General features: G+C 43.5%; 59 protein-coding genes (1 of these 59 running past the window's edge). 42 read left to right on the plus strand and 17 right to left on the minus strand.

Annotation, left to right across the window (positions count from 1 at the left end; translation table 11 throughout):
• Window positions 1-96 precede the first annotated feature (96 nt).
• Both ACXACS_RS01575 and ACXACS_RS01580 read left to right on the plus strand, forming a co-directional pair.
• Window positions 97-915, plus strand: a complete 819-nt coding sequence (locus ACXACS_RS01575; RefSeq protein WP_474803248.1) for a glycosyltransferase family 2 protein — start codon at window positions 97-99, stop codon at window positions 913-915.
• A gap of 26 nt (window positions 916-941) precedes the next feature.
• Window positions 942-1,484, plus strand: coding sequence for a gamma carbonic anhydrase family protein (locus ACXACS_RS01580; protein WP_474803251.1), 543 nt, complete (start codon window positions 942-944; stop codon window positions 1,482-1,484).
• On the opposite strand, the gene aroE is transcribed toward ACXACS_RS01580, so the two are convergent.
• The gene (gene aroE, locus ACXACS_RS01585) at window positions 1,481-2,320 is read right to left on the minus strand and encodes a shikimate dehydrogenase (RefSeq protein WP_474803254.1); all 840 of its coding nucleotides are present in this window, start codon (window positions 2,318-2,320) and stop codon (window positions 1,481-1,483) included. The genes ACXACS_RS01580 and aroE overlap by 4 nt on opposite strands.
• Between aroE and ACXACS_RS01590 the strand changes: the two genes are divergently transcribed.
• Window positions 2,319-2,750: a group II truncated hemoglobin gene (locus ACXACS_RS01590; RefSeq protein ID WP_474803257.1), complete on the plus strand. Its 432-nt coding sequence runs from the start codon at window positions 2,319-2,321 to the stop codon at window positions 2,748-2,750. The two genes, aroE and ACXACS_RS01590, sit on opposite strands and share 2 nt — an antisense overlap.
• A 124-nt stretch (window positions 2,751-2,874) precedes the next feature.
• Here ACXACS_RS01590 and ACXACS_RS01595 read toward each other — a convergent pair whose 3' ends face one another.
• The 7 genes from ACXACS_RS01595 to ACXACS_RS01625 form a co-directional block, all read right to left on the minus strand.
• On the minus strand, window positions 2,875-3,555 hold the full coding sequence (locus tag ACXACS_RS01595; protein ID WP_474803260.1) for an OmpW family outer membrane protein: 681 nt from the start codon (window positions 3,553-3,555) through the stop codon (window positions 2,875-2,877).
• A gap of 234 nt (window positions 3,556-3,789) precedes the next feature.
• Window positions 3,790-4,722 carry an oxygen-dependent coproporphyrinogen oxidase gene (gene hemF / locus ACXACS_RS01600; RefSeq protein WP_474803263.1) on the minus strand — a complete coding sequence of 311 codons (933 nt, stop codon included), beginning with the start codon at window positions 4,720-4,722 and terminating at the stop codon, window positions 3,790-3,792.
• Window positions 4,719-5,324 carry an L-threonylcarbamoyladenylate synthase type 1 TsaC gene (tsaC, locus tag ACXACS_RS01605; protein ID WP_474803266.1) on the minus strand — a complete coding sequence of 202 codons (606 nt, stop codon included), beginning with the start codon at window positions 5,322-5,324 and terminating at the stop codon, window positions 4,719-4,721. The genes hemF and tsaC overlap by 4 nt, the downstream gene beginning before the upstream one ends.
• 45 nt (window positions 5,325-5,369) lie before the next feature.
• Window positions 5,370-5,912 (minus strand): DNA topoisomerase family protein, encoded by a 543-nt coding sequence (locus ACXACS_RS01610; RefSeq protein ID WP_474803269.1) that lies wholly within the window; start codon window positions 5,910-5,912, stop codon window positions 5,370-5,372.
• An 85-nt stretch (window positions 5,913-5,997) separates the two neighbouring features.
• On the minus strand, window positions 5,998-6,474 hold the full coding sequence (locus ACXACS_RS01615) for a DUF494 family protein (protein WP_014947732.1): 477 nt from the start codon (window positions 6,472-6,474) through the stop codon (window positions 5,998-6,000).
• A gap of 1 nt (window position 6,475) precedes the next feature.
• Window positions 6,476-7,585 (minus strand): DNA-processing protein DprA, encoded by a 1,110-nt coding sequence (gene dprA, locus ACXACS_RS01620; protein ID WP_474803274.1) that lies wholly within the window; start codon window positions 7,583-7,585, stop codon window positions 6,476-6,478.
• 38 nt (window positions 7,586-7,623) lie between these two features.
• A complete protein-coding gene (locus ACXACS_RS01625) occupies window positions 7,624-8,697 on the minus strand; it encodes a LysM peptidoglycan-binding domain-containing protein (RefSeq protein WP_474803277.1) in 1,074 nt (357 codons plus the stop codon).
• A 216-nt stretch (window positions 8,698-8,913) separates the two neighbouring features.
• On the opposite strand from ACXACS_RS01625, the gene def reads away from it, so the two are divergent.
• The 4 genes from def (at window position 8,914) to trkA (ending at window position 13,147) form a co-directional block, all read left to right on the plus strand.
• Window positions 8,914-9,423, plus strand: coding sequence for a peptide deformylase (gene def / locus ACXACS_RS01630; protein WP_474803280.1), 510 nt, complete (start codon window positions 8,914-8,916; stop codon window positions 9,421-9,423).
• An 8-nt stretch (window positions 9,424-9,431) separates the two neighbouring features.
• Entirely contained in the window at window positions 9,432-10,382 is a 951-nt protein-coding gene (gene fmt, locus ACXACS_RS01635; RefSeq protein WP_474803283.1) for a methionyl-tRNA formyltransferase, read from the plus strand.
• A 2-nt stretch (window positions 10,383-10,384) separates the two neighbouring features.
• Window positions 10,385-11,704, plus strand: coding sequence for a 16S rRNA (cytosine(967)-C(5))-methyltransferase RsmB (gene rsmB / locus ACXACS_RS01640; RefSeq protein ID WP_474803286.1), 1,320 nt, complete (start codon window positions 10,385-10,387; stop codon window positions 11,702-11,704).
• Between the two features lie 63 nt (window positions 11,705-11,767).
• Window positions 11,768-13,147 carry a Trk system potassium transporter TrkA gene (trkA, locus tag ACXACS_RS01645; RefSeq protein ID WP_136782368.1) on the plus strand — a complete coding sequence of 460 codons (1,380 nt, stop codon included), beginning with the start codon at window positions 11,768-11,770 and terminating at the stop codon, window positions 13,145-13,147.
• A gap of 106 nt (window positions 13,148-13,253) precedes the next feature.
• Here trkA and ACXACS_RS01650 read toward each other — a convergent pair whose 3' ends face one another.
• Together ACXACS_RS01650 and elbB are read right to left on the minus strand one after the other, a co-directional pair.
• Complete coding sequence (locus ACXACS_RS01650; RefSeq protein WP_474803290.1) at window positions 13,254-14,705, minus strand: TrkH family potassium uptake protein; 1,452 nt, start codon at window positions 14,703-14,705, stop codon at window positions 13,254-13,256.
• A 254-nt stretch (window positions 14,706-14,959) separates the two neighbouring features.
• A complete protein-coding gene (gene elbB, locus ACXACS_RS01655) occupies window positions 14,960-15,613 on the minus strand; it encodes an isoprenoid biosynthesis glyoxalase ElbB (RefSeq protein ID WP_179981874.1) in 654 nt (217 codons plus the stop codon).
• Between the two features lie 421 nt (window positions 15,614-16,034).
• Between elbB and polA the strand changes: the two genes are divergently transcribed.
• Window positions 16,035-18,824: a DNA polymerase I gene (polA, locus tag ACXACS_RS01660; protein ID WP_474803293.1), complete on the plus strand. Its 2,790-nt coding sequence runs from the start codon at window positions 16,035-16,037 to the stop codon at window positions 18,822-18,824.
• A gap of 414 nt (window positions 18,825-19,238) precedes the next feature.
• Here the strand turns inward: polA and yihA are convergent, their stop codons facing one another.
• Window positions 19,239-19,874 carry a ribosome biogenesis GTP-binding protein YihA/YsxC gene (gene yihA, locus ACXACS_RS01665; RefSeq protein ID WP_474803296.1) on the minus strand — a complete coding sequence of 212 codons (636 nt, stop codon included), beginning with the start codon at window positions 19,872-19,874 and terminating at the stop codon, window positions 19,239-19,241.
• Between the two features lie 174 nt (window positions 19,875-20,048).
• Between yihA and ACXACS_RS01670 the strand changes: the two genes are divergently transcribed.
• From ACXACS_RS01670 to ACXACS_RS01685, 4 genes are all read left to right on the plus strand, one after another.
• Window positions 20,049-20,672 (plus strand): c-type cytochrome, encoded by a 624-nt coding sequence (locus ACXACS_RS01670; protein ID WP_179981871.1) that lies wholly within the window; start codon window positions 20,049-20,051, stop codon window positions 20,670-20,672.
• Window positions 20,673-21,025: 353 nt separating this feature from the next.
• Window positions 21,026-21,673 (plus strand): class I SAM-dependent methyltransferase, encoded by a 648-nt coding sequence (locus tag ACXACS_RS01675; protein ID WP_474803299.1) that lies wholly within the window; start codon window positions 21,026-21,028, stop codon window positions 21,671-21,673.
• Window positions 21,674-21,799: 126 nt separating this feature from the next.
• Complete coding sequence (gene yihI / locus ACXACS_RS01680) at window positions 21,800-22,303, plus strand: Der GTPase-activating protein YihI (protein ID WP_474803301.1); 504 nt, start codon at window positions 21,800-21,802, stop codon at window positions 22,301-22,303.
• Between the two features lie 18 nt (window positions 22,304-22,321).
• On the plus strand, window positions 22,322-22,783 hold the full coding sequence (locus ACXACS_RS01685) for a DUF2489 domain-containing protein (RefSeq protein WP_179981868.1): 462 nt from the start codon (window positions 22,322-22,324) through the stop codon (window positions 22,781-22,783).
• 136 nt (window positions 22,784-22,919) lie between these two features.
• Here the strand turns inward: ACXACS_RS01685 and ACXACS_RS01690 are convergent, their stop codons facing one another.
• Entirely contained in the window at window positions 22,920-23,528 is a 609-nt protein-coding gene (locus ACXACS_RS01690; RefSeq protein ID WP_474803304.1) for a DNA-3-methyladenine glycosylase I, read from the minus strand.
• Between the two features lie 146 nt (window positions 23,529-23,674).
• Here ACXACS_RS01690 and glyQ point away from each other — a divergent pair, with 146 nt between their 5' ends.
• From glyQ to ACXACS_RS01705, 3 genes are all read left to right on the plus strand, one after another.
• On the plus strand, window positions 23,675-24,580 hold the full coding sequence (gene glyQ / locus ACXACS_RS01695; RefSeq protein ID WP_014947716.1) for a glycine--tRNA ligase subunit alpha: 906 nt from the start codon (window positions 23,675-23,677) through the stop codon (window positions 24,578-24,580).
• A gap of 2 nt (window positions 24,581-24,582) precedes the next feature.
• On the plus strand, window positions 24,583-26,661 hold the full coding sequence (gene glyS / locus ACXACS_RS01700; RefSeq protein WP_474803306.1) for a glycine--tRNA ligase subunit beta: 2,079 nt from the start codon (window positions 24,583-24,585) through the stop codon (window positions 26,659-26,661).
• Window positions 26,662-26,745: 84 nt separating this feature from the next.
• Window positions 26,746-27,189, plus strand: coding sequence for a hypothetical protein (locus ACXACS_RS01705; protein WP_474803308.1), 444 nt, complete (start codon window positions 26,746-26,748; stop codon window positions 27,187-27,189).
• A gap of 164 nt (window positions 27,190-27,353) precedes the next feature.
• Here the strand turns inward: ACXACS_RS01705 and gyrB are convergent, their stop codons facing one another.
• From gyrB to dnaA, 4 genes are all read right to left on the minus strand, one after another.
• The gene (gene gyrB / locus ACXACS_RS01710; RefSeq protein WP_474803310.1) at window positions 27,354-29,774 is read right to left on the minus strand and encodes a DNA topoisomerase (ATP-hydrolyzing) subunit B; all 2,421 of its coding nucleotides are present in this window, start codon (window positions 29,772-29,774) and stop codon (window positions 27,354-27,356) included.
• Between the two features lie 8 nt (window positions 29,775-29,782).
• Window positions 29,783-30,871, minus strand: a complete 1,089-nt coding sequence (recF, locus tag ACXACS_RS01715) for a DNA replication/repair protein RecF (protein WP_474803312.1) — start codon at window positions 30,869-30,871, stop codon at window positions 29,783-29,785.
• A gap of 124 nt (window positions 30,872-30,995) precedes the next feature.
• Window positions 30,996-32,096 carry a DNA polymerase III subunit beta gene (gene dnaN / locus ACXACS_RS01720; protein ID WP_179981861.1) on the minus strand — a complete coding sequence of 367 codons (1,101 nt, stop codon included), beginning with the start codon at window positions 32,094-32,096 and terminating at the stop codon, window positions 30,996-30,998.
• 32 nt (window positions 32,097-32,128) lie between these two features.
• A complete protein-coding gene (gene dnaA, locus ACXACS_RS01725) occupies window positions 32,129-33,796 on the minus strand; it encodes a chromosomal replication initiator protein DnaA (protein WP_474803315.1) in 1,668 nt (555 codons plus the stop codon).
• A gap of 616 nt (window positions 33,797-34,412) precedes the next feature.
• Between dnaA and rpmH the strand changes: the two genes are divergently transcribed.
• The 25 genes from rpmH to ACXACS_RS01850 all read left to right on the plus strand — a co-directional run bounded on the left by rpmH (window position 34,413) and on the right by ACXACS_RS01850 (window position 56,348).
• Window positions 34,413-34,547, plus strand: coding sequence for a 50S ribosomal protein L34 (rpmH, locus tag ACXACS_RS01730; RefSeq protein WP_014290886.1), 135 nt, complete (start codon window positions 34,413-34,415; stop codon window positions 34,545-34,547).
• A 17-nt stretch (window positions 34,548-34,564) separates the two neighbouring features.
• On the plus strand, window positions 34,565-34,924 hold the full coding sequence (gene rnpA / locus ACXACS_RS01735) for a ribonuclease P protein component (protein ID WP_334059820.1): 360 nt from the start codon (window positions 34,565-34,567) through the stop codon (window positions 34,922-34,924).
• Window positions 34,909-35,157 (plus strand): membrane protein insertion efficiency factor YidD, encoded by a 249-nt coding sequence (gene yidD, locus ACXACS_RS01740; RefSeq protein ID WP_205422076.1) that lies wholly within the window; start codon window positions 34,909-34,911, stop codon window positions 35,155-35,157. Before rnpA ends, yidD begins: the two co-directional genes overlap by 16 nt.
• Before the next feature lie 10 nt (window positions 35,158-35,167).
• Window positions 35,168-36,826: a membrane protein insertase YidC gene (gene yidC / locus ACXACS_RS01745; RefSeq protein ID WP_474803322.1), complete on the plus strand. Its 1,659-nt coding sequence runs from the start codon at window positions 35,168-35,170 to the stop codon at window positions 36,824-36,826.
• A 70-nt stretch (window positions 36,827-36,896) separates the two neighbouring features.
• The gene (locus tag ACXACS_RS01750) at window positions 36,897-37,379 is read left to right on the plus strand and encodes a YajQ family cyclic di-GMP-binding protein (protein ID WP_334014123.1); all 483 of its coding nucleotides are present in this window, start codon (window positions 36,897-36,899) and stop codon (window positions 37,377-37,379) included.
• Window positions 37,380-37,381: 2 nt separating this feature from the next.
• Complete coding sequence (gene mnmE / locus ACXACS_RS01755; RefSeq protein WP_474803325.1) at window positions 37,382-38,770, plus strand: tRNA uridine-5-carboxymethylaminomethyl(34) synthesis GTPase MnmE; 1,389 nt, start codon at window positions 37,382-37,384, stop codon at window positions 38,768-38,770.
• Window positions 38,771-38,867: 97 nt separating this feature from the next.
• The gene (mioC, locus tag ACXACS_RS01760; protein WP_474803328.1) at window positions 38,868-39,305 is read left to right on the plus strand and encodes an FMN-binding protein MioC; all 438 of its coding nucleotides are present in this window, start codon (window positions 38,868-38,870) and stop codon (window positions 39,303-39,305) included.
• 27 nt (window positions 39,306-39,332) lie between these two features.
• The gene (locus ACXACS_RS01765; RefSeq protein ID WP_474803331.1) at window positions 39,333-40,001 is read left to right on the plus strand and encodes a DnaT-like ssDNA-binding domain-containing protein; all 669 of its coding nucleotides are present in this window, start codon (window positions 39,333-39,335) and stop codon (window positions 39,999-40,001) included.
• A 6-nt stretch (window positions 40,002-40,007) separates the two neighbouring features.
• Window positions 40,008-40,835, plus strand: a complete 828-nt coding sequence (locus ACXACS_RS01770; RefSeq protein ID WP_071960318.1) for an ATP-binding protein — start codon at window positions 40,008-40,010, stop codon at window positions 40,833-40,835.
• Window positions 40,836-41,725: 890 nt separating this feature from the next.
• Complete coding sequence (mnmG, locus tag ACXACS_RS01775; protein WP_474803335.1) at window positions 41,726-43,627, plus strand: tRNA uridine-5-carboxymethylaminomethyl(34) synthesis enzyme MnmG; 1,902 nt, start codon at window positions 41,726-41,728, stop codon at window positions 43,625-43,627.
• A 316-nt stretch (window positions 43,628-43,943) separates the two neighbouring features.
• A complete protein-coding gene (rsmG, locus tag ACXACS_RS01780; protein ID WP_474803338.1) occupies window positions 43,944-44,579 on the plus strand; it encodes a 16S rRNA (guanine(527)-N(7))-methyltransferase RsmG in 636 nt (211 codons plus the stop codon).
• A gap of 35 nt (window positions 44,580-44,614) precedes the next feature.
• Window positions 44,615-45,409 (plus strand): ParA family protein, encoded by a 795-nt coding sequence (locus ACXACS_RS01785; protein ID WP_474803341.1) that lies wholly within the window; start codon window positions 44,615-44,617, stop codon window positions 45,407-45,409.
• Window positions 45,410-45,453: 44 nt separating this feature from the next.
• Window positions 45,454-46,332: a ParB/RepB/Spo0J family partition protein gene (locus tag ACXACS_RS01790; RefSeq protein ID WP_179985098.1), complete on the plus strand. Its 879-nt coding sequence runs from the start codon at window positions 45,454-45,456 to the stop codon at window positions 46,330-46,332.
• Between the two features lie 206 nt (window positions 46,333-46,538).
• The gene (locus ACXACS_RS01795; protein WP_474803345.1) at window positions 46,539-46,925 is read left to right on the plus strand and encodes an ATP synthase subunit I; all 387 of its coding nucleotides are present in this window, start codon (window positions 46,539-46,541) and stop codon (window positions 46,923-46,925) included.
• A gap of 101 nt (window positions 46,926-47,026) precedes the next feature.
• Window positions 47,027-47,860 carry a F0F1 ATP synthase subunit A gene (atpB, locus tag ACXACS_RS01800; protein ID WP_012520223.1) on the plus strand — a complete coding sequence of 278 codons (834 nt, stop codon included), beginning with the start codon at window positions 47,027-47,029 and terminating at the stop codon, window positions 47,858-47,860.
• Window positions 47,861-47,959: 99 nt separating this feature from the next.
• Window positions 47,960-48,181, plus strand: a complete 222-nt coding sequence (gene atpE, locus ACXACS_RS01805) for a F0F1 ATP synthase subunit C (RefSeq protein WP_012520222.1) — start codon at window positions 47,960-47,962, stop codon at window positions 48,179-48,181.
• A 45-nt stretch (window positions 48,182-48,226) separates the two neighbouring features.
• Window positions 48,227-48,697, plus strand: a complete 471-nt coding sequence (gene atpF / locus ACXACS_RS01810; RefSeq protein ID WP_269917846.1) for a F0F1 ATP synthase subunit B — start codon at window positions 48,227-48,229, stop codon at window positions 48,695-48,697.
• 14 nt (window positions 48,698-48,711) lie between these two features.
• Window positions 48,712-49,245: a F0F1 ATP synthase subunit delta gene (gene atpH, locus ACXACS_RS01815; protein WP_474803353.1), complete on the plus strand. Its 534-nt coding sequence runs from the start codon at window positions 48,712-48,714 to the stop codon at window positions 49,243-49,245.
• A gap of 13 nt (window positions 49,246-49,258) precedes the next feature.
• Window positions 49,259-50,800, plus strand: a complete 1,542-nt coding sequence (gene atpA / locus ACXACS_RS01820) for a F0F1 ATP synthase subunit alpha (RefSeq protein ID WP_269917847.1) — start codon at window positions 49,259-49,261, stop codon at window positions 50,798-50,800.
• A gap of 58 nt (window positions 50,801-50,858) precedes the next feature.
• Window positions 50,859-51,719 (plus strand): F0F1 ATP synthase subunit gamma, encoded by an 861-nt coding sequence (gene atpG / locus ACXACS_RS01825; protein WP_012520217.1) that lies wholly within the window; start codon window positions 50,859-50,861, stop codon window positions 51,717-51,719.
• Window positions 51,720-51,752: 33 nt separating this feature from the next.
• Window positions 51,753-53,138 carry a F0F1 ATP synthase subunit beta gene (gene atpD / locus ACXACS_RS01830; protein WP_012520216.1) on the plus strand — a complete coding sequence of 462 codons (1,386 nt, stop codon included), beginning with the start codon at window positions 51,753-51,755 and terminating at the stop codon, window positions 53,136-53,138.
• A 63-nt stretch (window positions 53,139-53,201) separates the two neighbouring features.
• Window positions 53,202-53,615, plus strand: coding sequence for a F0F1 ATP synthase subunit epsilon (locus tag ACXACS_RS01835; protein WP_012520215.1), 414 nt, complete (start codon window positions 53,202-53,204; stop codon window positions 53,613-53,615).
• 214 nt (window positions 53,616-53,829) lie between these two features.
• A complete protein-coding gene (locus tag ACXACS_RS01840) occupies window positions 53,830-54,780 on the plus strand; it encodes a hypothetical protein (protein WP_474803358.1) in 951 nt (316 codons plus the stop codon).
• 80 nt (window positions 54,781-54,860) lie between these two features.
• Window positions 54,861-55,667, plus strand: coding sequence for a hypothetical protein (locus tag ACXACS_RS01845; protein WP_474803361.1), 807 nt, complete (start codon window positions 54,861-54,863; stop codon window positions 55,665-55,667).
• 81 nt (window positions 55,668-55,748) lie between these two features.
• A complete protein-coding gene (locus ACXACS_RS01850) occupies window positions 55,749-56,348 on the plus strand; it encodes a glutathione S-transferase family protein (RefSeq protein ID WP_474803364.1) in 600 nt (199 codons plus the stop codon).
• Between the two features lie 23 nt (window positions 56,349-56,371).
• Here ACXACS_RS01850 and ACXACS_RS01855 read toward each other — a convergent pair whose 3' ends face one another.
• Window positions 56,372-56,953, minus strand: coding sequence for a tRNA-uridine aminocarboxypropyltransferase (locus ACXACS_RS01855; protein WP_474803367.1), 582 nt, complete (start codon window positions 56,951-56,953; stop codon window positions 56,372-56,374).
• A gap of 98 nt (window positions 56,954-57,051) precedes the next feature.
• On the opposite strand from ACXACS_RS01855, the gene ACXACS_RS01860 reads away from it, so the two are divergent.
• The gene (locus ACXACS_RS01860) at window positions 57,052-57,390 is read left to right on the plus strand and encodes an MGMT family protein (protein WP_474803370.1); all 339 of its coding nucleotides are present in this window, start codon (window positions 57,052-57,054) and stop codon (window positions 57,388-57,390) included.
• Between the two features lie 71 nt (window positions 57,391-57,461).
• Window positions 57,462-57,671: the start of an HD-GYP domain-containing protein gene (locus ACXACS_RS01865; protein ID WP_474803373.1), read on the plus strand. It continues 987 nt past the right edge of the window; the window shows 210 of its 1,197 coding nt (coding positions 1-210); the start codon lies at window positions 57,462-57,464; the stop codon falls past the right edge of the window.

Here is a 57,671-nt window from a genome sequence, read left to right on the forward strand (position 1 = left end):
TTCAATTTTGTCAGTATATAAGCATCTGTTAGCGGGGAGTTGGATACGTAATATCAATATTGCTTAACTACATTATATAGAGGTCTATCACGCATTATGAAAACGAGCGTCATTTTTACAACTTATAATTCACCCGCGTGGTTAGAGAAAGTACTATGGGGTTTCTTCGAACAAACTGCAGATAACTTCGAAATTGTTATTGCGGACGACGGCTCTCGTGAAGACACTAAAGCACTTATCCAACGTCTGAAGCAAGACACAGATATACCTATCAAACACGTTTGGCAAGAAGACGATGGTTTCCAAAAGTGCCGTATCCTTAATAAAGCTATTGTAGCCTCTGAGGGCGAATACTTAATTTTCACAGATGGCGACTGCATTCCTCGAAACGACTTTGTAGAGCAACATCTAAGACTATCAGAGAAAAATACCTATCTTTCTGGTGGGTATTTCAAATTACCCATGAGTGTAAGTAAAGCAATCACACGTGAGGATATCGTAAGTCAGCGAGCATTCAATGTGGATTGGTTAGTTAGTAAAGGTTTAAAAAAGACGCATAAAACGATGAAACTCACTGCAAGAGGCGCCTGGGCAGAGTTCTTAAATAAGATAAGCCCGGCTCGCCCCACTTGGAATGGTCATAGCGCTTCATGTTACAAAGAGCACATTCTGGCAGTAAACGGTTTTGAGGAAACTATGCAATATGGTGGTCAAGATTGCGAATTTGGCGATCGATTAGTTAACTATGGCCTAAAAGCTAAACGCATACGTTATTCCGCTGTGTGCATACACCTTGACCATAAACGCGGATATGTTACGCCAGAAATGCTACAGAGAAGCAAAGCAATACGTGAAGATACAAAGAAGAATAAAGTAATAAAGGCACGTGTAGGAATAGAAGAATCATCACAGTAAAACGGTAATAAACAAGAGTTGCTCTAATGCATAAACCAATTGATAGTTTCAAAGGTGTCTCACCTACTTTAGGAAAGAATGTCTATATTGATGACTCGGCAAGGATAGTCGGTGATGTAGTATTAAAAGATGATGCCAGTATTTGGCCATTGGTTGCTGCACGCGGTGACGTGAACAAGATTCGTATTGGCGCTCGCAGTAATATACAAGACGGCAGTGTTTTGCACGTTACACGTAAATCAGAGAAAAACCCTGATGGATTTCCACTTATTATTGGTGACGACGTTACCGTTGGGCACAAATGTATGCTGCATGGCTGCCAATTAGGTGATCGTATTCTGGTCGGTATGGGCGCTATTGTAATGGATGGTGTTGTTGTTGAAGACGATGTGCTCATTGGCGCAGGTACATTAGTACCGCCAAACAAAAGATTAGAGAGCGGATTTCTTTATGTAGGAAACCCCATGCAAAAGAAAAGGCCACTCAACGACGCTGAAATGGCATTTCTAAAACAGTCTGCCGTAAACTATGTGGTATTAAAAGATGAGTACCTAGAAGAAGCGAACTAGTTTCGCTTCTCACTTTGCTCAACAATATCTCTAACCTGTTTCACAATGTCCGAGGTATCGGGGCGCTTTTGTGTCCATATATAGAAAGCTTCTGCCGCTTGCTCAACCAGCATCCCTAACCCATCTATTTGCGTTTTGACACCAAGCTCGGCCGCATCTCTCATAAACCGCGTGGGCGAGTTTTTATATACCATGTCGTACACCACTTCACAGTGTTGTAAAACACCATCAGTTAAACTACACGGCAACTCGTTGCTTAGACTAGCAGCTGTTGAATTGATAATAATATGAGGTGCTATCGTTGCGATATCTTCTAGGGACACCACCTGCACTTTAGCGTTAGACGCAGCGCTTGCGACTTCCTCAGCTTTTGCTTTCGTTCTGTTCGCAATAATTAGTGAAGCAGCACCCGCTTTTAATAACGGAGAAATAACACCACGGGCTGCGCCGCCGGCACCAATAAGCAACACGCGCTTACCCTTAATTTCCACACCGCTGTTAAGCAAGTCGTTTACCAGCCCTACACCATCAGTGTTGAATCCCCATATTTCACCGCTGTCACCATTCATTAGCGTATTAACAGCTTGTGCATCTTTGGCTGCTTGGTCATCTACCTTTGCCAAGTTGAATGCATCAAGCTTAAAAGGCATGGTGACGTTACAACCTACAGCGCCTTCCTGAGCTAAAAACGCGTTGGCGGCATCTACAAAACCGTCTACTGGCGCAAGTATCTTTTCATAAGAAATCTTTTCTCCCACTTGTTCAGCAAACATTTGATGGATAGTTGGTGATAAACTCTGTGCAATAGGATTTCCGAATACAGCGAATTTTTTCATGGGAATACGAGACTTATTTAATATAAAGAAGAAAAACGATAATCGTGCTTCGCAGAGTACACCATATGAACGTATAGGTGGAGAGGAGAAAGTGCGGGAATTAGCAAATACCTTTTACGACATTATGGAGACCGACCCATTAGCAAATGAACTACTTGCTATTCACCCTCAGCCATTAGACAGAATTCGTCATGTATTCTTTTTATATTTGAGTTTATGGCTGGGTGGTCCTGATGATTATCAGCAGCAATTTGGACACCCCCGTTTGCGTGCACGCCACCTTCCCTACACAGTAACTCCAGAGTTAAAAGCACAGTGGATGTATTGTATGCGAAAAGCCATGTTTAAAACGGTAGAAGATATCGCGTTAGCTCAAAAGTTGATAGACGCACTTGATCAACTCGCCAATCACATGGTGAATACAAAATAAAAAAGCGCGTTGAAAGGATTAACCTTTTAACGCGCAACTCCCCTGTTACTGTCTACGCTCTTTATGGCGCATAAAGTAGTGCAATTGTGAAAGCCTCATAGTTAATAAGGCGTGAAACTAATAATTAGAATGTGTAACCCACCGATAAGGTATACACCCAAGGGTCTATTTCAATATCACTTACCTTTCCAGCAGCATCTCCCACTTTAAAGGTGGCTTCTGTATCTATATCAATGAATCGAACCGATGCATTGACGTGCCATTTGGTATCAATTTGGTAATCCATTCCCACCTGAGCTGATACACCAAATGAATTATCAAGGGATAGGTCGCTTAAGCCAGCTGTTTCATTCGCACCTGTAAACTCTTCATCAAAGATAAAGGTATAGTTGATACCAGCACCAATGTACGGCTGAAATGCAGAGCTGGCATCATTAAAATAGTAGTTTGCGGTAAGCGTAGGTGGAAGATGTGTGACTTCACCAAGCTGATTACCCGTCCCTAAGGGATCAGCAACAGAAAAATTAACGTCGTGCTTAAAGGGCGTTGCGGCAAGCAGCTCAATATTAATATTGTCAGTAATAAAGTACGCTACATTTAAACCTAACTGAGTATCGTTATCGATATTAAGGGCCACGCCAAGATCAGTTCCACCCGCTACGATGTTAGAAGTCGATTCGTCAGGAGCAACGGTAGTAAGACCGCCACGAACAATCCAGTCGCCCTGTTGATGAGCGTTAGCTAAAGGTGAAAGTGCAGCAAGTGTAAGACAAAGTGCAGATGCAGATAAAAAGTGTTTGCGCATGATGTGTCTCTTTTGTGTTTAACTAAGATGGCGCTACTTTACGCCCTTGGTTAAGAGAAACATTGATCCAGCGCAAGCTTAATAACTCATTGAAACAAAGATGATATTCGGACTTGATGCAGATCAAAAAAACGCCGCATTGATGTTAATGCGGCGTTTTTTAGTCATTGAAGATGAGTGCTGTTATAGGCGGTACGCTTTAGAATTTAAGCGCAGCCTTAGTTAACTAATTGATCACCAGTCAGTAGGCTTTAACCAGTCAGTTAACTTAGCTTCAGCGCTACCCGGTGCGGGTGTATAGCAATACTCCCAGCGGGCTAACGGCGGCATCGACATTAAAATAGACTCTGTGCGCCCTCCGGTTTGTAATCCAAACAGGGTACCCCGGTCGAATACTAAATTGAATTCGACATAGCGACCTCGGCGATAAAGTTGGAAATCACGCTCTCTTTCACCGAAATCGGTTTGCTTACGACGTTCAACAATAGGAACGTAAGCATCGATGAAGCCATTACCAACAGCCTGCATAAACGCAAATGACTGTTCAAAGCCCCATTCATTCAGGTCGTCGAAGAACAAACCGCCCACTCCGCGAGTTTCATTGCGATGCTTTAAGTAAAAGTAGTCGTCGCACCACTTTTTATACTTAGGATAAACATCATCGCCAAACGGCTTACATAATTTCTTCGCGGTATCATGCCAGTGCACAACGTCATCTTTGAACGGATAAAACGGCGTTAAGTCAAAACCACCACCAAACCACCAGATAGGTGCTTCACCTTCTTTTTCCGCAATGAAAAAGCGAACGTTAGCGTGTGACGTTGGGACATACGGGTTATGTGGGTGAATAACAAGTGACACGCCCATTGCTTGAAAATTTCTTCCCGCAAGCTCAGGACGATTTGCCGTTGCTGATGCAGGCATTTGGCTGCCAAACACGTGTGAAAAATTAACGCCGCCTTGCTCAATCACCGCACCGTTTTTTAAGACTCGAGAGCGACCACCGCCGCCTTCTTCACGCTTCCAACTATCCTCGACAAACTGACCTTTCCCATCGGCGAGCTCGAGGGTTTGGCAAATGGTGTCCTGAAGCCCTAGTAGATAGCTTTTTACTTGTTCTATTACTTCAGCGGCGTTTTTACCGTCCACTAATTCTGCTGACGTCATGCTCTTATTACCTCTGCCGTGTCACCATCGCGAATGGTACTGGGTTTAGTTGCACCGCCTACTGAACCGTCAACGTAGAAAACGGAATCAGCGAATACGGCTTTTGCTTCTTCAGTGGTGATGGCTGGCGGTTGACCTGTTAGGTTAGCACTTGTAGAAACAAGTGGCTTCCCTAACTTATTGCACAGCTCAACTACTACTGGATGATTAGTTACGCGCACAGCTATTTTATTATGCTTGCCGGTTAACCAAACAGGCGCCGATGTCGACTTAGGTAATAGCCATGTATTAGGGCCAGGCCAGCTAGAGAAAATATCGGTGCGTCGGTGTGGTCGTATGGCGTTGTCGTTGACATAGGGCAATAGCTGACTGTAATTGGCAGCTATTAAAATAACGCCCTTTTCTACTGGTCGTTGTTTTATCTCTAACAACGCATTTACCGCTGCTTCATTGTCCGGGTCACATCCAATGCCCATTACCGCTTCGGTTGGATAAACGATTAAACTTCCCGCTTCAAAAGCGGCAACAACAGGGTCTACTTCAGACGAATTAGCCTCAACGGGTGTAAACGTATTCACGTTCCCATTTTGGGTATCAGACATGGTTTTGATCTCTACGTATAGTTCTTCGTGTAGTTCTTTGTATAGTTACTTTTTAAAGCCACAAGTAGGCTGAGGGCACTGTAACTGTCCCTTTTTATCTATCAATACTCCCCAACCGCAGTCTGGGCAGCTTTCATTTACCGGCGTGAAATTTAGCACATATCGACATTGTGGATAATGGTTGCACGCAAAAAACTGTTTACCGTATTTGTTAGTACGCGAGATCAGGTGCCCTTTCTTGCATTTTGGGCAATCTACCAAGGTGTCTTCTTTTTCTTTAATAGGCTCTATGTGATGGCACGTAGGAAAATTTGTACAGCCAATAAACATACCAAACCGCCCCTTTTTTATAGCAAGGTCAGAAGCACATTCGGGGCAAGCTATACCATCTAAGGTTTTAAGAATAGTGGTTTGTTTATCGTGAAGCGGCTTACTAAAGTTGCATTCAGGGTAGCCCGTACACCCAATGAACGGGCCTGATTTACTGTTCTTTATATGAAGGGGCTTGCCGCACTCTGGACAGTCTCCGAAGTTATCATCTAGAGCATGCTCGTGCGCTGAAAAAAGTGAGTGGTCTATTTTAGACATGTATTAGACGTTAAGGCCTTAACGCGCTGTAATTTCACAGCGCATTTTGTAAGTAAAGATTTAAGTATCAGTGACTACGACTGCATTAATGCAGAACGCCATCTGGCTCTTCGAACAAAAGATCTTCCATTTGCGCGTAGGCTTTCTCTTTGCCAGGTACGTTGAATAGTACCATTAGCACAACCCACTTCAGGTCTTCTAAACAGAATTCATTGGAATCGATTTCCATAACCCTGTCTATCACCATTTCACGTGTGGAAGCATCTAGTACATTGACCTGTTCTAAGAACATAAGAAAACCACGACATTCCACATCTAAACGCATCTGTTCTTCGTGGGTGTAAATGCGGCTTAAGCTAGTGCTAATCCCTTTACAAAAATACGGTTTAATATCCGTTTCCTGCAGAGCCGCTAGCTTTTCTAACCATGCGAGGGCTTTATAAATCTCATCGTGATGGAAACCTGCGCGCACAAGCTCTTCCGTTAACTCGTCTTGATCAACACGAATTTCCGTTTCACTGTGAATGAAGTTTTCAAACAGATACATGAGGATATCGAACATATTATTTTCCCCTCAATTTAATGTAACCACCAGGGACAGCGGCTACTAAACCACGCAACTCATATTCTAATAATGATGCCATTGCTTGCGATACTGATAAGGCATTGCGCTGGGCTATAACATCAATAGCGGTGATGTCATAATCCACACTAGCTAATAATTTATCGGTTGCCAAGCTATTCGCTGCACTTTTTTCGTTTTGCTCGTTTACATCCAAGCCCAGTTGCTCAGGTTGAAAACCAATTTCATCAAGAATATCGTTAATATTAGTTACTAATTTGGCGCCCTGTTGGATTAACCAATGGCAGCCTTCAGAGTACGCGTGAAAGATACTACCAGGCACAGCGAATACTTCTCGCCCCATATCTGCGGCCAAATTCGCAGTTATCAAGGTGCCACTCTTAATTTTTGCCTCTACCACCAAGGTTCCAAGTGATAATGCTGCGATAATTCGGTTTCTTCTAGGAAAGTGCCAAGGCTTAGGCCCCTGCCCCGGAAAGAACTCTGTGACGGTAACGCCTTTGTCATTATTTATTTCCTCGTAGAGCTTGTGATTTTTCGCGGGGTAGACCTTTTCAGGCCCCGTCCCCATTACTGCGATTGTCCCTGCGTTACCACACAAAGCGCCTTGATGCGCTGCACTATCAATGCCCATAGCAAGACCGCTTGTTACTGCAACCCCATTACTAGACAACCCTACTGCAAATTCACTGGCGATACGCTTACCCTGAATGCTAGCCCTTCTGCTACCCACAATGGCAATTTGCGGGCTCGACAACAAAGTACTATCCCCCGTTGCAAATAGCACTAGGGGTGGACTGTCCAATTGCTTTAACGATTGGGGGTAGTATGAAGACGAATAAGAAATAATGTGTCTATTATCAGTTGCTTGTTCCCATGAGAAGGCAGCATCAATAAGTGGCTTTGATATTTGATTTACGAGCTGCTTCACATCGTCGGGAAGTGATGATGCATTACCTACTAAATCAGCAGGAGATAGTTGATAGTGTTCAAGGGACTGTAGCCAGATTTTAGGGGAGGTGCCCTGAGCCGATGCTAGTGCTATCCATGCAAATAGCTCGCTGTTTGATTGAGAAGTATGCTGTTTCATTGTCGCTCCTTTAAAAGCGACAATGAAACCTATAGCGTCTAAGGCTTAGCAACAATAAAGCCGCGCTTAATTCCTTTATTCGCTCGTGTTATTAATCCATAGCTTGCCGCATCGAATGTTTTAAAAACAATCACTTCACCTACTTTGAGCGCGGGTTGTGCTACCGTATCGATAAACCACTCACCACCGTTTTTAGCACCGGGTTCATCAACGTAACGCGGGCTATCTTCATCAATAATGGCTGGGCCTTGAGCATACAGCCCCAATACTGTGCCTGGTGCTACATCCATTGCACCAAGGTCAACAATGACAACGTCATATTTGCCAAGTAAGTCGTGATCATGCAAATCACCCACGACCGCTCCTCGTTGTGAGGTAGCAGGCGTAAGCTCGAAACCTTCTGGATGAGTAAAGCCACCGGCCATCAATTTGTCACCACGTTTTGCTTCTTGATTGGCGTCATCAATAAACAGCAGCATGGTGTCGTCTGACTGGTCTTTCTCTACCAATGAAGCATTGGATATATGAGTGACCTGAATGCCCAGCGTTTCTCCATCTAGGTTTTTGATAGTAGCGTGCTTTCTAATCACTCTGTACTGATCGTCAGTACTGAATTGTTGCTGGCTAAGCACAAAGTCATCTGAAGCAAACCTTACATTTCCGTCTTGGTTACCTAGGAGTCGAGGTAAGGTTGAATAGTCGTCTTCGTCTAGCAACATATGCTGTCTAACAAAAGGAGATATAGTAGTCCAAGACAGGACGTCAACAGGTTTTGGCTTTATTCGCTTATCGGTAGACGGTGAAAGGTTGTAGGCTAGCTTGTCGCGTTTTACGCTTAAGACAGGCTGACCATCAATGTAACCTAAAACGATGACATCACCGGGATAGATGAGATGAGGGTTATCTATTTGCGTATTCGTTCGCCATAGCTCTGGCCATAGCCAAGGCTCGTTTAGAAAAATACTCGCAATTTCCCATAGGGTGTCGCCACGCTTCACCGTATAGGTTTCAGGCGCAGTGTCTTTTAATTGAAGCGCGAACGCAGGCAAAGACAAAAGCACTCCAAAAATAAATATTGCTGCACGACGCGCGTATGTTAATCGCTTTTTCAAATTGACCACCTGCAAATTATTCACTGTCATTTATTGTTGATTTTTCAGACAATAGCACTATATCGGCAGAAGTACGTATTCTTATAGGGTTTAGGCAAAAAACTGCACGAAACCACCCGATATACGTTAGAATAGTAACTTAATAAGCACTGTAAAGCGTGCTGGCAATTAGATCGTATATGAATTTATACAGCGAAAAGGTGAAGTAAGCGAGAAATGGCAATTTTAGACGTATTAAGTTTTCCTGATGAACGTCTTCGCACGGTAGCTAAACCCGTAGAAGAGGTTAACGACGAAATTAAACAATTGGTATCGGACATGTTCGAAACCATGAAAGACGAGAACGGTATTGGCCTTGCAGCGACGCAAGTTAATCGCCACGTTCAAGTTGTTGTAATGGACGTATCGGAAGATCAAAACGAGCCTCGCGTATTTATTAACCCTGAAATTATTCGTAAAGATGGTTCCACAATTAGCGAAGAAGGCTGCTTGTCTGTACCGGGTAACTACGCCAAAGTTGAGCGCGCTGAAGCAATAACGGTGAAAGCGTTAGATGAAAACGGGGACACTTTTGAATTGGACGCCGAAGGCCTGCTGGCTATCTGTATTCAACACGAACTCGATCATTTAAAAGGTAAGCTTTTTATCGATTATTTATCGCCACTTAAGCGCCAACGTATTCGTAAAAAGCTTGAGAAAGAAGCGCGGCTTGCCGCAAAAGCGTAGGGAATAACGTGACGACTCCATTAAAAGTGATTTTTGCCGGTACTCCGGATTTTGCGGCTAAACATCTATCGGCGTTGCTAGAGAGTGAGCACGAGGTTATTGCAGTCTACACTCAGCCTGATAGGCCCGCTGGACGAGGTAAGAAACTCACAGCCAGCCCAGTTAAAGTGCTCGCTGAAGAAAATGCCATTCCTGTGTATCAACCTCAGTCGTTAAAAGCGCCAGACGCACAAGAAGAATTAGCCTTGCTAAATGCCGATTTAATGGTGGTAGTTGCTTATGGCCTAATATTGCCTACTGCTGTGCTTAATGCACCTAGACTAGGTTGTATTAATGTCCACGGTTCTATTTTGCCAAAGTGGCGTGGCGCAGCTCCAATTCAGCGCGCTATATGGGCGGGTGACGCAGAAACCGGCGTAACTATAATGCAAATGGATGAAGGTTTAGATACCGGCGATATGCTTCACATAGCCACATTACCTATCACGCCTGAAGACACCAGCGCCACTTTGTATGAAAAGCTTGCAGAACTAGGGCCACAAGCGTTAGTTGAAGTCGTCGATAACTTTGAAAACTATACGCCCACCAAACAAGATGATTCTTTGGCTACCTATGCGAAAAAGCTTTCTAAAGAAGAAGCGCTTATCAATTGGGCAGACGATGCCGAGCAAATAGAACGAAATATTCGCGCCTTCAACCCTTGGCCGGTAGCGTGGATGAAGGTAGAAGATCAGAATGTGAAGGTGTGGTCAGCTACCGTTGTAACACTAGATAAAGAGGTTAAGCCAGGTACTATAATCAGTGCTAATAAAGAAGGCATAACCATAGCAACAGGGCGCGATGCACTTTGCATCACATCACTTCAAATTCCAGGTAAAAAGGCGCTACCAGCGTCAGACGTCATCAATGCTCGCCAAACGTGGTTTGAAGTGGGTCGTTGTCTGACACAAGCGGACTAAACGTGAAACCATTACCCCTTCCCAAGCAAAAAAACCTGCGCGCAGATTGTGCGTGGGTCATTTATCAAATTTTAGAGCAAGGCAAGTCGTCGCGTGAATGCCTAGAACGCGTTCAGCGCAGACACAACGCCAAAGACAACGCATGGATTCAAGAAATGTCGTTAGGGGTAATGCGTCGCCTTCCCCTTTTACAGCACTGGCTACGCTCTTTGCTAGATAGACCCTTAAAGGGAAATAAAAAGGTTATCGAGCACCTTATACTTCTTGGCTTGTACCAGCTTAACTTTTCACGAGTTAGTAACCATGCTGCAGTAGGTGAAACCGTTGCTGCAGCGTCTTATTTAAATGCAGCAGCGCTTAAAGGCTTGGTAAATGCGGTATTACGCAATTTTCAGCGAGAGAACCTTGCCGACAAAAACGTTGATGATGCCATTATAAACAGCGGTTTACCTAAGTGGCTGTTTAAGGCAATAGAGACCGCCTATGGCGCCGATGCCGACCAAGTGCGTAGCGAAACTAACGCTATGGCTCCCATCTGGCTTCGTGTAAATAAGCTGCAAACAACATTGGCAGCATTCACCGAGGCGCTAGATAGTGTTGGCGTCGAATATACCCTTAGCGACAATCACGCAGATGCAGTAATTCTGGCTAAACGTGAAGACATTACGTCCCTGCCTGGCTTTGATAAAGGGCACTTTGCGGTGCAAGACGGTGCAGCTCAATTAGCCGCACACTACTTACAGCCGCAAGCTAGTGAGCGTATTTTAGATTGTTGCGCCGCACCAGGTGGTAAAACCGGGCACATTGTAGAATGCGAACCGGATACTGAGTACGTGTTGGCACTTGATGCCGACGCTACACGCCTAAAACGCGTAGAAGAAAACATGACGCGTCTTAAACACGTTGTGGATATTAAGCAGGGTGATGCCGCTAATCCAAAAACTTGGTGGGACGGAAAGCCCTTCGATAGAATATTATTGGATGCCCCCTGCTCTGCTACTGGCGTTATACGACGCCACCCAGATATTCGCTGGCTTCGAAAATCCAATGACATCGACAATTTAGCGCGGCTACAACGCCGCATATTAGATACGCTGTGGGGCCTATTAAAACCAGGCGGCACCTTGCTTTATGCAACCTGTTCTATTTTACCAAAAGAGAACATGGCGCAAATACAGCAGTTTCTAGCCGACACGCCAAACGCCAAGTTATCGCCTGTAGTGAAAACAGAAACCATAGACAAACCTGGACGTCAGATTACGCCGGGGGAAGAACAAATGGATGGTTTCTATTATGCGAGGCTGGTAAAGTCGTCAGACTAAGTTTAATAGTTGTGCAGGTTACATTGTGATGACCTGCACAGATATGAAGGCAAAATAATAACGATGAAGATCATCATTTTAGGGGCCGGACAAGTAGGCGGAACTCTTGCTGAAAACCTAGTAGGTGAAAATAACGAAATTACCGTTATTGACTCTGACCCCACTATTCTTCGCGCGCTGCAAGACCGCCTTGATTTGCAGGTTGTAACAGGTGTGGGTTCACACCCAGATGTATTGCGCAAAGCCGGTGCGGAAGATGCTGATATGCTGATAGCCGTAACCAATAGTGATGAAAGCAACATGCTAGCCTGTCAGGTTGCCTATAGCCTTTTCAAAACGCCCACAAAAATTGCCCGTGTACGCTCAGAACAATACATTATTTACCAAGAGCAGCTATATAAGCAGCAAGACATTCCGGTAGACCACATTATTGCCCCAGAGCAACTGGTAACCAAAGCAATTAAACGCCTCATTGATTATCCCGGTGCCCTTCAGGTTGTTGAGTTTGCAGAAGGCAAAGCAAGCCTGGTAGCCGTTAAAGCCTATTATGGCGGCTTATTAGTAGGCCACGCGTTATCTGCGCTTAAAGATCACATGCCTAATGTGGAAACCCGGGTTGCAGCTATTTACCGTCGCGGCCGCCCTATTCGACCATTGGGAACGACCGTTATAGAAGCAGATGACGAAGTATTCTTTATTGCCGCCACCAAGCACATTCGTGCAGTAATGAGTGAGCTTCAAAAGCTCGAGTCTAGCTACAAGCGAATTATGATAGCCGGCGGTGGTTTAATTGGCGCAGGGTTAGCGAAGAAGCTTGAACACAATCATAACGTTAAGCTTATTGAATACAGCCCAGAGCGGGCAAAGTATTTATCTGCCAACTTAGATAAAACCATTGTCTTCAGTGGTGATGCATCTGATCCTGAATTACTCAGTGAAGAGAATATCGAACAGGTCGATGCCTTCATTGCGGTAACTAACGACGATGAAGCGAATATTATGTCGGCCATGCTGGCAAAGCGCATGGGCGCGCAAAAAGCCATGGTGCTTATTCAGCGAAGTGCTTATGTAGATCTCGTTCAGGGTGGCGAGATAGACATTGCGTTTTCACCACAACAAGCCACTATTTCGGCACTACTTACGCACGTACGCCGTGGAGACATTGTTAACGTTTATTCTTTACGTCGTGGCGCGGCAGAGGCTATTGAAGCCATTGCTCATGGTGATGAAAACACATCTAAAGTGGTTGGCAGACAAATTGGCGACATCAAGCTACCTCCTGGTACGACTATCGGTGCTATCGTTCGCGACGAACAGGTAATTATTGCCCATAGTGATACCAAGATAGAAGCGAACGATCACGTTATTTTGTTCTTGGTGGATAAGAAGTACATCAATGATGTAGAAAAGCTGTTCCAGCCCAGTGCATTCTTCTTTGGCTAGCGCTATACCCCTCTTTAATAAAGCTTCGCAAAGATATCAGAGTACAGTGATTCGAATATAGACTCATAGAACAAAGGGCGATAATTATCGCCCTTTTTTCTAGATATTAGCTTCGCCAGAACGTAGGCGAGAACAGTACCAGTAATGAAAAGACTTCTAGTCGACCAAACACCATCCCAGTTACTAAGATCCATTTGCCTGCATCAGTTACATCGGCATAGTTTGCTGCCACACTGCCTAGGCCTGGGCCTAAGTTATTTAGCATGGCCGCCGTTGCAGTAAAAGCACTCAGGTTATCTAAACCTGTCGCAATTAGGCCTATCATTATTACCACAAATACTACGGCGTAAGCCGAGAAAAACCCCCATACAGCTTCTACCACTCTGTCGGGCATAGCACGGTCGCCAAACTTAACACTGTACACGGCTTTAGGGTGGATAAGTCTGTCTACTTCACGCTTGCCTTGTAAAAACAATAAGCACACACGTACTACCTTCAAGCCACCACCTGTGGAGCTGGCGCAACCGCCTATGAAGCTAGAAAAAATAAGCATTATGGGTAAAAACGTAGGCCATACAGAAAAGTCAGTAGTGGCGAATCCGGCCGTGGTGCTAATGGACACTGCCTGAATCATAGCCTGATCTAGAGCTTGCTCTGCTGAACTATAGTAGCCTGATAGAGTGAGTACTAGAAAGCAAATACCAATTAGCGACGCTTGAATAATAAAGAAGGCTTTGAATTCAGGATCTTTAAAGTAGCCTTTCACTGAGCGTGAACTTACCGCGGCGTAGTGCAGCGAGAAATTCAGCGCAGCAATAAGCAAAAAGACCGTACAAACCACGTTTACCATGGGGCTGTTGAAGTACCCTAAGCTCGCATCATGGTTAGAAAACCCACCAATGGCTACGGTTGAGAATGCATGGCATATAGCATCGAATACATTCATACCTGAAAGCCAATATGCACCCGCGCACGCGATGGTTATAGTTAGGTAGATATACCATAGATGCTTTGCCGTATCGGCAATACGCGGCGTCATCTTATTATCTTTAACCGGGCCGGGTGTCTCTGCTCGATACAGCTGCATGCCCCCAACACCAAGAATAGGTAATATGGCAACGGCAAGTACGATGATACCCATACCGCCTAGCCACTGAAGTTGCTGCCGGTAAAATTGTACTGAATGAGGGAGAAAATCTATCCCTTCGATAACCGTAGCACCTGTGGTCGTCAGGCCAGAAAACGATTCAAAAAAAGCATCGGTTACTGTCATGCTAGGTTGTTCAAGCAAGATAAGTGGAATTGCACCCACGCTTGCCAGTACTGACCAAAACAGCGCGACTATTAAAAACCCTTCTCTCGCTCTTAAATCATTTTTTTGCTGACGATTGGGATACCACAAGGCCATGCCGCCAATGACACAGAATATAAAAGCGAGAGTGAAAGGAAGACCGCTGCCATCTTGATAAATCAACGACACAATAGCTGGTGGGATCATGGTTACGCTAAAAAGCGCTATTAGTAACCCGAGTATTCGTATGATGGCACGGTAGTGCATTGTTTATTATGCCTTTATTTTTATAGCGCGCATAAGGGCTTAAGCGCCCTAGTTTTAATGATTTTTTGAACTGACTTCAAAAAAACAAACGTCGTTACCTCAAACAAAAAAGGTAAAACTCAATGTGTTTCGTATAGGGTTTTGATTATAGGACTATAATCAGTAAGGGGAAACCTTTGTCTCCCCACATTATTAAGCTAATTATATAGAATGGCGCTTAACTTTTCGGTTCAGAAAAGCCAGCCCCAAGTTTTCTATTTCATGGCAAGTACAGTCTTGACCATTTTGCTAATACTCGCATTCGCCTCACTAACGCTTTGCGCCAGCATATAGGCAGGTGTAGTTACCAGCTTCGCATCATTATCCACGACAACCTCATCGACTGGGCACTCTACATGAGTGGCACCTAAGGCATTCAAGCCGCAAGCCGTGGCTTCATCGTCGCCAATAGTTAGCTTAGTCTTGTTGCTATACACTTTGGCGGCTAAAGCTGGTGCAATACACGCATAAGCTGCAGGTTTTTTAGCTTGTGCAAATGCCTTACAGACCTCAAGAACCTCTTCGTTAAAGGTACATTTATCACCGTCTACAGCAAAGGTGCAAAGGTTTTTCGCCGCACCAAAGCCGCCGGGCAGTATAAGTGTATCAAATGCATTAACGTCACAATCAGTGACAGGCTTTATATTGCCTCTGGCTATTCGGGCTGACTCTACCAATACGTTTCTGGTTTCACCTTCCGCCACTTCACCGGTTAAGTGATTGACCACGTGAAGTTGCTCTACATCGGGCGCGAAACATTGATAAGATGCTCCTTCTTGCTCAATGGCTAGAAGCGTTAATACCGCTTCATGTAATTCTGCCCCGTCGAACACACCACTACCACTTAAAATAACGGCTACTTGTTTCATATTGTCCTCCTAGACGTTATGCCATCTACTTATTCAAAATTTGGCTATTAAACACACAAGTGTACAAAAAAAGTTCTTATAAATACGTGTATACAATGTTAACGGTTATGCTACATTACTTGACCAACTTGGTTAAACCAAAAATAAACGTACACCAAGTTATCCACACAAAATGGAATGATTAGTAGCAGGTACGCTGTTTTCACACCTTAGTCTCATTCCCTTATTTTTCTTGATTTAGATGGTGATCTTTAACTTGACAAAGATCATCCGGATCACTGTGCCTGAAACTTTAGATCACAAAGTTATCCACAGGCGAAATATGATCGGCTGTCACGTTTAATCTTCCTTCATGATATGGCGATCTGCCCTAGCCTGTGGCATCCTTGCGCTCATATTGTATATTGGAAAATCGCCCGCTATGCCAGATTCTAAAAAGCCTCCATTTATTCTTGTCGATGGATCGTCCTATCTCTTTCGTGCCTTTCACGGTTTACCCCCTTTAACGAACTCAAAAGGCCAAGATACCGGTGCCATTTATGGTGTTGTGAACATGCTTAAAAGCTTGATCAAGCAATACAACCCTACCCACATGGCAGTAATTTTTGATGCCAAAGGAAAAACGTTTCGAGACGACATTTATAAAGAGTATAAGGCGAATCGCCCGCCTATGCCGGATGAGCTAAGAAGCCAGATCGAACCATTACATACCATCATTAAGGCGATGGGCTTACCGGTTATCGTAGAGTCCGGAGTAGAAGCAGATGACGTTATAGGTACATTAGCCAAACATGCGACAGAGAAAGGAATTGATACCCTTATCAGCACTGGCGACAAAGACATGGCGCAATTGGTTAATGAGCATGTCACCTTGATCAATACTATGACCAATCAAGTAATGGACGTTGAAGGCGTAAATACTAAGTTTGGCATACCTCCTGAACTTGTGATCGACTTTCTCGCATTAAAAGGCGACAAAGTAGATAACATACCCGGCGTACCTGGTGTAGGCGATAAAAGTGCTCAAGCTTTACTTAATGGTATTGGCGGTATCGACGATATTTATAAGAACCTGGATAAAATCGCCGATCTATCGTTTAGAGGTAGCAAGTCAATGGCGGCTAAAATGCAGGAGTACGAGGAGCAAGCACGACTCTCTTATACCCTAGCCACTATTAGCATCGATCTTGACTTAGACTATGATGTTGAAGCCTTGATGCCTAGCCAACCCGATAATGAACAACTTCGCGATCTCTTTGCTGAGTATGAATTCAAACGCTGGCATACAGAAGTAAGTGCGCTTGTGGCGGGCGGTGATACCTCAAATAGCGACACTACTGGCAGTGAAGATAGCAGCAGTGCACAAGAAAGTGAGCAAAGTACATCGGTAGATATCGACAAAGCGAAATACGAAACCGTACTTGATGAAGCGCGCTTTAACGCTTGGGTCGCTAAGCTTGAAAAAGCTGAGCTAATTGCCTTTGACACCGAAACTACTAGTCTTAACTACATGGATGCCGAATTAGTTGGCGTTTCATTTTGTATAGAAGAAGGTGAAGCAGCTTACGTACCTGTAGCCCATGATTACCCCGATGCGCCGGCACAGCTATCACGAGAGTTCGTATTAAACGCATTAAAACCTATTTTGGAATCAGACAAGGTTATCAAAGTAGGCCAGCATATTAAGTACGATAAAAATGTACTAGCGAACTATGACATAACCTTAAATGGCATTGGCTTTGACACTATGCTTGAAAGCTATGTACTAAACAGCACCGCCCAGCGCCACGATATGGACTCGCTAGCTCTAGCTTATCTTGGTCATAAAACCATTCACTTTGAAGAAATTGCTGGCAAAGGCGCAAAACAGCTTACCTTTAACCAAATTGACCTAGAAGAAGCTGGCCCTTATGCAGCAGAAGATGCTGATATAACGCTTCGCTTACATAACGCTATTTGGACAAAGTTAAAAGATATTCCGGAACTTAAAGACTTGTTGATAGACGTTGAAGTTCCCCTTGCGTGCGTCCTTTCTCGCATGGAACAAGAAGGCGTTCTGATTGACAGCCAGAGACTTAGTCAACAAAGCCAAGATCTTGCTAGTCGTATTGCCGAGCTAGAAAGTGAGGTTCATGAGGAAGCGGGCGAGCCATTCAACTTAGGCTCAACAAAACAGCTTCAGCATATTCTATTTGAAAAGATGTCGCTGCCAATTATTAAGAAAACGCCAAAAGGCGCGCCCTCTACTTCTGAGGATGTACTTCAAGAACTTGCACTTGAGTATCCGCTGCCTAAAAAGATCATGGAATACCGCGGCTTAACTAAGCTAAAGAATACCTACACCGATAAACTTCCTAAGATGATCAATCATCGAACAGGTCGGGTGCATACGTCTTATCATCAAGCGGTAACGGCAACAGGGCGTCTTTCTTCAACCGATCCTAATTTACAAAATATTCCTATTCGCAATGAAGAAGGTCGTCGCGTACGTCAGGCTTTTGTTCCAAGGGAAGGAAATAAGTTTGTCGCAGCTGACTACTCTCAAATTGAGCTGCGTATTATGGCGCACCTTTCTGGTGATAAAGGCCTACTCGATGCCTTTGCTCATGGCAAAGATATTCATAAAGCAACGGCATCTGAAGTATTCGGCGTACCACTTGATGAGGTAACGACCGAGCAGCGACGCAGCGCAAAAGCGATTAACTTTGGCTTAATTTACGGTATGAGTGCGTTTGGACTGTCTAAGCAACTTAATATTCCACGTAACGAAGCCCAAAAATACATGGACCTTTACTTTGAGCGCTACCCTGGTGTGCTTGAATATATGGACTCTACTCGTGAGAGTGCAAAGGAAAAGGGTTATGTAGAAACTGTATTTGGTCGCAGGCTATACCTGCCTGATATTAAAGCAAGTAATGGCGCACGCCGAAAAGGTGCAGAACGCGCAGCAATCAATGCGCCAATGCAAGGTACGGCGGCAGACATTATTAAAATGGCCATGATTAAAGTTGACGACTGGATCAGAAAAAATGCATCCGACGATGTAACCATGATGATGCAAGTGCACGATGAACTGGTTTTCGAAATTAAAGAAGACAAAGTAGATACCTATGTTTCTACTATTACAGCACTTATGGAAAGCGCAGCCACACTTAATGTGCCGCTAGTTGTTGAAGCTGGTGTGGGCGAAAATTGGGATGAAGCACATTAGTTTGGTAATTAGATTACAGTTTCAATACCCAGTTGGGAGTTATTTACATTAAATTTGGTAATTTAATTACATAACACCCTTGCCTTTTCTGTGCTTTGTTGTAATATTACGCATGTAGGGTACAGAGGTGAGAAAGCTGTTTTCAAACCTTTGCTTTAACCCCGACAGTTTTGTCGGGGTTTTTTTATATCTGCAGAAAATAAATAACTGTTAAATATCAAACACATAACACTTTGAGTGATTTTTCTTTCTATTTTTTCTGAACTTCTTTTATTACCGCTACTCTATATCTACGGTTTTTATGTGTTTTCTCTCAGTTTACGCCTCGCTCTATGCGGGGCGTTCTTTTTTCTAGCGCATCGAGCTTTCCCACTAAATACACTAAGTCAACACAAGTGAAATTCACCGTTAACGTTATTTGGCTTCACTATCGGATGTATCTTCATCAACTGATTTGTCCAACCCAAACCATGAATCTAAGATACGCTCTAGCTCTGGTAAACCATGTTTATTTAATGACGAAAAGGTTTGTACCGTCACATCACCCATAAATGCCATAGCAGCTTCACGGGCCATTAATAGTTGTGCTTTGCGCTTTCCGCTTTTCAGTTTATCGGCTTTTGTAAGAAGCGCGAGTACAGGGATATCCGACGCCACAGCCCAATGAATGAGGTCTTGGTCTAAATCTTTAAAAGGATGACGAATATCCATTAGTACCACCAAACCTTTTAGCGACTTACGCTTTTGAAGGTATTCACCTAATGACGCTTGCCACTTCTTTTTCATCGCCACCGGGACTTTAGCAAATCCGTAACCCGGCAAATCGACAAGGCGCAAGTCTTCCTCTAATTCAAATACATTGATTAATTGAGTACGACCTGGTGTTTTACTGGTTCTCGCCAAGTTTCTTTGACGGGTTAATGTGTTAAGCGCACTCGACTTTCCCGCATTCGAGCGACCCGCAAACGCAACTTCAATACCGCTGTCATTCTTTAAGTGACGAATGTCAGGTGCACTCGTAAAGAATTTTGCTTTGGTGTAATACGACATCTAGACTTACCTCCACATGCGTCTCAACCTTTGGTTTACAGTTTTTTAATGAATAAACCAGCTAAAAACCATAGTTTTATCATGGAATAGGTTTTTCTGACGCGTTAAATGTGTAAAATACGCATGATATCACGTATATCACGCGAGCCGTTGGATCCATTTAAGAGATTTATTATGAAAAAACTGTGTTTGTTGGTGTGTATGTCTTTGGGTTTAAGCGCAACTGCTATGGCAGAAGGCGACGCCGAGGCAGGTAAAGCGAAATCTGCAGTATGTGCAGCCTGTCATGGCCCTGATGGCAACAGCATGATTGACATGAACCCGAAACTTGCTGGCCAGCATGAGAAGTACATTGTTAAGCAATTAACCGAATTTAAACTTGCCTCTCAAACGGGTGGCGAGGAAGGTCGTAACAATGCTGTGATGAACGGCATGGCTGCTCCACTATCAGAGCAAGACATGAAAGACCTAGCTGCTTATTTCTCAAGCCAAGAGCCTAAAGCGGGCGAAACGCCTGAGCAATATGTAGAAGCTGGACGCGCACTTTATCAAGGTGGTGACGAGTCGCGTGGCGTAACAGCATGTATCGCATGCCACGGACCTAAAGGTAACGGTATGGCATTAGCAGGCTTCCCTGACATCAGTGGACAGCACGCTACCTACACTGCATCTCAGCTAAAGGCTTTCCGTTCTGGTCAACGTCACAACGATATGAATGGCATGATGCGTGATATTGCGATGAAATTAACCGACGAAGATATCGAAATTTTATCTAACTATATCGCAGGCTTACACTAAGCCGTACCGTTTTTACACACTGTTGTTAAAATTTTGTTACCATAAAAGTTGTATTTTAAAATTATTCGTGTAATCTAACGGCGTAGTTTGTAGGTGCCTTTGAAAATCTACAAACTAAACAACAAGAATAATAATAAAAATGCAGCATGGAAGACGGGATAAAGAGCCACGAGGGCCAAAAACAACAATACAGCTCTGCTAAAAATAAAAATAAGGGGAGCACAGCTAGGGAAGCCAGCTACACATAGATGTGTATAACGGGAGAGGTGTCATCTGACACTCATACAATGTAAGGTGATGGTGAAAACCATCACCTTTTTCTTTTTTAGCCCCTTTATTAATATCCGCCTTTTATGTCTTGTCCTTTATGCCAAAGCGCTAATACATCATCTCACTACCACACTGATAAAAAGCGGGAATACCTCCAGTGTAGTCAATGCGAACTTGTTTATGTTTCTCCTGCGTTTCTGCCGTCAAAAGAAGTAGAAAAACAGGAATATGATCTTCACGAAAACAGCTTCGAAGATGAAGGATATCGAAAGTTTTTAGGAAAGGTTTTAACCCCGCTCTCACCTTTTATAAAAGCAACTAACGCAGGAGAGCTTTCTGGACTAGACTTTGGCTGCGGTCCAGCACCTGTTCTAGCAAGCATGCTGTCAGAAGAAGGAGTGAATATGAGTACATACGACCCCTTCTATGCCCCGACCTTAAGGGTACTTGAGAAAAGCTACGACATTGTAACCTGTACTGAAGCTATCGAGCACTTTCACTCCCCATACGTGGAATGGGCGCTGTTCAACAAACTTGTTGCCCCTAGCGGGGTTCTAGCCATCATGACAAAACGCGTGCTCGATAAAGCCCGCTTTGCAAATTGGCATTATAAAAACGACATCACACATGTAAGCTTCTTCAGCGAAAAAACCTTTGAGTATTTAGCACAAAGAGACGGCTATGACGTTAAATTCCCAGCAAATGACGTTGTGCTAATGAAGAAGCGCTGAAATAGATTATCTATCACTACCTTTATGGCATATTGATTTTTAACCGCACACCCAAAGATCAATACGTAGGCACTAATTCGCGCTATAATAGCGTTGTTTTTTCACTCTCTTTGTTATTTGGAAATTATGGCACGTTCAAAGAAATCTCGTAAAGTCGGTCAAATCGGCGTTCGTAAAGACCCAGACTTTAAACCTAGCGAAAACCGTAAATCAGACTCACCTCGCCCTAAAAAGCACAAGGGTAAGCCTGCAGGTAGCCGCCACAATGTTGAACAGAAAAAAGTAACTGGCAAAAAGAGTGCTGAGAATAAAGATCCTCGTCACGGCAGTAAGAAGCCTGTTCAGCTTGTAAAAACAGTAACGCCAACCCCTGCTCAAAAGAAGAAGTACGCAACTCCAGCCCAAGAGTTGGCAGCCCTAGAAGTAGACCAACGTTTAACAGATTTACTTGATAAGCTTGATGATGACAAGCCGCTTACTCGCGAGCAACAAGCGTACGTAGACGAAAAAATGGCACGCCACCGCATCCTTTGTGACCTACTAGGTATAGTGGAAGAAGATGATGAAGACGACGATATGGATCCGTTTAACGATTTAGACGCTATTAACATCGACGACTTTAAGCATTAATAGAAACAGGAAAACGTTATGCTTTGGGCAGTACTTTCAGGCATTGCGCTACTCATCATTGTTGGGCTTGGCTTTTACGCAGGTAAGCTGCTGTTTATGCTAAAGCAGCAGAAAGCGCGACAGGAAGCCGCAAGGCAATCTCGCATTGCTAATATCACTGACAGCATCATAGTGATTGCTAAAGCGATGGAGCAACAGCAGTGTGATTTATCAGAAGGTGTTATTCGTATCGTTAACTTGCTTAACGCCCTTCCTATTAATTCACCACCTGACTTTAAAGCGCAGTATCCGCAAGTTCATGCACTTTTCACCGAGGTCAGTGGCTTTGCTATTTTAGAAGCAAGACAGCAACTTCCTAAGAATGAGCGAAGAAAACAGGATATCGCACGAGAGCAAATTGAGTCTGAATACGAGTCTAAGGTATTGGATGAATTACCACCGCTTAAAGCCTACTGTGAAACTTTGATAAGCGCTCAATAAGAATGTAACGCTATTGCGTAAAAACAAAAGCTTTAGCGTCAGGCATATATAAAAAAGACCGAACATCACTAGGTGCTCGGTCTTTTTTGTTTTTTATGAATTAATTTCTATATTCAATGTTGTGTCCCTTACCATATCACTTTATCGCTAAGTCACAGGTACGCTGATAACAGTGACACCCTACTTCGTGATCGTTTACCATTCCCACTGCCTGCATAAAAGCGTAGCAAATTGTTTCGCCTACAAAATTAAACCCGTGCTTTTTTAATGCTTTTGACATCGCTTTCGATGCGTCGGTAGAGGTGGGGGCCTGCTTAAAGTTATCCCAAGCATTTATCACAGTACGTCCGCCTGTGAATTGCCAAATAAACTCGCTGAATGGCTGTGTTTCTTCTATGGCCAGATACCCTTTAGCATTTTTAATAACAGACTCTATTTTAAGCTTGTTTCTGATTATACCGCTGTCGTGCATTAGCCTTTCGACATCAGAAGGACCCATAGTCGCGATTTTCTCAGGATCAAACTGGTGAAATGCCCGCTCAAAATTCTGCTGCTTTTTAAGGATAGTTAACCAAGACAAGCCTGCTTGCTGACCATCTAGGCATAATTTAGCAAACAGCGCTCGGCTATTTAGCTCAGGTACACCCCATTCGTTGTCATGATAAGCCAGATAAATAGGGTCATTGCTCACCCAACCGCAACGGTGTAATGGCGTGTTTTGTGCTGTTTTTAATTGACTGGTCATGGCTTAAGATTAAATCCTTGTTGTGAAGTAGCATATTGCCTTTATTCGTGACGTTTTTTCACCCTTTACACCTACATACTGTGCCTCACAAATTGTATACTATCCCACCTTAATTTTAAGTCAGTTAACTAATAAGCAGCGGATGTATGCAAAAATACGATATTAAAACCTTTCAAGGGTTGATCCTTGCGCTTCAAGATTATTGGGCGCGTCAGGGCTGCGTTATTATTCAGCCTCTGGATATGGAAGTGGGTGCAGGTACTTTTCACCCTATGACATTCCTACGTTCTTTAGGTCCAGAGCCAATGAGTAGCGCCTATGTTCAACCATGCCGTAGACCCACCGATGGTCGTTACGGTGAGAACCCAAACCGCTTACAGCATTACTATCAGTTCCAAGTAATGCTTAAGCCTTCACCTGACAATATTCAGGAGTTGTACTTGGGCTCTTTGAAAGAGTTGGGCTTTGATCCGCTGGTTCACGACATTCGCTTTGTAGAAGACAACTGGGAATCACCAACGCTTGGTGCGTGGGGACTAGGCTGGGAAGTATGGCTTAACGGTATGGAAGTGACGCAGTTCACCTACTTCCAACAGGTAGGCGGCCTTGAATGTAAGCCTGTTACTGGTGAAATCACCTACGGCTTAGAGCGACTAGCTATGTACGTTCAAGGTGTAGATAGTATCTATGACCTGGTATGGACTGACGGCCCAATGGGTAAAGTCACCTATGGTGATGTATTCCATCAAAACGAAGTAGAACAATCTACGTATAACTTCGAACACGCCAACGTAGAAGCCCTGTTTAGAACTTTCGACGAGTGTGAAGCCGAAAGTAAAAAGCTAATTGAGAATAACCTTCCACTACCCGCTTATGAGCAGGTAATGAAGGCGTCTCACGCATTTAACTTACTTGATGCACGTCATGCTATTTCAGTGACAGAGCGCCAACGCTATATTCTTCGTGTGCGAACTCTGGCTAAAGCGTGTGCAGAGAGCTATTACCAAGCACGTGAAGCACTAGGCTTCCCACTATGTAACAAGGAGGCATAAGCGTGCGTACAGAAAATTGTTTAGTTGAATTAGGTACTGAAGAGTTACCACCAAAAGCACTTAAGTCTTTGGGCGAAGCCTTCGCCACACAATTTGAAGCAGCACTTAGCCAAGCTGACTTAAGTTTTGACTCAGTTAGCTGGTTTGCAGCCCCTCGCCGCTTAGCGGTTTACGTTTCAGGTCTTGCTGAAGGTCAAGCTGATAAAGTAGTAGAGAAACGCGGTCCAGCAGTATCTGCGGCGTTTGACGCTGATGGCAACCCCACTAAGGCAGCTCAAGGTTGGGCACGCGGTAACGGTATCGACGTTTCTGACGCAGAGCGTTTGGTTACGGATAAAGGTGAATGGCTTCTTCATAAAGCATATGTGCCTGGTCAAACTATTGCTGAGTTGTTAGAAGGTTTGATTAATCAAGCAGTAAGCAAGTTACCTATTCCAAAGCCTATGCGCTGGGGTAACTACAACACTCAGTTTATTCGCCCTGTGCACACCCTTTGTGTGCTTTATGGAAGCGAAGTGGTTAACGTTTCAGTATTGGGCCTAACAAGCGGCCGCGTTGTTCAAGGTCATCGATTCCACGGCGAAGGTCGCTTTGAGCTTGATCATGCTGACAACTACGCCTCTGCACTAGAGCAACAATATGTGCTTGCAGATTTTGAGGCGCGTAAAGATAAAGTGCGTCAGCAATTAGAAGACGCAGCTAAAAACCTATCGCTTAAGCCAGATTACGATGAAGAACTGCTTGAGGAAATTGCTTCCCTGGTAGAGTGGCCTGTTGTGCTGCAAGCAGGATTCGATAAGGGTTTCTTAGAAGTCCCGAAAGAAGCGCTTATCTACACAATGAAGGACGACCAGAAGTATGTGCCGCTGCTTGATAGTGATGGCGCACTTTCTAATACCTTCTTGTTTGTAACGAATATTGAAAGCCATGACGCATCTCAGGTTATCTCAGGTAATGAGAAGGTTATACGCCCTCGCCTTGCCGATGCAGAGTTCTTCTTTAATAGCGATAAAAAGACAACATTAGAAAGCCGCCTTGAAAGCTTAGAAACCGTGTTATTCCAAAAGCAGCTTGGTACGCTTAAAGAAAAGTCTGAACGTATATCAGCCCTATCGGCATTTATCGCTTCGCAAATTGACGCAAATGAAACACAAGCAGCGCGCGCAGGTCTTCTAGCTAAAACCGACTTAATGTCGAACATGGTTATGGAGTTTCCAGACGTTCAGGGCGTTATGGGTAAATACTATGCGCTAAACGACGGTGAAGATGCACCTGTAGCGGAAGCTTTATATGAGCAGTACATGCCACGTTTTGCTGGTGACGCACTTCCTAGTTCTGGCGTAAGCGCATCAGTAGCCCTTGCTGACAAACTTGATACACTGGTTGGTATATTCGGTATTGGCCAGCTGCCAAAAGGTGATAAAGACCCATTCGCGCTTCGTCGTGCAGCTATTGGTGTTTTACGTATTGTTACCGAGCTATCTTTGCCTTTAGACCTTGAAACACTTGTGAGCAAAGCAATTGAGGTATATGGCGATAAATTAAAAAATGCTGAAACACAAACGCAGGTTGTTGATTTTGTATTAGGTCGCTTCAATGCCCTCCTACAAGATCAAGCTATCGCCATTGACGTTATTCAGGCCGTAGCAGCCCGTCGCCCTACAAAGCCTTCTGATTATCTAGCTCGTGTCCATGCGGTAGATAAATTTAAGGCATTAGAAGAGGCAGAAGCCTTAGCAGCCGCTAACAAACGTGTAGCCAATATTCTTGCTAAGCAAAAAGTAGATGTGACTAACTCGGCGAATATAGATGAATCGTTACTAGTGGAAGACGCTGAAAAAGCGCTTTATGTAAATCTGAAGTCTGCACAAGGAGAAGTGGATAGCGCACTACCTTCACACGACTACACACGCATTCTGTCAGCACTTGCTACGCTACGTGATGTAATCGATAACTTCTTTGATAACGTAATGGTTATGGCAGATGACGAAGCAGTTAAGAATAACCGACTTGCTTTACTATCGCTTTTAAGGCAACTTTTCCTTACTACCGCAGATATTTCAATCCTTGCGAAGTCATAAGGCTAGTTAACGTTACTGCAGTCTAATGCTGCAATAAATGAAAGCCCAACCCTTACGTTGGGCTTTTTTATAAAGGGAGAAACTGTGAAAAAGTTACTAACTATTGCTTCTATGTGCATAGCCCTGTCAGCATGCTCAAGCAGTGGAAGCTTTAAGATCCCAGAAATAGCACCGGAAGTGCCACGTATTCAATTTGAAAACATGTTTTTAAGAGGCGTGTTTAATTGGTGGGAAGCCGATGCAAGCTATAAGTTCGAAAGGTCAGATTCAGGTTGGGCAGTAGATGTTGAACTGATTGCCGACGGACAACCTTACGATTTCAGATTATCTGATGCAAAATGGACGCCCTCACAGAGCTGTGGAGGCAAATATAAAGGCCAGCCTGTGATGCTAGGCTCTACCGCCTATTTAGTCTGTGAGCAAGGCTCAGAGAACTTACAATTCACCCCCTCTACTACTGGCACTTATCGCTTTACAGTAAACCCTGCTAGTGCAGGAGAAGTCGCATTAATAGTGACCAAAGTTTAAAAAGAATGCCGCATTGAAGCGGCATTTTTTTACATATATCATTAATCATTTAATCCACTACGGTAAACACACTATAACGTTACTGTCTTGTAGCGAATTTTCTCGTTCTTTATACATAAAAAAAGCGACCATGTGGTCGCTTTCTTTTCAGCAGATTTTATCTACTACACGTCTAGGTTTTCTACCTTCAGCGCATTCGCTTCGATGAATTCTCTACGCGGCTCTACTTGGTCGCCCATTAACGTTGTAAACAACTGGTCACAACCAATAGCGTCTTCAATAGTAACTTGAAGCATACGACGGCTTTCAGGGTCCATGGTAGTTTCCCAAAGCTGCTCCGGGTTCATCTCGCCTAGCCCTTTATAGCGCTGAATGTATTGACCACGTTTCGCTTCATTCATTAACCACTCTAAAGCGTCTTTGAAAGACTCTACTGGCTGCTTACGCTCACCACGCTTAATGTAAGCGTCTACACCCATCATATCATTGATAGCTAAGTTAAGTTCTTTCAGGCGCTGGTACTCAGACGACTCAATGAATTCGTGGTCGATAATGTATTCATAATCGATACCGTGCATACGCATGATAATCGTAATGTAGTATTCGCTTAACTCTGCGTCAGTACGAATTTCATAACGGTACGTTGCACCATCGTTTTCGCGCTCTGTAAGCTGCTCTACGAAGTGTTTCGCTACGTGCTCTAGAGCTGATTCATCTTTCAGATCTTCAAGGTTAAGCGTAGGCGTGTACAGCATGCGGTAAAGAATCGCTGAAGGCATTTTGCGCTTCATACGGGCAATCATTTTTTCTACTGACTGATATTGCTTAACTAGGTTTTCTAGCCCTACACCGCTGATGCCTGGATCGTCATCACTAGTGTGCAATGATGCCCCATCAATAGCGATACCTGTAAGATAATTAGTCAAAGCATCATCGTCTTTTAGATATTGCTCTTGCTTACCTTTCTTTACCTTATAAAGCGGAGGTTGAGCAATATAAACATAACCACGTTCGATGATTTCAGGCATTTGACGATAGAAGAACGTTAGTAGAAGCGTACGAATGTGAGAGCCATCCACATCAGCATCGGTCATGATAATGATGCTGTGATAGCGTAGCTTTTCTGGGTCATATTCGTCACGGCCAATACCACAGCCTAATGCTGTGATAAGCGTTGCAACTTCTTGTGAAGAAAGCATCTTGTCGAAACGTGCTTTCTCAACGTTAAGGATTTTACCTTTAAGCGGTAAAATAGCTTGGTTTTTACGGTTGCGACCCTGCTTGGCTGAACCGCCCGCTGAGTCACCCTCCACTATGTATAGTTCGCTCAGTGCAGGATCTTTTTCTTGGCAATCAGCAAGCTTACCTGGCAGACCAGCCAAATCTAGTGCGCCCTTACGGCGTGTCATTTCACGTGCTTTACGAGCAGCTTCACGCGCTCGCGCAGCATCGATGATTTTACCTGCAATAATCTTACTTTCAGCTGGGTTTTCTAATAGGAAATCGGCAAGCTTTTCATTCATCGCAGATTCAACCGCAGGACGAACTTCAGAAGATACAAGCTTATCTTTTGTTTGTGAGCTAAATTTTGGGTCAGGTACTTTTACTGAAATTACAGCTGTAAGACCTTCACGAGCATCATCACCACTGGCGTTGGTTTTAGCCTTTTTATTTAAGCCTTCCTTTTCCATATAGTTGTTCAGCGTACGCGTCAACGCTCCACGGAAGCCTGCTAAGTGAGTACCACCATCACGCTGTGGAATGTTGTTGGTAAAACAGAAAACATTTTCTTGGAAGCTGTCGTTCCACTGCATTGCAACTTCTACAGCAATGCCATCTTCCTGCTCGCTGGCGAAGTGAAACACTTTTTGATGTACAGGCGTTTTCTTTTCATTCAAATATTCAACAAAGGCTTGAATACCACCTTCGTACATGAAGTGGTCTTCTTTACCGTCGCGTTCGTCTTTCAAACGAATTGATACACCAGAATTCAAAAATGAAAGTTCTCTAAGGCGCTTAGCAAGAATATCGTAATGGTACAGTGTATCTGTAAATGTATCAGAGCTTGGCCAGAAACGAATCATTGTTCCTGTCTTGTCTGTATCGCCAGTAACTGCAAGAGGAGCTTGTGGAACACCATGTTGGTATTCTTGCTCATGAGCTTTGCCAGCGCGACGAATGCGCAGCTTCAGTCGACTAGAAAGTGCATTTACTACCGATACACCAACGCCGTGAAGACCGCCGGAAACTTTATATGAGTTGTCATCGAATTTACCGCCTGCGTGAAGCACCGTCATAATAACTTCAGCTGCAGACACCCCCTCTTCAGGATGTAATTCTGTAGGGATACCACGTCCATCGTCAGACACAGAAACTGATCCGTCACTATGGATTTGCACAGTTATTTCAGAACAGTGTCCCGCCAGTGCTTCATCGATAGAGTTATCGACTACCTCAAATACCATGTGGTGCAATCCGGTACCATCATCAGTATCACCGATATACATACCCGGACGCTTTCTTACTGCATCTAATCCTTTAAGTACTTTAATACTGGACGAGTCGTAGTTGTTCTCTTCTGACATACTAGCTTTTACTCCTCTTTCACGCTTCCATGTTCCACGTGAAACATTTTCTTTTCGTTGTATTTTTGTATAAATGCGAGTTGCGAGGACTCAATTGCAGTAACGAAAACCTGCGTATCCATTTCGAGCAACCCATCAATAAATTGTTCTCTTTTATCTGCGTCTAACTCAGCACCTACATCGTCAAGTAGAAATATACTTTTCCGTTGCGTTGCCGAATTAAAAAGCTTTGTCTGTGACATTTGTAATGCAGCCACAGCCATTCTAAGCTGTCCTCTCGATAAAAGCTCTTGGGCATTAACACCATTCACTTTAAGCCTTAAATCTGCTTTGTGAGGCCCAGAAGAGGTATGTCCTATTTTACCATCATACTCGCGTTTTTTAACTAAGCTTTCTGATAAAGCGACATCTTTTTCCCACCCTTTATAGTAACTTAATTCCACGTCAAAGTTTGGAAGAAATTCTTCTGCATACTGTTTAAAAATAGGTGTAAGTCTATCGACATAGCTTTGTCGAGTAGAGGTTAACGTCTCTCCCAGTTCGGAAAACTGTATTTCCCAATATTGGTTTTGTGGTGCGGACAAGTTAGCTTGCTGCTTTAATAGAGCATTTCTGTGTTTTAAAAATTTACCATACTGATTAGCTAGAGATTGAAATTGATGTTCCACGTGAAACAACCCCCAATCACAAAAACGTCGACGTTCAGATGGCGAGCCTATTATGAGGTCTGTACTTTGGGGCGTGAAAAGTTGAATAGGAACTAAGCTGACTAAGTCAGACAATTTATTTGAGTGTTCGCCATCAATACTACAGGTAAATGTTTCGTTCTTACTTCTTTGAAAACCGAGCTTCAGTTTTTCTTCTGTTTCAGTTTTACAGGAAGCAAAAACGCTAAAGCTGTCTTGCCCATTCTGAATAACTGAATTGTGTTTATTCGTTCTAAAAGAACGACCAAAACCTAGATAATAAAGCGCTTCAATTAGTGATGACTTTCCACTGCCATTTGCACCTTTAATTATTGTTAAGGATGGTGAAGGAGAAAGCGTTACGGAAGTAAGATTACGAAACTGAGTAATCTGGACACGGTCCAGTTTCATGAGGCCACACTAAAGATAAAAAAGAAGCGATAAATAACTAAACTTATCGCTTCTTGGATTGAATATGTAGATAGCAAAATACAGCCGTTACAAGAAAAAAGGGCAAATACTCTTATAGAGTAAACTATAGTCGCATTGGCATAATTACGTATAACGCGGCATCATCAGCATCATCTTCAATGAGTGCACTCGCATTGGAATCAGACAGACTTACTTTTACGCCATCAGACCCTAACGCGTTTAATACATCTATAAGATAGGCAACATTGAAACCTATTTCTAAATCATCGCCCTGATATTGAACATCAACGATTTCTTCCGCTTCTTCTTGCTCTGGGTTATTTGCGGTTATTTTAAGTTCACCCGAAGAAAGGTTTAATCGTACACCTCTGAACTTTTCATTGGATAATATTGCAGCTCGCGAAAATGCATCTTTTAGCACCGCCTTGCTTGCGATAATTTCCTTGTCACCGTTTTGAGGCAAAACACGGCGATAGTCTGGGAACCTACCGTCTACTAATTTTGAAGTAAAAATAAAATCGTTTGAGAATATACGTAAGTGATTGGCACCAATTTGTACTTTAAGCGATTTATCATCTTCGCTAATAAGACGAGAAATTTCTAACACGCCTTTTCGAGGAATAATCACTTGGCGAGACGGTAATGCAGTTTCATAGTTCAAACGGCATAGTGCTAATCGGTGACCGTCAGTTGCAACAGTTCGAATGATATTCTCTTCAGTTTCTAAAGACATACCGTTTAAATAATAGCGCACATCTTGTTGCGCCATAGAAAAACTGGTTGCGTCGATAAGACGTTTCAAGTCACTGCACGTTAACTCGAACTCGACCTCACCTTCCCAATCTTCAAGATTAGGATAGTCGTTAGCAGATAACGTAGAAAGTGTGTAGCGACCTCGACCCGCACGAATAAGCGCTTTGCTTCCGTCTAAGGAAAAATGAATATCTGTTCCTTCAGAAATACCGCGGATAATATCAAACAGCTTTTTAGCTGGAACAGTAATTTCACCTTCGGTGAATTCGCCCTCTAGCTTTACACTAGAAATTAGCTCAACCTCTAAGTCTGTACCGGTAAGCCAAAGTGCGTCCTCACTAACTTTAATAAGAACGTTAGAAAGAATTGGCAACGTATGTCGACGCTCAACAGCACCTGACACTAATTGTAGGGGTTGTAAAAATTGTTCGCGGCTTATAGAAAATTTCATCGCAGTGCTATCTCGCCTCTAAAGTCGTGTTGTTAGGAAGACAAAGTCCTAATGAGGTTCTTATAGTCCTCTTTTATATCATGACTTTCTTCTCTTAGCTGCTCTATTTTTCTGCACGCATGCAAAACGGTAGTATGGTCTCGCCCACCAAACGCATTACCTAATTCAGGCAAGCTGTGATTAGTTAGCTCTTTAGCCAGCGCCATCGCTACTTGGCGAGGACGTGCTACGCTACGACTACGGCGTTTAGACAAAATATCAGCTACTTTTATCTTATAATAATCAGCGACAGTTTTCTGAATATTATCAACGGTCACCAACTTTTCTTGAAGCGCTAATAAATCGCGTAGGGCTTCACGTACGAAATCAATGGTAATTGGGCGGCCCGTAAAGTTCGCATTTGCAATAACTCGGTTCAATGCGCCCTCCAGCTCACGTACATTCGAGCGTAAACGCTTAGCGATAAAGAATGCAACTTCATTAGGTAAATGTATGCGGTTTTCAGCCGCTTTACGCATCAAAATTGCAACCCGGGTTTCAAGCTCAGGTGGCTCAATAGCAATTGTTAAACCCCAGCCGAATCGCGACTTCAATCTATCCTCTACCCCATCAATCTCTTTTGGATATCTATCTGAGGTTAAGATAATTTGCTGATTACCTTCTAAAAGCGCGTTAAATGTATGGAAAAACTCTTCCTGCGACCGCTCTTTGTTTGCAAAAAATTGAATATCATCGATAAGTAGCGCATCGACGCTTCGATAGAAACGTTTAAAATCTTCTATAGCGTTGTTTTGAAGCGCCTTAACCATATCTTGTACAAAGCGCTCGGAATGCATATAAACAATTTTGGCATCGCCATTGTTTGCAACAATACCATTGCCTACCGCATGCAATAAGTGAGTTTTACCTAAACCTGTTCCACCATAGATAAACAATGGGTTATAAGAACCGCCAGGATTATTCGCAACTTGAGTCGCCGCCGCACGTGCTAGTTGGTTAGATTTACCCTCGACGAAATTATCAAACTGATAAGTCGGATTAATATTACTTTTATGTTTCATCGCTTCAGGGATCGGGATCACCTTTGGCGGCGTTGACGATCGTGGCGCATGATTTCCGTAATGATTCTGACCATTAGGATCTACATTTCTTGCAGCAGTATTATTCTGATCAGCTTGCTGTGAATAAGCACCAAGATCCTTATCTTGATCTTTATAATTAAAGTGATCGCTACCGCTAGCCACATTACCGTTTTGAGGTATGGTGGGCTGACGCTGATACGATGAATGCTGAACCTGGCTCTCGTCGTTGCGGTTAGTAAATTGTGGCGCGCTGTAATTTGAATTATGTCCGTGATTCGAAGAATTTACAGTAGTAGAACTATTGGTGTAGCTATCACCGTTTGAACTATGCACTGAACCAGCAGCATTACCCGTAGCCGGCTGAGAACGGTTTACGCTATTGCGACTCATTACCTCTAAACGCAACTGAGGTGCATCGGCTCCAGCAAATTCCCTTAGCAGAGCAGTAATATTATTCAGGTACTTGTCTCTTACCCAATCAAGCACAAAACGATTAGGAGCGTATAGTGCTACAACACCGCCCTGCTCTTCACAAACAAGCGGTCGTATCCACATACTAAATTGCTGCGTAGGTAGTTCTTGACGCAGTCTTTCAAGACATTGGTTCCACAAGGACATGGTACGTTGTTAGCTCCCGTAACTCGCTAAAAACCACCCTCTTTTGAAAGCCAAGCATAGAATAGCAGGCACTGAAGCGCGCCATTAGAAGAAAATAGCGTTGGAGGTGTAGAGTAGCAGCGAGAAATTTAAGTTTTCGTTTTAATCGCTGTGGATTATCTTACGTTATCAACACAATGTAAATGGTGATCCCGATCGATCTTTTCGATCAAAATATTAAACTATTGAATTTAAAGACATTAACCTTTAGATCAAATGTAACTATAAGAAGAAAAAATCATTCTAAATTTCACTAAGAAAACCGTTAGATCACCTTGCAATTTACATCTAACATCATGTTTTTCACAATCCGCTGTGGATAACCTGAGTCAAATTTATGCGTTATTCACAACTAAATTGTGTAAAAAACAATGTTATCGTTCAAAAAACAGCATAAATTGTTCACTTATTCGTCCGAAAAGCAAGAATATCCATTGACAGCAGGCCCCGAGATCTCTAGAATTCAGCGTCCTTTTTCGATGGGCTTTTCTGGTGAAAACACCACATTGTTCTGGCAACAGTATAATGTGTTACCAAAAACGCCTATGTTTAACTAAATATAAGTGAGACTTTGGTCATGAAAAGAACATTTCAACCGAGCAATCTAAAGCGCAAGCGTTCTCACGGTTTTCGTGCTCGTATGGCGACTAAAAATGGTCGTAAAGTACTAGCAGCTCGCCGTGCAAAAGGCCGCGCTCGTCTTTCTGCTTAATTTGAAAGACGCCAAAAGTGGGTGAGAATAATTTTTCAAGGGAGTTACGTCTGTTAACTCCCACCCACTTTACCTATGTGTTTGATGACGCAACCCCTGCTGTATCCCCCTCTTTTACTGTTCTAGCTAGAAAAAATACACTCTCTAATCCTCGTTTGGGTATTACGCTCGCTAAAAAACGTATTCGTAAAGCGCACGATAGAAATCGATTAAAACGATTAGTCAGAGAAAGTTTTCGGCATAAGCAGCACAACTTACCCAATGTTGATATTATCGTTATTGGCAAGTCAGGCGCTGACAACCTTAGCAACCAAGAAGTTTTCGCTACATTGGACAAGCTATGGAAAAAATTAAACAAGCGTTGCGGCAACTCTTAATTGCTGTGCCTTTGGCCTTGATAAAATTTTATCAATGGTTCATTTCCCCTATATTAGGGCAACGATGTCGTTTTCATCCTTCTTGTTCTTGGTATGCTATAGATGCATTAAAAACACACGGATTAGTAAAAGGCGGTTGGTTATCTATTAAACGCATATTAAAATGCCACCCTTTGCATGCCGGCGGATATGATCCAGTGCCGGAAAAACAACAAGATAAACACTCAAAATAAAGAGACCTCTATGGAATCGCAACGTAGTTTTCTGATAATTGGCCTAGCGCTAGTTAGCTTTTTGCTTTGGCAATCATGGCAAAAAGATTATGGGCCGCAGCCAGTTGTGCCTGTTGAGCAACAACAAACGCAAGAAACATCACAAGGTGTACCTTCATTTGATGACAATGGTAGTGAAGATGTACCTAGCAGTGATAGCGTACCCGCTGCACAGCCTATTGCTGCGGCGCAAAACACAAACCGTATTATTGAAGTAAAAACCGATACGCTAGATTTACGCATCGATTTGTTAGGCGGTGATGTAGTATCAGCAGACTTACTTAAGTTTCCAGTTGAACAAGGTTCAGACATACCTTACAGCCTGCTTCGTTCTGGCAATGGTCTATATGTTGCCCAAAGCGGTCTTATTGGCGCACAAGGTCCAGATGCAAGCAGTAGTGGCCGCCCTGTTTACAACGCGCAAAGTGAATTCTATGAAATGACGGGCGACACCCTTGTTATTCCTCTTACTTGGAAAAACAATCAGGGCTTGGCTATCACCAAAACCTTCACTTTCACTAAAGGTCATTACGACGTAAACGTAAGCTACAGCGTTGAAAATGGTACCGGCAGCGCAGCAACGGTTCAGCCGTATGCGCAGCTTAAGCAAGTGATGGAGTTTGAAGACGACAGTAACATGTTTATGCCAACGTACCGTGGTGCTGCATATTCAACAGAAGATGACCGCTACCAGAAGTACTCGTTTGACGAGATTGAAGATGACAACCTACGCGAAACAACGAAAGCGGGTTGGGTTGGCATGCTTGAACATTACTTTGTGTCAGCATGGGTACCTTCACAAGAGCAAACGAACACGCTTTATTCTCGTAACCTGAAAAATCAGTACGCGGTAATTGGTGTATTGTCGCCGTCTGAAAGCGTAGCGCCTGGTGAAACCAAAACCATTGCGTCTACCCTTTATATGGGCCCTAAAGATCAAGAAAGCCTAGCGAAGATTGCGCGCGGCCTAGACCTAACAGTGGATTACGGTATTCTTTTCTGGATTTCACAGCCGCTATTCGCCCTTCTTACATTCCTGCATAGCTTAGTTAATAACTGGGGTGTGGCAATTATCCTTATCACTATTGTAGTGAAAGGCGCAATGTACTGGCTAACCAAGAAGCAATATGAATCAATGGCGCGCATGCGCAACCTAGCGCCTAAGATGCAACAGCTTAAAGACCGATTTGGCGATGACAGACAGAAAATGTCACAAGCCATGATGGAGCTATACCGCAAAGAAAAAGTAAACCCGATGGGCGGCTGTTTACCCCTTCTTCTGCAAATGCCTATCTTCCTAGCCCTTTATTGGGTACTGATGGAAAGTGTTGAACTACGCCATGCAGACTTTGTGCTCTGGATTACTGACCTTTCTACAAAAGACCCATACTTTGTACTGCCTATTCTAACAGGCGCGAGTATGTACCTATTGCAAAAACTTCAGCCAACCACCATTACTGATCCAATGCAGCAAAAAATCATGCAGTGGATGCCGGTAGCAATGAGTGTGTTCTTCCTGTGGTTCCCTGCAGGTCTGGTACTATACTGGCTAGTCAGTAACGTGATTACCTTGGTTCAAGCCAAAATGATTTATGCTTCCATGGAGAAGCGGGGCATCAGCAGTAAATAACACGCTGATCAATTAATTATACAGCCCGCCTATGCGGGCTGTTTTGTCTTAAAAGATAGAGGATTAACCTGTGCCATCATTTGATATTGTTTCAGAAATCAACATGGAAGAAGTTCGTAACGCCACCGAGAACGCCAGCCGCGAACTATCAACGCGTTTTGACTTTCGCGGCATCGATGCCAGCTTTGAATACAAAGATAAAACCGTGGTTATGAAAGCCGAGGCTGAATTCCAACTTCAGCAAATGGAAAGTATGTTTAGAACGGCGATGTCTAAGCGCAATGTAGATACCTCATCAATGGATGTGAAGCCTTATGACGCTCACGGTAAAACCTATCGCCAAACCATTGCGTTTAAGGAAGGTATTGAGCAGCCCACGGCAAAGAAAATTGTTAAGCTGGTTAAAGATGCCAAAATCAAAGTGCAAACCGCTATTCAAGGTGAAGAGCTTCGCGTAACTGGGAAGAAGCGCGATGATTTACAGCAAGTAATTTCGCTGGTTAAAGAGTCGAACTTAGGCCAACCTTTCCAATTTAAGAACTTCCGCGACTAATTATGGAATCACTCACCCTTTCTACCGACACTATTACTGCACAAGCGACAGCGCCCGGCCGTGGCGGCGTAGGTATTGTGCGTGTTTCAGGTCCTAAGGCTAAAGCCATCGCAGAGGCGTTAGTACCAAGCGCACTAACACCACGTCTTGCGACCTACACGCCGTTTGTTGATGCTAACAACAGCGTAATAGACCAGGGCATAGCACTGTTTTTTAAAGGGCCAAACTCTTTTACCGGAGAGGATGTGCTTGAGTTACAGGGCCATGGAGGCCAAGTAGTGATGGACATGCTGATTGATGCCGTGCTTGCAACTGGCCATGCCCGGCTTGCCAACCCCGGTGAATTCAGTGAACAAGCCTTTTTAAATGATAAATTAGACCTTGCGCAAGCGGAGGCGATTGCCGACTTGATTGATGCAAGCTCTAAACAGGCAGCCAAAAGTGCGCTGCGTTCACTGCAGGGTGAGTTTTCCACACAAATTCAAACGCTATCCGACCAAATCGTACACCTTCGTATGTACGTAGAGGCGGCTATCGATTTCCCTGAAGAAGAAATTGACTTTTTATCTGATGGAAAAGTATCGGGTGACTTAAGCGCAATCATGCAAAACTTAACCAAAGTACGCGAGCAGGCTAAACAAGGAACCTTGTTGCGCGAAGGTATGCAGGTGGTTATAGCGGGGCGCCCTAACGCCGGTAAATCGAGCTTATTAAACGCTCTAGCAGGACGTGATAGCGCTATTGTTACTGATATCGCCGGTACTACACGCGATGTATTAAAAGAGCACATTCACATTGATGGTATGCCGGTGCATATTATCGATACTGCAGGTCTTCGTGAAAGCCCAGATAAAGTAGAGCAAATAGGCATTGAACGTGCGTGGCAAGCTATTAACGAAGCTGACCATGTATTGTTTGTTGTAGATTCTACCGCAACGTCAGTTATCGACCCTTACGAGATTTGGCCAGAATTTATGGCGCGCTTGCCACAAGGCATTCCCGTTACCGTAGTTCGCAATAAAGCGGACTTAAGTACCTTAGATATCGGACAAAGTAAGGTTGCTACCGAACAAGGCGATATCTCGGTTATTAACTTATCAGCCAAAGAAGGTAGCGGTGTCGATACGCTAAAAGCACATCTGGCAAAAACAATGGGCTTTGATACGACCACCGAAGGTCAGTTTATTGCGCGAAGACGACACATAGATGCACTTGATCAAGCCTACAGCTATGTAAGCACTGGTGAACAGCAGCTACATGACGCCATGGCCGGTGAATTATTGGCTGAAGAGTTACGTTTGGCGCATCAAGCGCTATGTGAGATAACGGGTGAGTTCACATCCGACGATCTCCTTGGCAAGATTTTTTCATCATTCTGTATCGGCAAGTAGCGTAATAAACAAAGTGATAAGTAAGAAGGTGAATAACCTAACGGATAAGACTTACTTACGTTAAGACGATAATCGAAAATAGAGAAGCAACCCAATAATGAGCAAGCATTTTGAAATCATCGTTGGCACCATGTTAGGCGCCGCAGAATACGTGGCAGATGCCATTGCGGAAAAGCTTGATGCGAGCGGGCACACCCACACTATTCACGCTGAACCTAATCTGGACGAGATAAAAACAGAGTCAACGTGGATCGTGTGCACGTCTACCCATGGAGCAGGCGAACTACCTGACAATATCCAACCGTTTGCAAAACAGCTAGAAAATGCTGATTTAAGCTTAGTGAACGCCTACGTTATTGGATTGGGCGACACAAGCTACGACACCTTTTGTTTCGGTGCGAAAGAAATGGAGAAGCAGATAAAAAACGCAGGTGGCACATTAATCACTGATGCCCTTTACATTGATGTGCTTGAACATCCTATTCCTGAAGATGCCGCCGTAGAATGGTTTGAAGAAAAGCTGGCCAATGCTTAACAACACCATCAATGTGGACATTGCACTATGAACAGCAATCTTACCCAAGCTGAACTAGCGGCGTTGCAATCTCCTCTTTCTAACGATTGCCGGGTGCTTTATTTACTGGGGCTTCGAATAGGTGCAAATTCAGCAACGACATCGTCTGCGCCTATTGATTACAAGCAGCTATTAAATTTACTAAACGGCGACGACAAAGAAGAACCCTATCAGCGTGGCCGACAGATCAATAGCTTGGTGAAGCAGCTTGAACAAGTGGGGTTGGTCGCCCTGCCCATCGAACTTGATCTTGAACACACGATTAATGGAAAAACCCTGCTTCTTCCACTTCTAAGCGAGCCCCAGTCAGACTTTGATCAACTGCATGCTCGGCATAGTGCAATGACAGCTAATTGGACACCTAATAAAGCGCTGTTTGAAGAGATGGCCTCGCTACTCGGTATCATTGATAAGACATTTGATGACAATGAGGTGGGTGAATTCATCGCCTACTGGTTGGGAAGACCAAGTTCTGTATTTAGCGAATTTCAATGGACGCAAAAATTTGCCAACAATATCAAGCGAAAGCGCTTGGCTTCAGGCTATGCTCCAACAAAAGTGGTAGGAACGCAGCAAGTGAAAGTTGCAGCCGGCATAGAAGCAGATGATAATGCAAAGAAGCTGGTGGAAAAGTATGCCGCAACAAAGAAGAGTTAATTCATTATGGATCGTATAACTGACAAAATTGCTAATCTTGCTAAAGCGCTTAAAAAAGATGTCGATCCCAATGGTGAGTACATCGACTACAAAACGCTGCGCAAGCAGTATGAAGCGAAAGCTAACGAGGAAGTATCACAACTACAGCAGCGCAGTAAGAAAGCGCGTGTAGAAGCTATCCATGGCCGTTCTGACTTAAATCCAAAGTGGACGTTTGCCAACTTAGTGGAAGACAGTGACGATGTCATAGAAGCTGTTTCTATCGCACAGTCGTTTATTGCTGCTCATGATGATCCAGCGTGGCGCCAAAGTGGCTCTCATATGATGATTTTCTACGGCGATTATGGTCGCGGTAAGTCTCATATTGCAGGCGCTATTGCCCATCAACTTATCGAGCAATATGAGATCTCTGTGCTATACCGTCAGCTTTCAACTCTGCTCGAAATGCGCAACTTTTCTTTTGATTTCTCTGCTACCGATAATGCTAGTCAGCGTTTCAGAGAAATTAACCAAGAGCTTTTAGACGTAGATTTGCTTATTTTAGATGAGGTCTGTGTTAACGAGTCTGCACTTAAGAAAAACGCACAGAGCTGGTTTGGGAACTTGCTACGACAGCGCTTAGTGAATAAGAAAAACTGTATCTTAATCACTAATCACAACTTAGCCGAACTTGAAAATGCCCTTGGCCGTTATTGTTTCGAATCGATTAAAGAGTACGACACGTACAAAGTGCGATTCCAAGGCCCAAGCCGCCGTGAAGGCCTAACTATCGAACAAGAAGATATGCAAGGCTCTGTTGCACAGCCACGCTATCAACCTAACCAGGTGCGCTAACAGCACCTGGTTTACGCCCTTTTAATCCATTGCCCATTCTTCGTTTTATCTTTTAGAAACGCTTATTCTCTTCACAGTCTGTGTTAATTGAGAGTGGATCAATCAATCTGTTGATCTCTGGTTTAACCACATAATACTGTTCCAATACGTAGATACACACATCGATCCCGTTAATTCATACGATTGAATCACCTTACTGCTTCACTTTATGGTTTAAAATGTGACTGTATTTCGGACAGTGCTGATATTTTTATTGTGAGAAATAGCTAATTTTGAAGAAAATAATTTCGTTGTTAATAAAGTTACGCACTTTTTTAAAAAGACACATTAATGTGATCGGACGATCTAATCACAGCTTTTGAAAAAGATCTCCTCCACAGTGTGATCACGCTATAACGCACGTAATAACACGATCTTTTGATCGCAATACATAAATAGCAAACATTTTATCCCCAGTTGGATCACATCTTGATCACCCCTGTGGATAGGATCCTACAAACCACTGTGCATAAGCTTTGATCGAAAAAAGAATAACTTTTCAAAGGATTCGGGGTGTGGATAAAAAGGCCATTTATACACAAGTTTGAGATAGGGTTATGGATCGGGGTTTCCCAATGTTATTGATCGCGTAACTTGATGATCTTAATGTGCTTTGATCGGTTACCCACAGATCTTCATGATCCTAATAAAAGTAAAAATAAACAGATCTAAAAGAGATCTTAAGATCTTATAATTCGATCACACCTTTTCAAAAACTGGTTTTGAGGAAAATTTAATCATTTTCTTTATCCAATAAGTCAGATAAAATACGCGCCCTTTTTTCAGCAGTCTCTGCGTGAAAAAAATTAGTTTTTAATCGGCTTATCGTAAGTTAATAGTGAGGTTTAACCATGTTTTATGCTGAAGCATTTGATGTCATCGTTGTAGGTGGTGGACATGCAGGTACAGAGGCGGCACTTGCAGCTGCTCGCATGGGAGCAAATACGCTTTTGCTAACTCACAATATCGAAACGATCGGTCAGATGTCCTGTAACCCAGCAATCGGCGGGATCGGAAAAGGGCATCTTGTAAAAGAGATCGATGCGTTAGGCGGTGCTATGGCTCTGGCTATCGACAAAGGTGGAATTCAATTTAGAACACTGAACTCTTCAAAAGGCCCAGCGGTACGTGCTACTCGTGCACAAGCTGACAGAACGCTTTATAAAAACGCCATTCGTGACATTGTAGAAAATCAAGAAAACCTAACTTTGTTTCAACAAAGCGTTGACGATCTCATTGTTGAAAACGATCAGGTATGCGGCGTTGTTACGCAAATGGGCCTGAAATTTAAAGCTAAGTCAGTCGTGCTGACAGTAGGCACCTTCCTTGGCGGTACCATTCACATTGGTCTTGAGAACTATCGCGGCGGTCGTGCGGGCGATCCTCCGTCTATTGCTCTAGCAGAAAGACTTCGTGCGCTTCCATTTCGCGTTGAGCGTTTAAAAACAGGGACGCCAGCAAGACTTGATGCACGCTCATTAGATTTTTCTGTGATGCAACCTCAGCCTGGTGACAATCCAACGCCGGTATTCTCGTTTATGGGTGATAGAAGTATGCACCCTACGCAGATCCCTTGTTACATCACGCATACCAATGAAAAAACTCACGATATCATCCGCGGTGGATTAGATCGCTCACCCATGTTTACAGGGGTTATCGAGGGTATTGGTCCGCGTTACTGCCCAAGCATTGAGGATAAGATCACACGTTTTGCCGACAAGACTTCGCATCAAATTTTTGTCGAGCCAGAGGGCTTAAACAGCATTGAAGTTTATCCAAACGGTATTTCAACCAGTTTGCCGTTTGACGTGCAAATGAATCTTGTTCGCTCGATCAAAGGTTTTGAGAACGCGCACATTGTTCGCCCGGGTTATGCGATTGAATATGATTTCTTTGACCCACGTGATCTGAAACAAACATTGGAAACTAAGTTCATCCGAGGTTTGTTCTTTGCAGGGCAAATTAACGGTACCACTGGCTATGAAGAAGCGGGTGCGCAAGGCTTAGTAGCGGGCGCGAACGCAGCGCTACAAGTTCAAGAAAAAGACCCGTTGATTTTACGCCGAGACCAAGCATACATGGGCGTACTTATCGACGACTTAGCCACCATGGGTACGAAAGAGCCGTACCGCATGTTCACTAGCCGTGCTGAGTACAGACTTCTGCTTCGTGAAGACAATGCCGATAGCCGCTTAACCGCGATGGGCCGAGAGATTGGTCTTGTTGATGATGCGCGCTGGGCGAAATTTAACGATAAGATGGAGGCGGTAGAAAGTGAACTACAGCGCCTTCGCGGACAGTGGATCCACCCTGATCATGCAGCTACACCTGAACTCAATACCATGCTGAAAAATCCGGTGAGTCGAGAACATTCTCTTGAAGAACTGATACGCCGACCAGAAATGACGTACAGTCAGTTAATGGAAATTGAGAGTGTTGGCCCAGGTCTTGAAGATCCGATTGCTGCAGAGCAAGTAGAAATTCAAATTAAGTACGCTGGCTACATTGCCCGTCAAATGGATGAAATTGCGAAAACGCAGCGACACGAAAATACATTGTTGCCGGTTGATATGGATTTCAGCAAGATTTCTGGCCTGTCGAATGAGGTGGTTGCCAAATTAACCGAAGCCAGACCGGAAACTATTGGTAAAGCGTCGCGCATTTCGGGCATAACCCCGGCGGCCATTTCTTTACTGCTGGTTTATCTTAAAAAACACGGCATGTTACGCAAGCAAGAGAAAATTAGTGCGTAAAACACGCGCTTAATTCATCAGGCTACTCGCAGCGCTTAGTTTTTCCTGTTTATTCGCGTATTATGCTAGTCATAATTGCCTTAGCTATGCGAAAGCTAGAAAAACTAGGTGCTTACCATACAGTTCTATTGTTCCTCTTCACTAGCGTCGTGCGGCTTTTACTTAACGTACATTTGATTCGTACGTGAATAAGTCGCAATGATTAGCGGCGATGGAAGTGCAACAAATGCATAAAACAGATTGCGGTTCGCCGCTAATGTTTATGTCAAAGACTAAGTTAAGCTTAAGACTTCAACGCGAACAGACAGATTTTTCAATGACGATACAGCAAGAATTGCATACCATTTTGGTTTCTGGACTTGATGCCCTTTCACTAGATTTAAGTGATAAGCAACAGCAGCAGTTAATTGACTATGTGCTGCTCATGGATAAATGGAATAAGGCGTATAACCTCACTTCCGTTCGGGATCCAAAGCAAATGATGGTAAAACATATTCTGGACTCGTTAGCGATTGTCCCCTTTCTTGAGGGTGACAATATCATTGATGTTGGTACAGGCCCTGGCCTTCCAGGTATGCCGTTAGCCATCGCGTTTCCAGATAAATCTTTTACGCTACTTGATTCATTAGGCAAACGCGTACGGTTTATGACCCAATGTGTGCATACGCTTGGTTTAACTAATGTGACTCCTGTACAAAGCCGCGTAGAAGAGCACAATGGCGATAGACCTTACGATATTGTGCTAAGTCGAGCTTTCGCTTCGCTAAAAGATATGTTGCACTGGTGTCAGCATCTGGTAGATTCTGAAGGACAATTTTTGGCGCTTAAAGGTCAGTTTCCAAAAGATGAAATAGAAGAAGTGAGTGATCACTTCCATGTGAGTAAGACGGAAAACCTCACTGTGCCAAATTTAGTAGGCGAACGACATCTGGTTTGGCTAAAAAAGAAATAGCCGAAAAATAGAAAAAGACGAAAACAGGATCTAACGTGGCTAAGGTAATCGCGATCGCGAATCAAAAAGGTGGTGTTGGGAAGACAACCACCGCAGTTAACGTGGCAGCGTCAATGGCAGCAACCAAACGCAAGGTATTGCTAATTGATCTCGATCCACAAGGCAATGCCACCATGGGTAGCGGCGTTGATAAATACGACGTTGAATCTACGGCATTCGAGTTGTTAGTTGAAGAGAAGCCCATTAACGATGTCATCGTTAAAGCGACAAGCGGCAAATACGACCTCATCGCTGCAAACGGTGACGTGACCGCAGCAGAAATTAAGCTGATGGAAATGTTTGCTCGTGAAGTAAGGCTTCGCAATGCGCTAAAGCCAGTTATGGACTACTACGATTTTGTCTTTATCGACTGCCCGCCTTCACTTAACCAATTAACCGTGAACGCCCTAGCTGCAGCTGATTCGGTAATGGTGCCCATGCAGTGCGAATACTATGCACTTGAAGGTCTTACGGCCCTTATGGATACCATTCAAAAATTAGCGTCAGTGGTGAATCCTGAATTGAAGATTGAAGGCGTATTGCGTACTATGTACGACCCGCGCAACCGCCTTGCTAACGACGTTTCAGAACAATTGAAGCGCCACTTTGGTGAACAAGTTTATCGTACGGTTATTCCGCGCAATGTTCGCCTAGCTGAAGCGCCGAGCTTCGGTACGCCAGCGATGTACTATGATAAGTCATCGACAGGTGCTAAAGCCTACCTAGCATTGGCTGGTGAAATACTGCGCCGTAGGGACAAAACATCGCCTAAACAGGCAAAAGCTAGTTAAACACAATAAGCTGAATACCATCAGCACATGCCATAGAGGACACTATGTCAGCACGTAAAAGAGGCCTTGGCCGCGGTTTAGATGCGCTACTCGCAACCAGCCAATCATCTGCTCAAAAAGAACAAGATGTCGCCGAGGTAAATTCAACCAACGGTGAGTTAAGTAAACTGCCTATTGAATACTTAGTGCCAGGCAAATATCAGCCTCGTAAAGACATGTCACCTGAGGCATTAGAAGAATTAGCCTCATCTATTCGGGCACAGGGCATTATTCAGCCGATTGTTGTGAGAAAAGTGGATGAACACCGTTATGAAATTATCGCCGGTGAGCGTCGTTGGCGCGCTTCACAATTAGCACAACTAGACGAGGTGCCGTGTTTAGTCAAAAACGTACCTGATGAAGCTGCCGTTGCTATTGCTCTTATCGAAAATATTCAGCGTGAAGATCTTAATGCAATGGAAGAGGCTCAGGCGCTAGACCGTTTAATGAGCGAATTTGCGTTAACTCATCAAGAAGTGGCAGAAGCGGTGGGTAAATCTCGTACAACCGTAACTAACCTACTTCGTCTGAACAATTTGAACGACGATGTAAAACTGTTAGTTGAGCACGGTGATATTGAGATGGGACATGCCCGCGCCCTTTTAGCTTTAGAAGGCGAAACTCAGTCAGAAACAGCGCAAGTGGTTTCGGGTAAAGGTCTTACCGTTCGAGATACTGAAAAGCTCGTTAAAAAGCTATTAGAACCCGCGAAGCCAAAGCCTGAGAAGAAAGTTGATCCTGATGTTCAAAATCTTATGACTCGGCTTTCAGAAAATTTAGGCACGCCTGTGGTCATCGACCATAACGCTAAAGGCAAAGGTAAGCTAACGATAAGTTTTAGTGATCTTGAACAATTAGATGGAATTATCTCTAAAATTCAATAGTTTATATTAATAACGGCCGAAGTGGTTCCCTTGCCTACCCGCAATTGACATGCTGTCCGACACTAGCAGCGGACACTCTCCTTTCCGGTTATAGCAATAGAAAATTTTCAGAATAACTTTCAAAAAGCGTTGTACTGTTGAAAATTGTCGGTAAAACAGTATACTTCTGACGCTTTTTGTAAGACGTGAACAAGCTGCGAGTAAAAGTGACGAACAAGTTAGCGAAGCGCGGGATAGACCTCGCAAAAAAAGGGCTACTTTTTCAGGCTGTCACGGCCCTATTCGTTACGGTCATCGCAGGTGCTGCAGGAGGAAGTCATTCCGCCATGTCGGCAGCAGCAGGCGCTCTAATCAGTATCCTGCCCAATAGTGTTTTTATGGCTTTCGCGTTTCGATACGCGGGTGCGAGTAAAAACGACCTTGTTGCACGGAGTTTTAGCCAAGGCTCAAAATTGAAGCTGGCACTGACAATCATTTTATTTGTAATTGCTTTTAAAGGTTTAAACGCCGCGCCATTAGAGATTTTCATGGCATTTGTGATTACAACCGCTAGCCACGGGCTAGCCATGTTTCATTACGGTACGAAACAATAAAGACAACGCGAGGCGTTGCGATAACGAAAACAACGTAATCGACCGATTGAGACAATAGAACCAGTCACCAAATTTTTACACTTTACAACTTGGGTTAAACAATGGCATCTGAATACACTACCTCAGAATACATCAAGCACCACTTGACCAATGCCACCATGTGCTCAACTGACAACGGAATTGCTTTTAACAAAGCGTGTTCTGACGCCGGTTTTTGGGCATGGCATGTTGATACACTGGCATGGTCTATTGGTCTTGGTCTTCTTTTCTTAATCATTTTTAGAAGCGTTGCTTCAAAAGCGACAACCGGCGTACCTGGCAAAATGCAGGCGTTTGTTGAGCTTGTTGTTGAGTTTGTTGACGACAACGTTAAAAGCACTTTCCACGGTAAGAGCGCACTTATTGCGCCATTAGCGCTAACTATCTTTGTATGGGTATTGCTAATGAACCTTATGGACTTGGTGCCAGTTGATCTCATTCCATGGGTATCTGGTCTTATCGGCCAGGCGGCTTTTGGCATGGATCCACACGACGTTTACAACAAGGCAGTTCCAACCACTGACCTTAACTTAACGTTCGCACTGGCTTCAGGCGTGTTTATCCTTATTCTTTTCTATTCAATCAAGATGAAAGGCATAGGCGGTTTTGCTAAAGAACTGACTATGCAGCCTTTCGGTCACCCTATCTTTATTCCGGTGAACTTTATTCTTGAAACCGTTACTTTGCTTGCGCGTCCGCTTTCACTAGCACTGCGTTTGTTCGGTAACTTGTATGCCAGTGAGCTAATCTTCATTTTGATTGCTACAATTGGCTACTTCCAGCTTCCACTACACTTCATGTGGGCTGTGTTCCATATTCTGGTACTTCCGCTTCAAGCGTTTATTTTCATGATGCTTACCATCGTGTACTTAAGCCTGGCGTGTGAAGACCACTAAGCATTAACGGGTGTCGGTTTTGGTTTTTAATCGGCACCGTTTTTACAGAGTTTGACTTTTAAACATTAACTTTAAATTTAACTTAAATCGGAGACGTAAATGTTATACATCGCTGTTGCACTACTGATTGGTCTTGGTGCCCTAGGTACCGCTATTGGTTTCGGTCTACTAGGTGGTAAATTCCTAGAATCTGCCGCTCGTCAACCTGAACTAGCACCTCAACTACAAGTTAAGATGTTCATCGTAGCGGGTCTTATCGACGCCATCGCGATGATCGGTGTTGGTATCGCTCTATACCTATTGTTCGCTGTTGGTGCCTAATTTTACTAAACACTTTTTTAGCGAACTTTAAGAGGAGGGGCGATTGTGAATTTTAACGCCACTTTTATAGGTCAATTAATCGCCTTCGCTGTGTTCGTGGTGTTCTGCATGAAATATGTATGGCCTCCACTGATGGCAGCGATTGAAGAACGTCAGAAGAAAATTGCCGATGGGCTTGAAGCTTCTGAACGTGCAGAGAAAGACCTAGAGCTTGCTCAAGCGAAAGCTACTGAGCAATTGAAAGATGCGAAAGCGCAAGCAGCTGAAATTATCGAGCAGGCTAAAAAGCGTGCCAACCAATTGGTTGACGATGAAACGCAAAAAGGTCATGCGGAACGCGAAAAAATTATCGCTTCTGGTTATGCCGAGATTGAAGCTGAACGCAATCGTGCCAAAGAAGATTTGCGCAAGCAGGTTTCTGCACTTGCAGTAGCTGGCGCACAGCAAATCTTACAACGTGAAATCGATGCTAACGCACAAAACGACATTGTTGAAAAACTTGTCGCTGAGCTTTAATTGGGAGATGAGCCATGTCTGAATTGACTACTGTTGCTCGTCCTTATGCTAAAGCTGCTTTCGATTTTGCTGTCGAGAAAAATGCCGTTGCAAAATGGCAAGAAATGCTCACCTTCGCAGGTGAAGTAGCAGTAAATGAAGATATGCACCAGTTACTAACTGGTGCTATCGCCGCTGATACGCTAGCCGACATTTTTAATAATGTGTGTGGTGAGCAACTCGACGAAAACGGTCAAAACCTAGTAAAGGTTTTGGCTGAGAATAAACGTTTAGCCGCGTTGCCTGAAATTTCTACTTTGTTTGATGCGTTTAAAGCGGATTACGATAAAGAAGTAGAAGTGGACGTAACCTCAGCATCTACGCTGACCGATGCCCAAACAAATGAATTGGTAGCATCTTTGGAAAAACGTTTGGCACGTAAAGTGAAGCTTAATTGTAACGTGGACCCTGCCCTGATCGCTGGAATGGTAATAAATGCCGGTGATACAGTAATTGATGGTTCCGTAAAGTCGAAATTGAACCGTCTAGCAGACGCGTTGCAAGCATAACGGGGATAAGAGCATGCAACTTAATTCCACTGAAATTGCTGAACTGATCAAGAAAAGAATTGAACAGTTCAATGTAAGCAGTGAAGCACGTAATGAAGGTACTATCGTCGCAGTAACTGACGGTATTATCCGCATTCATGGCCTTGCAGATGTAATGCAGGGTGAAATGATTGAGCTTCCTGGAAGCCGTTACGCAATTGCACTAAACCTTGAGCGAGACTCTGTAGGTGCAGTTGTTATGGGTCCTTATGCGGACCTTAAAGAAGGCGATAAAGTACAATCTACTGGCCGTATTCTTGAAGTACCAGTAGGTAACGCACTACTAGGTCGTGTTGTTAACACACTAGGTGAGCCTATCGATGGTAAAGGCGCAATTGATGCTGCTGGTTTCGAGCCAGTTGAAAAAATTGCACCTGGCGTAATTGAACGTCAATCAGTAGACCAGCCAGTACAAACTGGTTATAAGTCAGTTGATGCCATGATCCCAGTAGGTCGTGGTCAGCGTGAGCTTATCATCGGTGACCGTCAGTGTGGTAAAACAGCGATGGCTGTTGACGCTATCATCAACCAAAAAGGTACAGGCATTAAGTGTGTGTACGTAGCGGTTGGTCAGAAAGCGTCTACTATCGCTAACGTGGTACGTAAACTAGAAGAGCACGGTGCCCTTGACCACACTATCGTGGTTGCAGCATCTGCTTCTGAGTCTGCAGCGCTTCAATACCTAGCGCCTTACTCTGGTTGTACTATGGGTGAATACTTCCGTGACCGCGGTGAAGATGCGCTAATCGTATATGATGATTTGTCTAAGCAAGCTGTTGCTTACCGTCAAATTTCACTACTACTTAAGCGTCCACCAGGCCGTGAAGCATACCCAGGTGACGTATTCTATCTTCACTCACGTCTACTAGAACGTGCTGCACGTGTAAACGAGCAATACGTTGAGCGTTACACTAACGGCGAAGTGAAAGGTAAGACAGGTTCATTGACTGCGCTTCCTATTATCGAAACGCAAGCTGGTGACGTATCTGCATTCGTACCAACTAACGTAATCTCAATTACCGATGGTCAGATCTTCTTAGAAACTGACTTGTTTAACGCAGGTATCCGTCCAGCGGTTAACGCTGGTATCTCGGTATCTCGTGTTGGTGGTGCTGCACAGACTAAAATCATCAAGAAATTGGGTGGCGGTATCCGTCTAGCCCTTGCTCAGTATCGTGAACTTGCGGCGTTCTCGCAGTTTGCTTCTGACCTTGATGATGCAACTCGTGAGCAACTTGAGCACGGTGAGCGCGTAACTGAGCTAATGAAGCAGAAGCAGTACGCTCCACTATCAATTGCTAACATGGGTGTATCTCTGTTCGCGGTAGAAAAAGGTTTCCTTAAGGGTATCGAGCTTAACAAAATCCTAGATTTTGAAGCCGCTCTTCACTCTTACATGAACAGCGAACACGCTGACCTTATGAAGACTATCAACGAATCAGGTAACTACAACGACGAGATTGCCTCTAAGTTGAACGACGCTTTAACAAACTTTAAAGCGACACAAACTTGGTAATCAATGGTGCTGGTGTTTAACCACCAGCGCAATTCGTTGAGTAATCGGAGAGATAGTCATGGCCAGCGGTAAAGAAATAAAAGGTAAGATTGGGAGTATCAAAAATACTCAGAAGATTACCAGTGCGATGGAAATGGTTGCTGCGTCTAAAATGAAAAAGGCGCAGGAACGTATGGCTTCTGGCCGTCCATATGCACAAAATATGCTTAAAGTGATTGGTCACATTGCAAACGGTAACCTTGAATATCGCCATCCATATTTGGAAGAGCGTGAAGTCAAGCGCGTCGGTTACATTGTGATTTCCACTGACCGAGGCTTATGTGGTGGCTTGAACACCAATGAATTTAAGCTCGTCACCCAAGATGTCAAAAAATGGCGTGAACAGGGTGTAGAAGTGGATTTCGCTGCATTAGGTTCTAAAGCGTGCAGTTTCTTCAACCGCTTTGGTGGCAAGTTGCTTGCTGCTGAATCTGGTTTAGGTGACAAGCCGTCTGTGAGCGATGTAGTGGGTGTTGTACGCGTTATGCTTAAAGCGTACGACGAAGGACAAATTGACCGAGTATTCTTGGTATTCAATGACTTCGTTAACACCATGACACAGAAACCTGTGATCAATCAGTTATTGCCTTTGCCAAAGTCAGAAGACGAAGAATATCAACATCGTTGGGACTACATCTACGAGCCAGATCCAAAAGAAATTTTGGAAGCACTAATGGTTCGGTACATTGAGTCTCAGGTGTATCAGGGTGTTGTAGAAAACGCGGCTTCTGAACAAGCTGCGCGAATGGTTGCCATGAAGGCAGCAACCGACAACGCCGGTAACCTTATTGATGAGTTACAACTGGTATATAACAAAGCGCGTCAGGCTGCAATCACACAAGAAATTAGTGAGATTGTTAGCGGTGCCGCAGCGGTGTAGGCAAAGGTTTAAAAGAGATAACGAGGACAAATTATGAGTCAAGGTAAGGTCGTCCAAATCATTGGCGCCGTTGTGGACATTGAGTTTCCACAAGATGCGGTACCAAGAGTTTATGACGCACTACGAGTTACCGAAGGTGACTTGTCAGGTCTAACCCTGGAAGTGCAACAGCAATTAGGTGGCGGTGTTGTTCGTGGCATCGCACTAGGTACTACTGATGGACTAAAACGTGGTCTTACAGTAGAAAATACCGGTAACCCAATCATGGTTCCAGTTGGTACGAAGACACTAGGTCGTATCATGGACGTATTGGGTAACCCAATCGACGAAGCAGGCCCAATTGGTGAAGAAGAGCGTATGTCTATTCACCGTGAAGCGCCTAGCTACGAAGATCAGTCTAGCTCGGTAGAACTACTAGAAACTGGTATCAAAGTAATCGACTTGGTTTGTCCATTCGCTAAGGGTGGTAAAGTTGGTCTATTCGGTGGTGCGGGTGTAGGTAAAACCGTAAACATGATGGAACTTATCCGTAACATCGCAATCGAGCACAGCGGTTTTTCAGTATTCGCAGGTGTTGGTGAGCGTACTCGTGAGGGTAACGATTTCTATCACGAAATGAACGATTCAAACGTACTTGATAAAGTATCGCTTGTATACGGTCAGATGAACGAGCCACCGGGTAACCGTCTACGTGTTGCACTTACCGGTCTAACTATGGCTGAGAAGTTCCGTGATGAAGGTCGTGACGTTCTATTCTTCGTAGATAACATCTATCGTTATACACTAGCAGGTACTGAAGTATCAGCACTTCTAGGTCGTATGCCATCTGCGGTAGGTTACCAGCCTACTCTTGCAGAGGAAATGGGTGTACTTCAGGAACGTATTACGTCAACGAAGACTGGCTCAATCACGTCAATCCAAGCGGTATACGTACCTGCGGATGACTTGACTGACCCATCTCCAGCGACAACCTTTGCTCACTTGGATGCAACGGTAGTACTTTCTCGTGATATCGCCTCTCTTGGTATCTACCCTGCGGTAGATCCACTAGATTCAACGTCTCGTCAGCTAGACCCACTAGTAATCGGTCAAGAGCATTACGACGTAGCACGTGGCGTACAGACTGTTCTTCAGCGTTATAAAGAGCTGAAAGACATCATCGCGATCCTAGGTATGGACGAACTATCTGAAGAAGACAAGCAAGTAGTATCACGTGCTCGTAAGATTCAGCGTTTCCTATCTCAGCCGTTCTTCGTAGCAGAAGTATTTACTGGTGCACCTGGTAAGTATGTTTCTCTAAAAGACACAATCAGTGGTTTTAAAGGCATTCTAGACGGTGAGTATGATCACCTTCCAGAGCAGGCCTTCTACATGGTTGGTTCTATCGAAGAAGCGCTAGAGAAAGCCAAGAAAGCATAATAGCAGCGGGGCTAGCATTAGCTAGCCTAGCATCATGCTAACGTACCTAATCAGGAGGTTCACATGGCAATGACAGTACATTTGGACGTAGTAAGCGCGGAGAAAGCGATTTTCTCAGGACGCGTTGAATCGATTCAGGTGACAGGTAGCGAAGGTGAATTGGGTATTAACCCAGGTCACGCGCCACTTATCTCTGCTATTAAACCTGGTATGGTGCGTTTGGTTAAACAGCACGGTGAAGAAGAAGTAATTTATGTTGCTGGTGGTGTACTAGAAGTACAGCCTAACAACATTACCGTACTGGCTGATACCGCGGTTCGAGCTGAAGATCTTGACGAGCAGGCAGCACAAGAAGCCAAACGACGTGCAGAAGAGCACATCGCCAACCCAGGCGCTGACTTTAACTATGCGGAAGCAGCTCACGAGCTTGCAGAAGCAATTGCACAACTTCGCCTTATTCAGAAGTTACGCAAGTAAAAAGCACAGCTTTGAAAAAACCCGCCAACTGGCGGGTTTTTTATTGTCGAACGAAAAGTAAACGTTCACATTCTCTTTCGTTTATTTATATTGCTTACGATGACTTTAACGCTTATGGTTGAGGTGTTATCTGTAGCCCATGGGAATGCTTCTTTCGAGTTTATTAAATTAATTGAAAGTAAGAAGAACTACCTTTAAATAATTATCATAAATAATGAAACTAAATCCATATTCAAATGCGCACAACGGTGTATTTATAGGATTATATCCATTCTTATTGGTTGTCGTTCTTCTAGTTTTACACTATTTCAGTGGTGCTTTAGCGCTGGACAATAACGGAAGTGTTCGCGAGCAGAGAGACTTTAACTCAGCAATTGGTATGACTTTGCTATCTGGGTATTTTTGGTTTTGTTTACAACTAAATCATAAAAATGTACTAAGCACATTAATCTCGATGTTGGTAAAAACAAATCAGCTGAGTCATTTGAGCCAGCATAGGCAAAAACTTGTCACAAAATTCCAGCTACATACTATAAATAGCCTTATTACTGCTGTTTTTACGACCGTAATGTACGTAATTTTAGAAAACCTGCTTTTTTCCGAGGTAAAGTTGTATCAATACGTGATTACAGGATGTGCGGTACTTTTTTGGTTTTTGTTTTTTCTCTTTTTAATTCAGTCTACGTCAAACGTAAGCTATTTAAAAAAGCACGTACTAAGTCAAACTGAAAACTATATTGACTATTTAAATTCTATCTCCTCTCTAGCTCGTTTATCCTTGATTAACGCGACTTTATCCATTGGGGCTTTTTCTCTTTTCCCTATCTTTTGGCTTAATAAAAACGTTCCTTTTTTTGATATTGCTATGACGTTATTTTTTTTATGTATTATAGCGTTTTACCTATTTTATCCTGTTTTAAAGTTACACTCTCAGTGGTTTAACGGTAAAAATAAAAAGCGCGAACAGCTTAATAAACTAGCGAACAACGAGAAGTCTTCAGAAAAGCTAGTGCAATGCGAGCAAGACTTAGAAAGGATAGATTCACTGTCGATGAACCTATTCGGACTTAAAGACAAAATGAGACTTGTTGCTTGCTTACTCTTAATAGCTATATCTTGGGGTATGGTTTTAATTTTCTCCCACAGCTTCAAAGGGCACATATAACAGCCTGCACTTAATTTCTTCTTATGAATAAAGCTAATTTACTAGAAAACCTAACGTATCCCGTAATACTTGTAACCTCCATGATCGTACTACACACTATTGGTGGCACAATACTGTTAGATATCGCCTCTCTGGATGCACAAAGAGACTTTAATACGGCAATAGGAACCTCACTACTTAGTGGTGCGTTTCTTTTATCTATTAGAGTCATCCAAAAAAGTGTGGCCAAGCATCTTTTGCTTATCCTTGATGTAACTAAACAACGTCATTATTTTTGGCTACATAGAAAAGCTTTGTCGGAGCAATTTAAAAAACACCTGATTTGGTCAGTGTCCTTAGGTTTTATAATGCCTATTTTGTACATGGTAACTGAAGGACTGATCTCAAGAATTAACGAGAAAGAAGTCTTTATCGTTGCAATGGGAGCAATACCTTTCTGGTTACTCATGTCCCTATATATTTTCCAAATAACGACAGTTAACCGGCATCTAAGGACATTTCTTAATACTGAAGGTATGGAGCTTATCGTCAAAATAAAGATGTATAAAAGTGTAATAACCGTTGCCGCTATCACTATAGCCACAACATTATTGGTGTTCTTAATAATGCCAGTATTTTGGATAAATTTATCGGTTCATCTGTTCGATATGGTTTTTATATCTTCATTATGCCTGTTTTTAGCAATCCTACTAGTTTCGCCGTTAATCAATTATTATCGTAGATTAAGTATGACAAAGCGGTTACTAGCGACTGATTTAGATAGACGGGTAGAGTGCCTAATCAAAGAAAGCGTGACGTCAGAAAGAAGCAAAGAAATAGAATATTTACTTAGTATGAAAGAAAAATACTGCAATTCTAATTTTACTGCGTGTATATATAAAGGTTAATGTAGCTAAGTGAATCGATGAGCTTAAGCTGAAACGCTTGCATGATGCCTTCTACCTAACAACTGTATTGAGATTACCACTGTGCGAATATACGGCGATAAACGTTCTGGAAACTGCTACAAACTTGAATTGCTTCTTTCTTTGTTAGGCAAAACCTGTGAATGGGTTAATGTTGATATAATGAAGGGAGAGACCAGAGCGCCGTCCTTTCTTGAAAAAGCGCCTAACGGTAAAATTCCCATACTTGAACTCGATGACGGAAGGGTGTTGTCAGAGTCGAACGCTATCATGCATTACCTTGCTTCTAATACGCCCTACGTCCCTTCTTCACCCTATCACTTTGCGCAACTGTTGCAGTGGCAGTTCTTCGAACAGTACAGCCACGAACCCTATATCGCCGTTGCCCGCTACATAAATATCTATTTAGGGTTGCCTGATGACAGAAAAGCGGAATATGAGTCTAAGCAAGCGGGTGGATACCGAGCGCTTGAGGTAATGGAACATCAACTTAACAGCACACCCTATTTAATAGGCGATACCATTAGCTTAGCTGATATTTCACTGTTTGCTTATACCCATGTAGCTCATGAAGGCGGCTTCGACTTGTCGGCATACCCTGCTATTCGCCATTGGATAAGTTTAATTAAAGAGCACAAAGGCTTTATACCAATGAACACTTAGAAAGGCTTGTGGCCCTCTCAGCGTTAGATTTGTCTTCTATGGGACATTGGCCCTTGCCAATGCTTTTGTAAGGCGCATTGAGCTTTGTGAAGTGCAGATACGTCGGTTTTGTCTAAACAGCTTATCGCATAGGCTGTCGCTTCGAGTGTAGAGAGCGCGTGCTCTAATTTTGTGTGACGAATTGCATAATTAGACGCTGGCGCCGATGAAAAGTGAAATGAAGGCAAAGTAGCAAGCCATGGGTTTTGCTTAACTATGCCGAATGCCTGTTTCCAGCTCCCGTCTATTAACAACAAGGTAGACAGTTTATGTAATCTTTCTCGAGCAGTACTTTCTATTGGCATACTGGTATCACTGGGATATATGAGTGCTGTATGTTCTAGAGAGCACTCGTTGGGCAAGCTACCCATAGCTTGCGCATCATTTGTAAGAACAATACGACTTGTTGGAATACACAAAGAAACTAGTCTTGCTGTATTTTTCGCATGATACGCTTCTTTTTCATGCTGGATAATGATGATATTTAACGACGTATCCACCGTGTTAATATGGGCGCAGATACACGTTGCTTCGGGGTATCCACATTTTTCACAATAAAGGCGCATTACCTTATTTCTCTACCTTTTTTTACAATGTTAACTGCGTTCATTTATCGCAATCACCTATTTAACAGCGCAACTTACCAGATAGGATAATATACAACATGGCAGGTGAAGCCGTACAATCTAGAGTAGAGAAAACGCTTTCTTACGTACCATCAGGACATGTAATTAGTTACGGCCAACTCGCTGATTTATGTGGGTTACCTGGCAGAGCAAGAATGATGGGGAAATGTTTAAGAGAGATAAACATAGACTGTAACTGGCATAGAGTATTACGTAGTGACGGAAAAATTGCTTTTCCTGCTGGCTCGGAAAAAGCAGAGGAGCAACGACAGCGTTTAACAGCGGAAGGTGTAGTTGTTAAAAATTACCGAGTCAATATGAGTAAATTCGCATGGAAGCCAGATTTACACACTATACTGTTAGAGCTAGAGTATTAGTTCCATAGAAAGTTTAGTAAATGCTCTGTAGCAACGTAATAGCATTTGGAAAATAGTGTTGTACATTTAGAATGATTAAAAAGATTACGATAGATCAGCTAATACCGGGTATGTTTGTTCATCAGATATTAGAGCAAAAAGGTACTTTAACGGTTAAAAGCCAAGGGCGCGTTATATCAAACGATGTCGTTAATGTACTGAAGAAGCAAGGCGTAAAAACGTTAGCTATCGATACTGAGAAAGCATTTGATCCTAGTAATAATTCAACTTCTTCTACGGAC

This window comes from Alteromonas sp. AWM4_230, assembly GCF_056158305.1.

Excerpts from the sequence above, each read along its gene's own strand:
- ACXACS_RS01595 (WP_474803260.1), bottom strand. The coding sequence starts at position 3,555 with ATGCGCAAACACTTTTTATCTGCATCTGCACTTTGTCTTACACTTGCT.
- atpE (WP_012520222.1), top strand. The coding sequence starts at position 47,960 with ATGTTATACATCGCTGTTGCACTACTGATTGGTCTTGGTGCCCTAGGT.
- mioC (WP_474803328.1), top strand. The coding sequence starts at position 38,868 with ATGAGCAAGCATTTTGAAATCATCGTTGGCACCATGTTAGGCGCCGCA.
- recF (WP_474803312.1), bottom strand. The coding sequence starts at position 30,871 with ATGAAACTGGACCGTGTCCAGATTACTCAGTTTCGTAATCTTACTTCC.
- ACXACS_RS01650 (WP_474803290.1), bottom strand. The coding sequence starts at position 14,705 with ATGCACTACCGTGCCATCATACGAATACTCGGGTTACTAATAGCGCTT.
- glyQ (WP_014947716.1), top strand. The coding sequence starts at position 23,675 with ATGCAAAAATACGATATTAAAACCTTTCAAGGGTTGATCCTTGCGCTT.
- ACXACS_RS01790 (WP_179985098.1), top strand. The coding sequence starts at position 45,454 with ATGTCAGCACGTAAAAGAGGCCTTGGCCGCGGTTTAGATGCGCTACTC.
- dnaN (WP_179981861.1), bottom strand. The coding sequence starts at position 32,096 with ATGAAATTTTCTATAAGCCGCGAACAATTTTTACAACCCCTACAATTA.
- ACXACS_RS01580 (WP_474803251.1), top strand. The coding sequence starts at position 942 with ATGCATAAACCAATTGATAGTTTCAAAGGTGTCTCACCTACTTTAGGA.
- gyrB (WP_474803310.1), bottom strand. The coding sequence starts at position 29,774 with ATGTCAGAAGAGAACAACTACGACTCGTCCAGTATTAAAGTACTTAAA.
- ACXACS_RS01770 (WP_071960318.1), top strand. The coding sequence starts at position 40,008 with ATGGATCGTATAACTGACAAAATTGCTAATCTTGCTAAAGCGCTTAAA.
- dnaA (WP_474803315.1), bottom strand. The coding sequence starts at position 33,796 with ATGTCCTTGTGGAACCAATGTCTTGAAAGACTGCGTCAAGAACTACCT.
- atpD (WP_012520216.1), top strand. The coding sequence starts at position 51,753 with ATGAGTCAAGGTAAGGTCGTCCAAATCATTGGCGCCGTTGTGGACATT.
- mnmG (WP_474803335.1), top strand. The coding sequence starts at position 41,726 with ATGTTTTATGCTGAAGCATTTGATGTCATCGTTGTAGGTGGTGGACAT.
- ACXACS_RS01845 (WP_474803361.1), top strand. The coding sequence starts at position 54,861 with ATGATCGTACTACACACTATTGGTGGCACAATACTGTTAGATATCGCC.
- ACXACS_RS01675 (WP_474803299.1), top strand. The coding sequence starts at position 21,026 with ATGTCTTGTCCTTTATGCCAAAGCGCTAATACATCATCTCACTACCAC.
- trkA (WP_136782368.1), top strand. The coding sequence starts at position 11,768 with ATGAAGATCATCATTTTAGGGGCCGGACAAGTAGGCGGAACTCTTGCT.
- ACXACS_RS01685 (WP_179981868.1), top strand. The coding sequence starts at position 22,322 with ATGCTTTGGGCAGTACTTTCAGGCATTGCGCTACTCATCATTGTTGGG.
- mnmE (WP_474803325.1), top strand. The coding sequence starts at position 37,382 with ATGGAATCACTCACCCTTTCTACCGACACTATTACTGCACAAGCGACA.
- rpmH (WP_014290886.1), top strand. The coding sequence starts at position 34,413 with ATGAAAAGAACATTTCAACCGAGCAATCTAAAGCGCAAGCGTTCTCAC.
- ACXACS_RS01690 (WP_474803304.1), bottom strand. The coding sequence starts at position 23,528 with ATGACCAGTCAATTAAAAACAGCACAAAACACGCCATTACACCGTTGC.
- yihA (WP_474803296.1), bottom strand. The coding sequence starts at position 19,874 with ATGTCGTATTACACCAAAGCAAAATTCTTTACGAGTGCACCTGACATT.
- ACXACS_RS01670 (WP_179981871.1), top strand. The coding sequence starts at position 20,049 with ATGAAAAAACTGTGTTTGTTGGTGTGTATGTCTTTGGGTTTAAGCGCA.
- atpA (WP_269917847.1), top strand. The coding sequence starts at position 49,259 with ATGCAACTTAATTCCACTGAAATTGCTGAACTGATCAAGAAAAGAATT.
- ACXACS_RS01590 (WP_474803257.1), top strand. The coding sequence starts at position 2,319 with ATGGGAATACGAGACTTATTTAATATAAAGAAGAAAAACGATAATCGT.
- ACXACS_RS01765 (WP_474803331.1), top strand. The coding sequence starts at position 39,333 with ATGAACAGCAATCTTACCCAAGCTGAACTAGCGGCGTTGCAATCTCCT.
- yidC (WP_474803322.1), top strand. The coding sequence starts at position 35,168 with ATGGAATCGCAACGTAGTTTTCTGATAATTGGCCTAGCGCTAGTTAGC.
- ACXACS_RS01855 (WP_474803367.1), bottom strand. The coding sequence starts at position 56,953 with ATGCGCCTTTATTGTGAAAAATGTGGATACCCCGAAGCAACGTGTATC.
- ACXACS_RS01610 (WP_474803269.1), bottom strand. The coding sequence starts at position 5,912 with ATGTCTAAAATAGACCACTCACTTTTTTCAGCGCACGAGCATGCTCTA.
- ACXACS_RS01860 (WP_474803370.1), top strand. The coding sequence starts at position 57,052 with ATGGCAGGTGAAGCCGTACAATCTAGAGTAGAGAAAACGCTTTCTTAC.
- hemF (WP_474803263.1), bottom strand. The coding sequence starts at position 4,722 with ATGACGTCAGCAGAATTAGTGGACGGTAAAAACGCCGCTGAAGTAATA.
- polA (WP_474803293.1), top strand. The coding sequence starts at position 16,035 with ATGCCAGATTCTAAAAAGCCTCCATTTATTCTTGTCGATGGATCGTCC.
- ACXACS_RS01575 (WP_474803248.1), top strand. The coding sequence starts at position 97 with ATGAAAACGAGCGTCATTTTTACAACTTATAATTCACCCGCGTGGTTA.
- def (WP_474803280.1), top strand. The coding sequence starts at position 8,914 with ATGGCAATTTTAGACGTATTAAGTTTTCCTGATGAACGTCTTCGCACG.
- ACXACS_RS01615 (WP_014947732.1), bottom strand. The coding sequence starts at position 6,474 with ATGTTCGATATCCTCATGTATCTGTTTGAAAACTTCATTCACAGTGAA.
- atpB (WP_012520223.1), top strand. The coding sequence starts at position 47,027 with ATGGCATCTGAATACACTACCTCAGAATACATCAAGCACCACTTGACC.
- dprA (WP_474803274.1), bottom strand. The coding sequence starts at position 7,585 with ATGAAACAGCATACTTCTCAATCAAACAGCGAGCTATTTGCATGGATA.
- ACXACS_RS01835 (WP_012520215.1), top strand. The coding sequence starts at position 53,202 with ATGGCAATGACAGTACATTTGGACGTAGTAAGCGCGGAGAAAGCGATT.
- rsmG (WP_474803338.1), top strand. The coding sequence starts at position 43,944 with ATGACGATACAGCAAGAATTGCATACCATTTTGGTTTCTGGACTTGAT.
- elbB (WP_179981874.1), bottom strand. The coding sequence starts at position 15,613 with ATGAAACAAGTAGCCGTTATTTTAAGTGGTAGTGGTGTGTTCGACGGG.
- atpG (WP_012520217.1), top strand. The coding sequence starts at position 50,859 with ATGGCCAGCGGTAAAGAAATAAAAGGTAAGATTGGGAGTATCAAAAAT.
- tsaC (WP_474803266.1), bottom strand. The coding sequence starts at position 5,324 with ATGTCTGATACCCAAAATGGGAACGTGAATACGTTTACACCCGTTGAG.
- aroE (WP_474803254.1), bottom strand. The coding sequence starts at position 2,320 with ATGAAAAAATTCGCTGTATTCGGAAATCCTATTGCACAGAGTTTATCA.
- atpH (WP_474803353.1), top strand. The coding sequence starts at position 48,712 with ATGTCTGAATTGACTACTGTTGCTCGTCCTTATGCTAAAGCTGCTTTC.
- ACXACS_RS01840 (WP_474803358.1), top strand. The coding sequence starts at position 53,830 with ATGAAACTAAATCCATATTCAAATGCGCACAACGGTGTATTTATAGGA.
- yihI (WP_474803301.1), top strand. The coding sequence starts at position 21,800 with ATGGCACGTTCAAAGAAATCTCGTAAAGTCGGTCAAATCGGCGTTCGT.